The 54,201-nt window shown below is 66.2% G+C and carries 57 protein-coding genes and 1 tRNA gene (2 of these 58 only partly in view); 25 read left to right on the forward strand and 33 right to left on the reverse strand.

What is annotated here, in order from left to right; genetic code table 11:
- Positions 1-1,318: the 5' portion of a glutamate--tRNA ligase gene (gene gltX / locus J0I42_RS01100; protein WP_291651950.1), read on the reverse strand. The gene continues 38 nt to the left of window position 1, outside the view; the window shows 1,318 of its 1,356 coding nt (coding positions 1-1,318); it begins with the start codon at positions 1,316-1,318; the stop codon falls past the left edge of the window.
- 1,329 nt (positions 1,319-2,647) lie between these two features.
- On the opposite strand from gltX, the gene J0I42_RS01105 reads away from it, so the two are divergent.
- Positions 2,648-3,517, forward strand: a complete 870-nt coding sequence (locus J0I42_RS01105) for an outer membrane protein (protein WP_291651952.1) — start codon at positions 2,648-2,650, stop codon at positions 3,515-3,517.
- Between the two features lie 78 nt (positions 3,518-3,595).
- Here the strand turns inward: J0I42_RS01105 and J0I42_RS01110 are convergent, their stop codons facing one another.
- From J0I42_RS01110 to J0I42_RS01120, 3 genes are all read right to left on the reverse strand, one after another.
- The gene (locus J0I42_RS01110) at positions 3,596-4,981 is read right to left on the reverse strand and encodes a class II 3-deoxy-7-phosphoheptulonate synthase (protein WP_291651954.1); all 1,386 of its coding nucleotides are present in this window, start codon (positions 4,979-4,981) and stop codon (positions 3,596-3,598) included.
- A gap of 410 nt (positions 4,982-5,391) precedes the next feature.
- Positions 5,392-6,762, reverse strand: coding sequence for a glutathione-disulfide reductase (gene gor / locus J0I42_RS01115; protein WP_291651956.1), 1,371 nt, complete (start codon positions 6,760-6,762; stop codon positions 5,392-5,394).
- Complete coding sequence (locus J0I42_RS01120) at positions 6,755-8,026, reverse strand: O-antigen ligase family protein (RefSeq protein ID WP_291651958.1); 1,272 nt, start codon at positions 8,024-8,026, stop codon at positions 6,755-6,757. The genes gor and J0I42_RS01120 overlap by 8 nt, the downstream gene beginning before the upstream one ends.
- Positions 8,027-8,250: 224 nt before the next feature.
- Between J0I42_RS01120 and J0I42_RS01125 the strand changes: the two genes are divergently transcribed.
- From J0I42_RS01125 to J0I42_RS01135, 3 genes are all read left to right on the forward strand, one after another.
- The gene (locus J0I42_RS01125; RefSeq protein WP_291651959.1) at positions 8,251-9,216 is read left to right on the forward strand and encodes a Bug family tripartite tricarboxylate transporter substrate binding protein; all 966 of its coding nucleotides are present in this window, start codon (positions 8,251-8,253) and stop codon (positions 9,214-9,216) included.
- 99 nt (positions 9,217-9,315) lie between these two features.
- Positions 9,316-9,795, forward strand: coding sequence for a tripartite tricarboxylate transporter TctB family protein (locus J0I42_RS01130; RefSeq protein ID WP_291651960.1), 480 nt, complete (start codon positions 9,316-9,318; stop codon positions 9,793-9,795).
- A 13-nt stretch (positions 9,796-9,808) separates the two neighbouring features.
- Entirely contained in the window at positions 9,809-11,308 is a 1,500-nt protein-coding gene (locus J0I42_RS01135; RefSeq protein WP_291651962.1) for a tripartite tricarboxylate transporter permease, read from the forward strand.
- On the opposite strand, the gene J0I42_RS01140 is transcribed toward J0I42_RS01135, so the two are convergent.
- From J0I42_RS01140 to J0I42_RS01155, 4 genes are all read right to left on the reverse strand, one after another.
- A complete protein-coding gene (locus tag J0I42_RS01140; protein WP_291651965.1) occupies positions 11,289-12,332 on the reverse strand; it encodes an SDR family oxidoreductase in 1,044 nt (347 codons plus the stop codon). The two genes, J0I42_RS01135 and J0I42_RS01140, sit on opposite strands and share 20 nt — an antisense overlap.
- Positions 12,333-12,537: 205 nt before the next feature.
- Positions 12,538-13,035, reverse strand: coding sequence for a DUF2059 domain-containing protein (locus tag J0I42_RS01145; RefSeq protein ID WP_291651967.1), 498 nt, complete (start codon positions 13,033-13,035; stop codon positions 12,538-12,540).
- A 112-nt stretch (positions 13,036-13,147) separates the two neighbouring features.
- Positions 13,148-13,849 carry a ribose-5-phosphate isomerase RpiA gene (gene rpiA, locus J0I42_RS01150; protein ID WP_291651968.1) on the reverse strand — a complete coding sequence of 234 codons (702 nt, stop codon included), beginning with the start codon at positions 13,847-13,849 and terminating at the stop codon, positions 13,148-13,150.
- A 109-nt stretch (positions 13,850-13,958) separates the two neighbouring features.
- Entirely contained in the window at positions 13,959-14,282 is a 324-nt protein-coding gene (locus J0I42_RS01155; RefSeq protein ID WP_291652649.1) for a hypothetical protein, read from the reverse strand.
- A gap of 219 nt (positions 14,283-14,501) precedes the next feature.
- Between J0I42_RS01155 and J0I42_RS01160 the strand changes: the two genes are divergently transcribed.
- Both J0I42_RS01160 and J0I42_RS01165 read left to right on the forward strand, forming a co-directional pair.
- Entirely contained in the window at positions 14,502-15,200 is a 699-nt protein-coding gene (locus tag J0I42_RS01160) for an HAD family hydrolase (RefSeq protein ID WP_291651970.1), read from the forward strand.
- A gap of 28 nt (positions 15,201-15,228) precedes the next feature.
- Positions 15,229-15,303 (forward strand) — tRNA-Val (locus J0I42_RS01165).
- Between the two features lie 68 nt (positions 15,304-15,371).
- Here the strand turns inward: J0I42_RS01165 and J0I42_RS01170 are convergent.
- Complete coding sequence (locus tag J0I42_RS01170; RefSeq protein WP_291651972.1) at positions 15,372-15,578, reverse strand: hypothetical protein; 207 nt, start codon at positions 15,576-15,578, stop codon at positions 15,372-15,374.
- Positions 15,579-15,735: 157 nt separating this feature from the next.
- On the reverse strand, positions 15,736-16,794 hold the full coding sequence (locus J0I42_RS01175) for a hypothetical protein (protein WP_291651974.1): 1,059 nt from the start codon (positions 16,792-16,794) through the stop codon (positions 15,736-15,738).
- A 148-nt stretch (positions 16,795-16,942) separates the two neighbouring features.
- Between J0I42_RS01175 and J0I42_RS01180 the strand changes: the two genes are divergently transcribed.
- Together J0I42_RS01180 and J0I42_RS01185 are read left to right on the forward strand one after the other, a co-directional pair.
- Positions 16,943-17,878, forward strand: a complete 936-nt coding sequence (locus tag J0I42_RS01180) for a lytic transglycosylase domain-containing protein (RefSeq protein ID WP_291651976.1) — start codon at positions 16,943-16,945, stop codon at positions 17,876-17,878.
- Between the two features lie 178 nt (positions 17,879-18,056).
- A complete protein-coding gene (locus J0I42_RS01185; RefSeq protein ID WP_291651978.1) occupies positions 18,057-18,635 on the forward strand; it encodes a L,D-transpeptidase in 579 nt (192 codons plus the stop codon).
- Between the two features lie 56 nt (positions 18,636-18,691).
- Here J0I42_RS01185 and J0I42_RS01190 read toward each other — a convergent pair whose 3' ends face one another.
- A complete protein-coding gene (locus tag J0I42_RS01190; RefSeq protein WP_291651980.1) occupies positions 18,692-19,054 on the reverse strand; it encodes a gamma-butyrobetaine hydroxylase family protein in 363 nt (120 codons plus the stop codon).
- A 160-nt stretch (positions 19,055-19,214) separates the two neighbouring features.
- Between J0I42_RS01190 and moaA the strand changes: the two genes are divergently transcribed.
- The 4 genes from moaA to J0I42_RS01210 all read left to right on the forward strand — a co-directional run bounded on the left by moaA (position 19,215) and on the right by J0I42_RS01210 (position 23,137).
- Positions 19,215-20,228 (forward strand): GTP 3',8-cyclase MoaA, encoded by a 1,014-nt coding sequence (gene moaA / locus J0I42_RS01195; protein ID WP_291652651.1) that lies wholly within the window; start codon positions 19,215-19,217, stop codon positions 20,226-20,228.
- 75 nt (positions 20,229-20,303) lie between these two features.
- A complete protein-coding gene (locus J0I42_RS01200) occupies positions 20,304-20,903 on the forward strand; it encodes a hypothetical protein (RefSeq protein ID WP_291651982.1) in 600 nt (199 codons plus the stop codon).
- Positions 20,893-22,362 (forward strand): hypothetical protein, encoded by a 1,470-nt coding sequence (locus J0I42_RS01205; RefSeq protein ID WP_291651983.1) that lies wholly within the window; start codon positions 20,893-20,895, stop codon positions 22,360-22,362. Before J0I42_RS01200 ends, J0I42_RS01205 begins: the two co-directional genes overlap by 11 nt.
- Positions 22,363-22,372: 10 nt before the next feature.
- Positions 22,373-23,137, forward strand: a complete 765-nt coding sequence (locus J0I42_RS01210) for a hypothetical protein (RefSeq protein WP_291651985.1) — start codon at positions 22,373-22,375, stop codon at positions 23,135-23,137.
- 142 nt (positions 23,138-23,279) lie between these two features.
- On the opposite strand, the gene J0I42_RS01215 is transcribed toward J0I42_RS01210, so the two are convergent.
- Positions 23,280-25,064 carry a methyl-accepting chemotaxis protein gene (locus J0I42_RS01215; RefSeq protein WP_291651987.1) on the reverse strand — a complete coding sequence of 595 codons (1,785 nt, stop codon included), beginning with the start codon at positions 25,062-25,064 and terminating at the stop codon, positions 23,280-23,282.
- A 144-nt stretch (positions 25,065-25,208) separates the two neighbouring features.
- On the opposite strand from J0I42_RS01215, the gene solA reads away from it, so the two are divergent.
- The 3 genes from solA (at position 25,209) to J0I42_RS01230 (ending at position 27,803) form a co-directional block, all read left to right on the forward strand.
- The gene (gene solA / locus J0I42_RS01220) at positions 25,209-26,348 is read left to right on the forward strand and encodes an N-methyl-L-tryptophan oxidase (protein WP_291651989.1); all 1,140 of its coding nucleotides are present in this window, start codon (positions 25,209-25,211) and stop codon (positions 26,346-26,348) included.
- Positions 26,349-26,412: 64 nt separating this feature from the next.
- On the forward strand, positions 26,413-26,616 hold the full coding sequence (locus tag J0I42_RS01225) for a hypothetical protein (protein WP_291651991.1): 204 nt from the start codon (positions 26,413-26,415) through the stop codon (positions 26,614-26,616).
- Positions 26,613-27,803 (forward strand): multidrug effflux MFS transporter, encoded by a 1,191-nt coding sequence (locus J0I42_RS01230; RefSeq protein ID WP_291651993.1) that lies wholly within the window; start codon positions 26,613-26,615, stop codon positions 27,801-27,803. Before J0I42_RS01225 ends, J0I42_RS01230 begins: the two co-directional genes overlap by 4 nt.
- Before the next feature lie 17 nt (positions 27,804-27,820).
- On the opposite strand, the gene J0I42_RS01235 is transcribed toward J0I42_RS01230, so the two are convergent.
- Entirely contained in the window at positions 27,821-28,687 is an 867-nt protein-coding gene (locus J0I42_RS01235; protein ID WP_291651994.1) for an NAD(P)-dependent oxidoreductase, read from the reverse strand.
- 133 nt (positions 28,688-28,820) lie between these two features.
- On the opposite strand from J0I42_RS01235, the gene map reads away from it, so the two are divergent.
- Positions 28,821-29,573 carry a type I methionyl aminopeptidase gene (map, locus tag J0I42_RS01240; protein WP_291651996.1) on the forward strand — a complete coding sequence of 251 codons (753 nt, stop codon included), beginning with the start codon at positions 28,821-28,823 and terminating at the stop codon, positions 29,571-29,573.
- Between the two features lie 7 nt (positions 29,574-29,580).
- Here map and J0I42_RS01245 read toward each other — a convergent pair whose 3' ends face one another.
- From J0I42_RS01245 to J0I42_RS01260, 4 genes are all read right to left on the reverse strand, one after another.
- Positions 29,581-30,297, reverse strand: coding sequence for an ABC transporter permease (locus J0I42_RS01245; RefSeq protein WP_291651998.1), 717 nt, complete (start codon positions 30,295-30,297; stop codon positions 29,581-29,583).
- Positions 30,294-31,004 carry an ABC transporter permease gene (locus tag J0I42_RS01250; protein WP_291652000.1) on the reverse strand — a complete coding sequence of 237 codons (711 nt, stop codon included), beginning with the start codon at positions 31,002-31,004 and terminating at the stop codon, positions 30,294-30,296. The genes J0I42_RS01245 and J0I42_RS01250 overlap by 4 nt, the downstream gene beginning before the upstream one ends.
- Positions 31,005-31,079: 75 nt before the next feature.
- Positions 31,080-31,853, reverse strand: a complete 774-nt coding sequence (locus J0I42_RS01255; RefSeq protein WP_291652002.1) for a transporter substrate-binding domain-containing protein — start codon at positions 31,851-31,853, stop codon at positions 31,080-31,082.
- Between the two features lie 201 nt (positions 31,854-32,054).
- Complete coding sequence (locus tag J0I42_RS01260; RefSeq protein WP_291652003.1) at positions 32,055-33,257, reverse strand: MFS transporter; 1,203 nt, start codon at positions 33,255-33,257, stop codon at positions 32,055-32,057.
- Between the two features lie 178 nt (positions 33,258-33,435).
- Between J0I42_RS01260 and J0I42_RS01265 the strand changes: the two genes are divergently transcribed.
- Positions 33,436-34,110: a polyamine aminopropyltransferase gene (locus J0I42_RS01265; protein WP_291652005.1), complete on the forward strand. Its 675-nt coding sequence runs from the start codon at positions 33,436-33,438 to the stop codon at positions 34,108-34,110.
- Positions 34,111-34,198: 88 nt separating this feature from the next.
- On the opposite strand, the gene J0I42_RS01270 is transcribed toward J0I42_RS01265, so the two are convergent.
- The 3 genes from J0I42_RS01270 to J0I42_RS01280 are packed head-to-tail and all read right to left on the reverse strand — an operon-like array spanning position 34,199 to position 36,564.
- The gene (locus J0I42_RS01270) at positions 34,199-34,978 is read right to left on the reverse strand and encodes a hypothetical protein (RefSeq protein WP_291652007.1); all 780 of its coding nucleotides are present in this window, start codon (positions 34,976-34,978) and stop codon (positions 34,199-34,201) included.
- Positions 34,975-36,027, reverse strand: coding sequence for an agmatinase (speB, locus tag J0I42_RS01275; protein WP_291652009.1), 1,053 nt, complete (start codon positions 36,025-36,027; stop codon positions 34,975-34,977). The genes J0I42_RS01270 and speB overlap by 4 nt, the downstream gene beginning before the upstream one ends.
- Positions 36,028-36,051: 24 nt before the next feature.
- Positions 36,052-36,564 carry a GNAT family N-acetyltransferase gene (locus J0I42_RS01280; protein ID WP_291652011.1) on the reverse strand — a complete coding sequence of 171 codons (513 nt, stop codon included), beginning with the start codon at positions 36,562-36,564 and terminating at the stop codon, positions 36,052-36,054.
- A 187-nt stretch (positions 36,565-36,751) separates the two neighbouring features.
- Between J0I42_RS01280 and J0I42_RS01285 the strand changes: the two genes are divergently transcribed.
- From J0I42_RS01285 to J0I42_RS01295, 3 genes are all read left to right on the forward strand, one after another.
- Positions 36,752-37,837, forward strand: a complete 1,086-nt coding sequence (locus J0I42_RS01285; protein WP_291652013.1) for a TRAP transporter substrate-binding protein — start codon at positions 36,752-36,754, stop codon at positions 37,835-37,837.
- Positions 37,838-38,082: 245 nt separating this feature from the next.
- On the forward strand, positions 38,083-39,174 hold the full coding sequence (locus J0I42_RS01290; RefSeq protein WP_291652015.1) for a TRAP transporter substrate-binding protein: 1,092 nt from the start codon (positions 38,083-38,085) through the stop codon (positions 39,172-39,174).
- Between the two features lie 139 nt (positions 39,175-39,313).
- Entirely contained in the window at positions 39,314-39,700 is a 387-nt protein-coding gene (locus tag J0I42_RS01295) for a porin family protein (RefSeq protein WP_291652017.1), read from the forward strand.
- A gap of 9 nt (positions 39,701-39,709) precedes the next feature.
- Here J0I42_RS01295 and J0I42_RS01300 read toward each other — a convergent pair whose 3' ends face one another.
- The 5 genes from J0I42_RS01300 to J0I42_RS01320 form a co-directional block, all read right to left on the reverse strand.
- Positions 39,710-40,336 (reverse strand): uracil-DNA glycosylase family protein, encoded by a 627-nt coding sequence (locus J0I42_RS01300; RefSeq protein WP_291652019.1) that lies wholly within the window; start codon positions 40,334-40,336, stop codon positions 39,710-39,712.
- Positions 40,333-40,800 carry a hypothetical protein gene (locus tag J0I42_RS01305; RefSeq protein ID WP_291652020.1) on the reverse strand — a complete coding sequence of 156 codons (468 nt, stop codon included), beginning with the start codon at positions 40,798-40,800 and terminating at the stop codon, positions 40,333-40,335. The genes J0I42_RS01300 and J0I42_RS01305 overlap by 4 nt, the downstream gene beginning before the upstream one ends.
- The gene (locus J0I42_RS01310; RefSeq protein ID WP_291652022.1) at positions 40,800-41,267 is read right to left on the reverse strand and encodes a hypothetical protein; all 468 of its coding nucleotides are present in this window, start codon (positions 41,265-41,267) and stop codon (positions 40,800-40,802) included. The genes J0I42_RS01305 and J0I42_RS01310 overlap by 1 nt, the downstream gene beginning before the upstream one ends.
- Positions 41,267-41,878, reverse strand: a complete 612-nt coding sequence (locus J0I42_RS01315) for a glutathione S-transferase family protein (RefSeq protein ID WP_291652023.1) — start codon at positions 41,876-41,878, stop codon at positions 41,267-41,269. Before J0I42_RS01315 ends, J0I42_RS01310 begins: the two co-directional genes overlap by 1 nt.
- A gap of 94 nt (positions 41,879-41,972) precedes the next feature.
- Complete coding sequence (locus tag J0I42_RS01320; protein WP_291652025.1) at positions 41,973-42,524, reverse strand: thermonuclease family protein; 552 nt, start codon at positions 42,522-42,524, stop codon at positions 41,973-41,975.
- An 87-nt stretch (positions 42,525-42,611) separates the two neighbouring features.
- Between J0I42_RS01320 and J0I42_RS01325 the strand changes: the two genes are divergently transcribed.
- Together J0I42_RS01325 and J0I42_RS01330 are read left to right on the forward strand one after the other, a co-directional pair.
- Positions 42,612-44,129, forward strand: a complete 1,518-nt coding sequence (locus J0I42_RS01325; protein ID WP_291652653.1) for a sensor histidine kinase — start codon at positions 42,612-42,614, stop codon at positions 44,127-44,129.
- A 91-nt stretch (positions 44,130-44,220) separates the two neighbouring features.
- Positions 44,221-45,339: a D-alanine--D-alanine ligase family protein gene (locus J0I42_RS01330; RefSeq protein ID WP_291652026.1), complete on the forward strand. Its 1,119-nt coding sequence runs from the start codon at positions 44,221-44,223 to the stop codon at positions 45,337-45,339.
- On the opposite strand, the gene cobT is transcribed toward J0I42_RS01330, so the two are convergent.
- Positions 45,336-46,355 carry a nicotinate-nucleotide--dimethylbenzimidazole phosphoribosyltransferase gene (gene cobT, locus J0I42_RS01335; protein WP_291652027.1) on the reverse strand — a complete coding sequence of 340 codons (1,020 nt, stop codon included), beginning with the start codon at positions 46,353-46,355 and terminating at the stop codon, positions 45,336-45,338. The two genes, J0I42_RS01330 and cobT, sit on opposite strands and share 4 nt — an antisense overlap.
- 115 nt (positions 46,356-46,470) lie before the next feature.
- On the opposite strand from cobT, the gene J0I42_RS01340 reads away from it, so the two are divergent.
- Positions 46,471-47,316 (forward strand): adenosylcobinamide-GDP ribazoletransferase, encoded by an 846-nt coding sequence (locus J0I42_RS01340; protein WP_291652028.1) that lies wholly within the window; start codon positions 46,471-46,473, stop codon positions 47,314-47,316.
- The gene (locus J0I42_RS01345) at positions 47,313-47,489 is read left to right on the forward strand and encodes a DUF1289 domain-containing protein (protein WP_291652030.1); all 177 of its coding nucleotides are present in this window, start codon (positions 47,313-47,315) and stop codon (positions 47,487-47,489) included. The genes J0I42_RS01340 and J0I42_RS01345 overlap by 4 nt, the downstream gene beginning before the upstream one ends.
- Positions 47,490-47,492: 3 nt before the next feature.
- On the opposite strand, the gene J0I42_RS01350 is transcribed toward J0I42_RS01345, so the two are convergent.
- The 7 genes from J0I42_RS01350 to dusA form a co-directional block, all read right to left on the reverse strand.
- Complete coding sequence (locus J0I42_RS01350) at positions 47,493-47,975, reverse strand: GNAT family N-acetyltransferase (protein ID WP_291652032.1); 483 nt, start codon at positions 47,973-47,975, stop codon at positions 47,493-47,495.
- Between the two features lie 13 nt (positions 47,976-47,988).
- Positions 47,989-48,828, reverse strand: coding sequence for a sulfite exporter TauE/SafE family protein (locus J0I42_RS01355; RefSeq protein ID WP_291652034.1), 840 nt, complete (start codon positions 48,826-48,828; stop codon positions 47,989-47,991).
- 102 nt (positions 48,829-48,930) lie between these two features.
- Complete coding sequence (locus tag J0I42_RS01360; RefSeq protein ID WP_291652036.1) at positions 48,931-49,653, reverse strand: DUF1428 domain-containing protein; 723 nt, start codon at positions 49,651-49,653, stop codon at positions 48,931-48,933.
- 92 nt (positions 49,654-49,745) lie between these two features.
- Positions 49,746-50,498, reverse strand: a complete 753-nt coding sequence (locus tag J0I42_RS01365) for a DUF899 domain-containing protein (protein ID WP_291652038.1) — start codon at positions 50,496-50,498, stop codon at positions 49,746-49,748.
- 70 nt (positions 50,499-50,568) lie between these two features.
- Positions 50,569-51,003, reverse strand: a complete 435-nt coding sequence (locus J0I42_RS01370; RefSeq protein WP_291652040.1) for an SRPBCC family protein — start codon at positions 51,001-51,003, stop codon at positions 50,569-50,571.
- Between the two features lie 39 nt (positions 51,004-51,042).
- Positions 51,043-51,417: an ArsR/SmtB family transcription factor gene (locus J0I42_RS01375; RefSeq protein ID WP_291652042.1), complete on the reverse strand. Its 375-nt coding sequence runs from the start codon at positions 51,415-51,417 to the stop codon at positions 51,043-51,045.
- A 40-nt stretch (positions 51,418-51,457) separates the two neighbouring features.
- A complete protein-coding gene (gene dusA / locus J0I42_RS01380) occupies positions 51,458-52,483 on the reverse strand; it encodes a tRNA dihydrouridine(20/20a) synthase DusA (protein WP_291652044.1) in 1,026 nt (341 codons plus the stop codon).
- Positions 52,484-52,770: 287 nt separating this feature from the next.
- Here dusA and J0I42_RS01385 point away from each other — a divergent pair, with 287 nt between their 5' ends.
- Positions 52,771-54,201 carry the 5' portion of an ABC transporter ATP-binding protein/permease gene (locus tag J0I42_RS01385; RefSeq protein ID WP_291652046.1) on the forward strand. 390 nt of this gene lie beyond the right edge of the window, so only the first 1,431 of its 1,821 coding nucleotides appear in the window; the start codon lies at positions 52,771-52,773; its stop codon lies off the right edge, out of view.

Raw genomic sequence — 54,201 nt, forward strand, 5'->3', positions numbered from 1 at the left:
CCCGGCCGATCAGCGGCAGGAGCGCGGCGAGTTCAGGCCCGTGATCGAGCCCGGTCAAGGCCTGGCGCAACGGCATGAACAGCGCCTTGCCCTTGGCACCCGTCTCCGCCGATACGGCTTGTGTCCAGCTCTTCCAGGTCGCCGCGTCGAAGGGTTCCGTCGGCAGCAAGCCAGCCGCGATCGCGGCAAAACCGGCATCGGCGATCACCGGAGCGATCGGCCCGTGCACGACGCGCCACCACTGAGCCGCCTCATCCAGCTTAGCGAGATTACCGCGCACGGCCTGCCAGAACGCCTCGTCGGCCGTGACGCCGAGCGCCCTCAGACGCCCCTCCACCGCAGCGAGCGGCAATTGATGCAACGTACGGGCACTCAGCGTCTCCAGCTCGTGCTCGTCGAACTTGGCAGGCGCCCGCGAGACATGGGCGAGATCGACCAGCCCGGCGAGCTCGTCGAGGCTTGCGACCGGTCGCACCGCATCGGAAGTGCCGACCAGCGTCGCAAGCGCGGCCACGGCCAGCGCCTCGACGCCGGTCTCGCGCAGGCCGCGCAGTGAAAGATGGCCGAGACGCTTCGACAACCCCTCGCCGCTCGCGGTGGTCAACAGATTGACATGCGCCATGGTCGGCAAACCGGCGTCGAGGGCCTCGAACATCTGGATATGCATTGCCGTGTTGGTGACATGGTCCTCACCGCGGACGATATGCGTGACGCCGGTCTCGATATCGTCAACCACGGACGGCAGGTGATAGAGATAACTGCCATCCTCGCGCACGAGCACCGGGTCCGAAAGCGAGGCGCAATCAACGTGAGAAGCGCCGCGCACGAGATCGTCCCAGGCCACCTCACGCTGCTCCAGCAGGAAGCGCCAATGCGGCTTGCGCCCTTCTGCCTCGAAGGCAGCCTTCTGCTCGCCGGTGAGCTTCAGGGCGGCGCGGTCGTAGATCGGCGGCAGGCCGCGGGCGAGCAGGCGCTTGCGGCGGCGGTCGAGCTCGTCGGCCGTCTCGTAGCAGGCATAGAGCCGTCCTGCCCCACGCAGGCGCTCGGCCGCAGCATCATAGATGGCGAGCCGTTCGGACTGCCGGATCACCTGGTCGGGAACGATGCCCAGCCAACCCAGATCCTCGGCGATGGCATCCGCATACTCCGCCTTCGACCGGGCGACGTCGGTATCGTCGTAGCGCAGCAAGAAGCGGCCGTGATGCCGGCGCGCGAACAGCCAATTGAACAACGCCGGCCGGGCGTTGCCGATATGGAGATAACCGGTGGGCGACGGCGCGAAGCGAACGAGCGGCCGAATTGCAGCAGACGATGTCATGGCCGGCTTATGGCGCGTTTGCAGGCAGGCGACAATCCGGCGTTTCAGGCAAATTGCCCACTGTTAATCCGGCATCAGCGTGAAGTTCTCCGACCCGTTGCTGCACCTGCATGCAAGTTTGCGGCGTCAGCCCGAACTGTCGCGTACGGACAGCCAGTCGAAAATAACGCTGAAAGCCTGTTTCCGCCTCTCCCAAGTCCCTCGCCCTGGAGAAGCGGTCGATCACAGGCGATTTCACGCTCCTTGATATAAAGAAGCCGGGAAGGCTTGTGGGCCAAGCATTTCGAGAACAGCCCGGCCTCGTCAAGTGTCCGAAGACACTCCGCATTTTGGTTGTCATCCACGGCTGCATCGACTGCGACCACGGCAACGACGATGGCACGTCTCAGGAATTCGCTGTTACCGTTCAGAGGCTCGAAGTCGCCTCCGTCCACCTGCAAGGGAGGGCGAGACGATGAGGAGGGACGATTCGCTTCACCGATGCGGATTGTCGCGAGGTGTTCAAGGGCCTGCCCGATCAAAGCGGCCATAGCTGCGTGACGAGCCCGCCGCATTTCGGACTGCGCGACGACGGCTCCTTTGGCTGAACCCTGGCGCCAGCTACACCGGCTCCAGCCGTGGCAGTAACCGATAGCGCGCAGGGAGGTGTGAGGTGGCGCGCGATTATCGGCTCGGCGGATCCAGATTGAAGTGCGCTATCGCATCCCGGACAATTCGCTCATCACCAAACCGTCCGGACATCAGTTGAACGACGATGTAAGCCAATCGCGCCCTCTCGCTGTCATAGTTCACGCAGGACGACAACGTAGGCTCGATTCTCGCCCACGCTGACTTATGAAGTCGCTCCGCACGAGCTAGATCGGCAGGATCGCTCAAAGACGAATACGGCACAGCCTTCCCCCTATGTCGAGGAAGGCTGGATTCTAAGGCTTAATTATTGCGCCGACCTCTTGGGGTTTCATTTTTAAAGTTTCGGAAACACCCCTTAACGGCCTCCGGCCCCTGACGCATGAGGCCATGATGATCGAGCCGCCTCGCCGCTCCTTCACAGCCCGCTGGTAGCCGCCGATGTCGATCCAGATGGTCGAGCGCTAGACGGAGCACATCGATCAGGAGGCCTTGGTACGGAAAGCGCGCTCAGAATGGACCAGAAGCAGAATGTCACTGCAAACTTTCTCTGATCAGACTGCGATCCAATCTTCGAAACCCTGACAGAATACGGCCTGGCGACCGTGAAGACGTTAACCCGGCATTAGGGTTACCAAGGCATGAATTGACTCCAGAGCAGGGTAAAACGGTGGAATCGAACCGCTGCTCGGGGAGATCAGGATGCGCATCCGTTCCATCGCGCTCACGTTCGGGTCCACAGCCCTTGCGACCAGCCTTCTCGCCGCTCCGACGCTGGCGGCGGATTATCTGCGCGGCACGCAGGCCGTCGACGCCCCCCCGGCCGCCTCGACTTTCGAGCGCGGCATCGACTGGTCCGGCTTCTATTTCGGTGGCGGTGCCGGCGTATCCGATACGAAGTTCGAGCCCGGAGAGGGGCTTCAGAACCTGGCGCGCTACTCGTTCCGAAACACCGCGCTCGGCGCCCAGCGCGACATGGGCTCCTTCGTCAACAACCTGCCCTCGAATCAGGATAGCGGAGCGACCTATTTCGGCTTCCTGGGCTATAACTGGGCCTTCGGCGACGCCGTTCTCGGCTTTGAGGCAGATTACACCCGTTCGGGCCAGAGCTACAGCATCACCGACTATATCGCACGACGGTCGATTCTGTCGGACAACTCTGTGAACGACTGGTCCCTGACGACCAATCAGGGCGCCAAGCTGCTGGACTACGCAACCGCGCGCTTGCGCTTGGGCTGGGCTTTCGGCTCGTTCATGCCCTACGCCACCGTCGGCGGCGCTGTCGGGCGCTTCAACACGCGTTCGACGGTGACCTCGACCTGGCATGTCACCCGCACCAACCCGATCACCAATGCAGTCGAGGATTTCGACGCGGCGGGTTATCCCCTGACGGTCGGCGCATCGAAGAAGAACGTCTACGGCTTCGGCCTGGCGCTCGGCGGCGGCGTGGACTGGGCGCTGGCGGAGAACATGTTCCTGCGTGGCGAATACCAGCTCGTCCGCTTCGCCGATGTCGAGGGCACGACGACGACGGTCAATACCGCACGCGCCGCGCTGGGCGTCAAATTCTGACGCTGGCCGTCACGCCTCAAACGAAAAGGCCGGGGTTATCGCCCCGGCCTTTTCTGTTCATGAACCTCGCGAAACGCCTTACTCGGCCGCCTCGACCTCGGGCCGCGCCCGGCCGGCACGCTGCCGCTTGACCAGCTCCGCAACGATGAAGGCGAGCTCCAGCGCCTGCTCGGCATTGAGGCGGGGATCGCAGACCGTGTGGTAGCGGTCGTTGAGGTCCGCGTCCGTCATGCCGCGGGCGCCGCCGGTGCATTCCGTTACGTTCTTGCCGGTCATTTCCAGATGCAGACCGCCGGCATGAGTGCCCTCGGCCTCGTGGACGGCGAAGAAGTTCTTCACTTCACCCAGAATCAGGTCGAAGGGCCGCGTCTTGTAGCCGCTCGCGGCCTTGACCGTGTTGCCATGCATCGGATCGCAGGACCAGACGACGTTGCGGCCCTCGCGCTTCGTCGCCCGCACCAGCGCCGGCAAGTGGTCGAAGACCTTGTCGGCGCCAAAGCGCGCGATCAGCGTCAGGCGACCGGCCTGGTTCTGCGGATCGAGCACCTCGATCAGCTTGAGCAGGCCATCGACCGTGGTCGAGGGACCGCATTTCAGACCGATCGGGTTCTTGATGCCGCGGAAGAACTCGACATGGGCATGGTCGAGCTGGCGCGTGCGATCCCCGATCCAGACCATATGGCCGGAGGTGTCGTACCATTCGCCGGTCGTCGAATCCGTCCGGGTCATCGCCTGCTCGTAGCCGAGCAGCAGCGCCTCATGGCTGGTGTAGAAGTCGGTCGTGCGCATTTCCGGATGGGTCTCCGGATCGATACCGATGGCGCGCATGAAATCCAGCGCCTCGGTGATGCGCTCGGCCACCTCCTGGTAGCGATGGGACTGCGGTGAATCCTTGACGAAGCCAAGCATCCAGCGGTGCGCGTTGTCGAGATTGGCGTAGCCGCCGGTCGCGAAGGCACGGATCAGGTTCAGCGTCGCCGCCGACTGCCGGTAGGCCTCGAGCTGGCGGCGGGGATCCGGGATACGGGCATCGGCGGTCACGCCGATATCGTTGACGATATCGCCCTTGTAGCTCGGCAACTCGAGATCGCCGACCTTCTCGGTCGGGGCCGAACGCGGCTTGGCGAACTGGCCGGCGATGCGGCCGACCTTCACCACCGGCGAGCCGCCGGCGAAGGTCAGTACCACCGCCATCTGGAGGAACAGCCGGAAGAAGTCGCGGATATTGTCGGCCGAATGCTCGGCGAAGCTCTCGGCACAGTCGCCTCCCTGCAGCAGGAAAGCCTCACCGGCGGCGACCTTGCTCAACGCCCGTTTGAGCTTGCGCGCCTCGCCTGCAAAAACGAGCGGCGGAAAGCCGGCGAGCTGCTGCTCGACCGCCTTCAAGGCTGCCTGGTCCGGATATTCCGGAATCTGCTGGACAGGCTTGGCCCTCCAGCTCTCTGGCGTCCACCGCTCGGACATGGGACTTCGTGCTCCTGACTTCGGGATCGCGCGTCGTTAACCTCTTGGTTGCGCGAAGGGGCGGCTATACACCGATGATGTGGGAATGGCCACCTTCGGAGAGAAGCCCTGGCGGCGGGCAGCCCGGTCGTTCAACGCATGCGTCGGGAAAGACGAATCCGCGCAACAGGATAGCGTCCGCTGCTGATACGTTGCGGCAACCGCCTGCCATCATGATTCAAGTCCTTGGCAGGCTGATTCAACCGGGCGCCGGGAACGACCTTTGTCCATCGGGGGCTTCGCGCGGCCGTAAGAACCCGGCCCCCACGATCGGATGACCCGACTGCAATCGGGCCCTGATATTCTACCCGGTCGCGGGTTCCCGGTTCGCGCCTCCGGCGCGCCCCGGAATGACAAGCACGGCTCGCCGCCTAGCCCGCGCGCGGCGTCCGCATCGTGACCAGTTCCTCCGCCGCGCTCGGATGCAGCGCGACGGTGCGATCGAAGTCGGCCTTGGTCGCGCCCATCGTCACGGCGATGGCGACCGCCTGGACGATCTCCCCGGCATCATGGCCGAGGATATGGACGCCGAGCACCTTGTCCGATTGCGCGTCCACGACGAGCTTCATGTAGATGCGCTCCTGCCGGCCGGAGATCGTCGCCTTCATCGGACGGAAGCCGGATTCGAAGACGGTGACCCTGTGCCCTGCCGCTATCGCCTGCGCCTCCGACAGGCCGACGGTGCCGATCTCCGGCGTCGTGAAGACGGCTGAAGCGATGGTGGCGTGGTCGACCGTCCATCTCCGGCTGCCGAAGGTCGAGTCGGAGAAGGCATGCCCCTCGCGGATCGCGACCGGCGTCAGGTTGACCCGGTTGGTCACGTCGCCGACGGCATGGATCGAAGGTACGCTGCTGGCTGATGCGGCATCCACCCTGATCTCGCCGAAGGAGCCGAGGGCGACGCCGGCCTGCTCCAGACCGAGCCCTTTCGTGTTCGGCCGGCGGCCCGTGGCGACGAGGACGACATCGGCGTCGATCGGGTCACCCTTTGCGCAATGGGCGCGACGGGAACCATCCGGCAGTTCCTCGATGCGTTCGATCGTGCAGCCCAGCCTCAGGGTGATGCCGGCATGGAGAAGCGCATCGCGCAGGCGGTTTCGGATATCCTCGTCGAAGCCGCGCAGGACATTGTCGCCCCGGTGCAGCACGGTCACCGCAACGCCGAGCCGGGCGAAGAGACTGGCGAACTCCAGCGCGATATAACCGCCGCCGACCACGAGCAGGCGCTTCGGCAGCACTGGCAGGTGGAAGATTTCGTTCGAGGAGATGCCGAGCTCACCACCCGGGATCGGCGGGTCGAAGGACGGCCAGCCGCCGGTTGCGACGAGGATGTGGCGGGCGTGGATCAGCTCGCCGCTCTTCGTCAGCCGGACCTGATGCGGCCCTTCGACGACGGCGCGCTCCTCGCGGATTGCGACCCTCGCGCCCTCCAGGCCCTTGCGATAGAGGCCGGAGAGACGGGTGACCTCGTTCGCCACCGCATCGCGCAGGGTCGGCCAGTCGAAGACCGGCGCCTGAGGCAACGTCCAGCCGAAACCGGCGGCGTCCTCGAAGTCCTCGGCGAAGCGGCTGGCATAGACGAAGAGCTTCTTGGGCACGCAGCCGCGGATCACGCAAGTGCCACCGATCCTGTCCTCCTCGGCGATCATGACGCGAGCGCCGTGGCTGGCCGCGATGCGCGCCGCGCGCGTGCCGCCCGAACCCGCACCGATGACGAACAGGTCGACGTCGAAATCAGCCATGGTCTTCTCCAAGGGGCGCTGCCGGGCCCGGACCGAACCAGAGAACCGCCGCCCCCAGGACCGCAATCCACCAGCCCTGCCAGGCTCCGTGCCCGACGGCGGAAATCGCGAAAGCGCCGGCGAACAGCGCGAGGCGGGGCGCCATCTCGCGCGACGGCAGGCGGCGCAACCGAGCCAGCAGGAAGAGGCCGGCAAGCACGAGGATGCCTGCTCCGACCGCTCCGGTCTCGGCCCAGGCCTGCAGGGGCATGTCGTGCGGATGGCTCGCGGCCAGAAGCGGACGATGCGCGGGCGAGACCTCCGCCGCCACCGGATGCTCGTGCATGGTGGCCGAAGTCCCGAAGCCGGCGCCGACAATCGGTCGTGCCCGCGCGACCTCGCCGAAGCTCTGCCAGATATCGATACGGGCCTGCCCGGTCATCACGGCGAACCGGTTCAGGATAAGCGAAGGCAGCCAGTTCTGCGCGGCGACGCCGAGCACAGGCGCCACCGCCATGGCGAGGAGGAAGGCGCAGCCCGCAGCCGTCAGCGTCAGACGCGGCCAGAGCGCCGACAGCCCCCAGCAGATGGCGCAAACGGCAACGCCGAGCCGCGCCGAGGCACTTTCCGAGCGCAATGCCAGTGCGGCCACGGCAAGGGCGAGAACGACCGCCAGAATGCGATCGGACCGGCGCGCGCCGGGCTGATTCCACAGTCCATGGATCGTCGGCACGGCCAGCACGAGCGCGGTGATCGCCGGGCGGTTGAAGACGAAGCTCATCAGCTTGCCGACGCCGAGCGCAGCACGCTGCGACAGCCCGGAGGCAAGCTCGAACATCATCAGCAGGCAGGCGAGAATGATCGCGAGCGCAAGCGCCCGCAGCCACGCAGGTTGCGGCCTGAACCGGCTGGTAGCGGCGATGGCGAGAGCGAAGGCGATGGGCAGCGCGAACTCGCCCCAGGCCCGCAGGGAGGCCTGTGGCCGATGGCTCCACAGGATCGAGAAGAGCGCCCAGGCCAGAAAGGCGGTCAACGCCAGCCCGAGCGGCGTTGCGAGAAGGCGCAGCATGCGCCCGATCAGATCGCCTGTCCGGCCGGTGGCAACGACTGCGGCGACGAAGGGGATGACTGCCAGACCGAGCAGAAGTGTCGACGATCGGTTGGCGAGCCACATTGCCAGCGGCATCAGCACCATCAGCACGACACCAGCCCCGATCAGCCGCAGCGGCAGCGGCCCGGGGACCGGCGTGGTTTCCTGACGATCGGCGAGACGCGTCTGACTCATGGTTTGCGCTTACGCGATCGCAGGAAACGCCGCCAGCGCGTTATCGCGCGAGTGCCCGCAGTCGTAGGATGAAAGGTGTAGATTCTGCGGCCAACCTGCGCTTAGGCCGAAAATTCTTGACTTCCGATTATGCAATCAGGCGCAATTGACGACCAGCGCGGCGAGGTGCCACAGGCGGAGTGCTTCAAGAAACCCGCGGGCAAAGCCCGCAAGCGGAGGAATTCATGCTGACATCCATCCTGAAGCGGACGGCCCTGACGGCAGTCGCGCTGGCTGCCCTCTCCACCGCCGCGTTCGCACAGCTCAACGAACTGAAGATCATGGCACCCGCCGCCCCCGGCGGCGGCTGGGACGGCACGGCGCGTTCGATGCAGCAGGCGCTGACGGCAGCCGGCATCGTCAAGAGCGTGCAGGTCAACAACGTGACCGGCGCAGGCGGCACCATCGGCCTCGCGCAATTGATCGGCGCGAAGGGCGCTGGTGACCAGTTGATGGTCAACGGCTTCGTCATGGTCGGCGCCATCCTCCTCAACAAGTCGCCGGTCAACCTGACCCAGGTGACGCCGATCGCGCGCCTCACCGCCGAGGCCGAGGTCATCGTCGTGCCGACGGAATCGCCGCTCAAGACCGCCAAGGATCTCGCCGAGCGCCTGAAAGCCGACCCGGCCAAAGTGACATGGGCCGGCGGCTCCGCCGGCGGCACGGACCACATCCTCGCCGCGCTGTTCGCCAAGGCGGTCGGCGCCGACGCCAAGAAGATCAACTACATTCCATTCTCCGGCGGCGGCGAGGCCCTGGCGGCGATGCTGGGCGGGCGCGTCACGGCCGGCGTCTCCGGCTATGGCGAGTTCGAGGGCCAGATCAAGGCCGGCAAGCTGCGCGTGCTCGCGGTTTCCTCGCCCAAGCGCCTCGAGAACGCCCCGGATGCGCCGACGCTGAAGGAGCAGGGCATCGATCTCGAGCTGTTGAACTGGCGCTCGGTCGTGGCGCCTCCCGGCCTCTCCGCCGAACAGACCAAGGCCCTGACCGACACGGTCGAGAAGATGGCCAAGTCGAAGGAGTGGCAGGAAATCCTCAAGGCCCGCGGATGGGACGATTCCTTCCTCGCCGGCGCCGCGTTCGACACCTTCCTGAAGGCCGAGATCGAGCGCGTCTCCAAGGTCATGGTCGATGTCGGCCTGGTGAAGTAAGCCGATAGCGACGCCAGAATCAGAAGGGGCCGGGAAACCGGCCCCTTTTCCAACCGCCAGAAGCGCCTCAAAAGCGCCGGACATGACTGCGGGAACGCCATGACCAACGATACGCGCTCGCAAAGCGCCAACAAACCGGCCCTGGTGGTGGGCGTCCTGCTGCTGATTTTCGCCGCCCTCGTCGGCTATGACGCTTCCCAGCAGACGATCACCTCGACCTACGGCGTCGGACCGACCGCCATGCCCTATGTCGTGGCGGCCGGGCTCGCCATCCTCGGCCTCGCGCATTTCGTGGTCGCCTTCCGTGAAGGCCTGCCGCAGCCCGAGGACGCCGACAGCAACGCCCTGCTCTGGATCGCCGGCGGACTGGTCTTCCTGATCGCCTGCATCGGGCTGGGCGGCGGCTTCATCATCGCCATCACCGTGGTCTTCGCCTGCACCGCCCGCGGCATGGGCCGCCAGGCCCTGGCTGTCGACGCCGCGATCGGCTTCGTGCTCGGCCTCGTCATCTACCTCGTCTTCGCCAAGGTCCTGACGCTGATCCTGCCGTCGGGCCCGCTCGAGCGCCTGTTCCTCTGAGGAGAGCCAGACCATGGATACCCTGCTCTCCCTGATCAACGGCTTCGGCGTCGCCTTCGAGCCCGCCAAGCTCATGTTCTGCCTGATCGGCGTCTTCCTCGGCACCGCCGTCGGCGTGCTGCCCGGCATCGGACCGGCGTTGACCGTCGCGCTCCTGCTGCCGGTGACATTCAAGCTCGATCCGGCCGGATCGCTCATCATGTTCGCCGGCATCTACTATGGCGGCATGTATGGCGGCTCGACCACCGCGATCCTGCTCAACGCACCCGGCGAAAGCGCTTCGCTCGCCACCGCGCTCGAAGGCTCGAAGATGGCCAAGGCCGGCCGTGGCGGCCCGGCACTCGCGACCTCGGCGATCGGCTCCTTCGTGGCCGGCCTGATCGCGACGATCGGGCTTGCCTTCCTCGCGCCCCTGCTGGTCGAGCTCGCGGTGAAGTTCGGCCCCTGGGATTATTTCGCGCTGATGATCGTCGCCTTCGTCACGGTCTCCGCAACCTTCGGCGACTCGCCTCTGCGCGGCCTGACCAGTCTGTTCATCGGCATCGCGCTCGGCCTGATCGGCATCGACAAGCTGACCGGCCAGGCACGTCTGACCTTCGGCGTACCGGAACTGCTGAACGGCGTCGAGGTCACAACGCTGGCCGTCGGCCTGTTCGCGGTGGGCGAGGCCTTCTACGTCGCCTCCAAGCGCTTCCGCGACCCCGAGGAGATCATTCCGATAAAGGGCTCGCTTTGGATGACCAAGGAGGACTGGAAGCGTTCCTGGGCCCCCTGGCTGCGCGGCACCGCCTTCGGCTTCCCGATCGGCGCCCTGCCCGCCGGCGGCGCCGAGGTGCCGACCTTCCTGAGCTATTCGACCGAACGGAAGCTCTGCAAATATCCGGACGAATTCGGCAAGGGCGCGATCGAGGGCGTTGCCGGGCCCGAAGCGGCCAACAACGCCTCCGCGGCCGGCACGCTGGTACCGCTGCTCACGCTCGGCCTGCCGACCTCGGCGACGGCGGCAATCATGCTCGCCGGTTTCCAGCAATACGGGCTCAATCCCGGCCCTCTGCTCTTTGCCGAAAAGCCCGACCTGGTCTGGGGCCTGATCGCCTCTCTCTTCATCGCCAATGTCATGCTGGTGATCCTGAACCTGCCGCTGATCGGGCTCTGGGTCCGGCTGCTGGCGATCCCGCAACCCTGGCTCTATGCTGGCATCCTCGTCTTCGCGACGATGGGCACGCTGGCGGTCAACGGCTCACCGGTCGAGCTCGGCATGCTCTTCCTGTTCGGCTTCATGGGCTATCTGATGCGCCGCTACGACTACCCGGTGGCGCCGATGGTGGTCGGGCTCATCCTCGGCCCGATGGCGGAGGCGCAATTGCGGCGCGCGCTGCAGATCAGCCTGGGCGATCCGATGATCCTGCTGGAGAACCCGATCTCGGCGACGCTGCTCGGCATCGCCTTCCTCGCGCTGGTCGCTCCGTTCGTGATGAAGGGCCTGAACCGCTTCAAGGCCGCCGAAGATTGACAAGACCGAGCCGGATGAGGCTTTCTCCCGTCGCGGCGAGAGCCTCATCCGCCGGGCGCGGTTGCCAGCCGAGCATGGCCTGCGCCTTGGCGCTCGTCGCATTCTTGCTGCGGCCGAGTTCGGCCGTCGCAGCCTGACGCGCGGTGGTGCTGAAGCGCGCGGCCAGGCGCACCAGCCAGTCCGGCAGCACGCGCGTCGACACCCGCGCTGCATTCTCTCCGAGCCCGTCCTTCAGCGCCTGGGCAATCGCCTGCATCGTCATGAAATCGCCGGCCGTGGCCAGAAAACGTTCGCCCGCGGCAGCAGCATCGGTCATGGCGCGCAGGTGCAGGTCGGCGACATCGCGCACGTCGACGACGCCGAACATCAGCCGTGGCACCGCCCACAATCTTCCGTCCAGCATGGCCCTGACCAGCAGGATCGAGGGCGAGAGGTCAGGCCCGAGCAGCGGACCGAAGATGCCGACGGGATTGACGACCGCAAGCTCCAGTCCCCGCCCTTCGCCATCAACGAAATCCCAGGCGGCCCGTTCAGCCAATGTCTTGGATTTCGGATAGGCGGCGAGTTCGGGCGCCGCGACGTTCGTCCAGTCGCGCTCGTCATAGGGCCGCTTTACCGCCCGGCCATAGCCGATCGCCGCGAAGGACGAGGTCAGGACGGCACGCCTCGCCCCGGCCCGCTGCGCGGCGCGCAGGACGCGCAGCGTGCCTTCGCGCGCAGGACGGATCAGCTCGTCCTCATCCTTCGGCTCGGCAGCGGCCACCGGCGAAGCGACATGCAGGACATAGGTGCAGCCGGAGGCGGCTTCAGCCCAGCCCTCGTCGCGCAGCAGATCGGCAACGGCGACCTGCAAACGGCTGCCGGCATCGATGCCGGCCAGGCGCAAGGCTTCCCTGAGTGGCGCCTCCCGCCCGGGATCGCGCAGCGTCGTGCGGACATCGTAGCCGGCAGCTAGCAGCGACAGGATGCAATGCCCCGCGAGGAAGCCGGAGCCTCCGGTCACGAGGACGAGATCGCGGGTCATGTCTCTGGCTCCACCGTTCCGCTTCGACCGCCCGGCCATAACGTCCGTTGCAGCCTGATGCCAGAGCGCGGCGGGCCGGGCAGCACGGTGGGTGAACCATTTCGGCCGGCGCAGGCCGATGAGCCGACCGCCCCGACCTCATCAAAAAGGCCGGCGATTGCTCGCCGGCCCCCGGATATTCCAAAGCGCCGCTACGCCTGCGGTGTCACAGCGAATGGCCGCGCTTGCGCATCTCCTGCGAGAAGCGGTCGAACAGATACTGGCTCGTCTGGAGGGTCCAGGGCTGCAGGACGCTGAAAAGATCGTCCATCGCCTCGCGCCGCAAGGCATTGTAACGCTGCCCCACCGGAGATTTGAAAAAGCCGGCGACCTCCTTGAGATCCGCCTCGTTCATCTTCCGGGCGAAAACCTCGGCCGCCGTCTTCGTCATCTCGTCGATGCGCTTGTCGGCTTCCGGCTTCAGCGCGGAGATGACGGCATCGGCATCCTTCTTCATCTCAGGCCGGGTTGCGATCAACTCCTGCACGTTCTTCTCGAACTCGCTGTAGATGCCGGTGAACGTCAGCGTGATACCGGTCAGGTCCGCGACCTCGCGCGCCACCTGGAGATGGCTCGGCGTCAACGCCGGCGCCTGGGCGAAGGCGGGCGCTGCGCAGACAAGCGCCAGACCGATGGCAGCCCGGGCGAGAGAACGACGGATCATGCGTTGAAACCCCTTCATCAGCGAACCATCGCCGGAGCGCGCGATTGCGCTATCGACACGACGGACCGGTCATTGTGGCGCGTTCCTTAGCGTGGATCGCGCCGGAATGGAATTATTCGATCCTACCGATGAGCCTGAGGCCGCCAGCGCCCGCCAGGATGGCTCCGGTCGCCAGCCCGATGAACAGGCCGTGCTCGACGACGCCCGGCACGATGTTCAGCGCCTGTGCCAGCAGCTCCGGGTGCTCGATCGTACCGAGATGCGCGTCGAGGATGTAATGTCCGCCATCGGTGACCAGCGTGGTTCCGTCCGGCTTCCGGCGCAGCGTGAGTTCGCCCGATCCGCCGGAGGCGGCGACGGCTGCGGCTACCGCCCGGCGCGTCGCTTCCAATCCGAAGGGTACGACCTCGATCGGCAGCGGGAAGCGACCGAGCGTCTGCACCAGCTTGCCGTCATCGGCGATCACGATCATGCGCGCGGAAGCGGCCGCGACGATCTTCTCGCGCAGCAGCGCCGCACCGCCGCCCTTGATCAGGCGCAATTGCGGATCGACCTCGTCGGCGCCGTCCACGGTGAGATCGAGTTCCGGTGTCTCGTCGAGCGTCGACATCGGAATCCCCAATGAAACGGCCTGGGCCTGCGTCGCCTCGGAGGTCGAGACGCAGAGCACATCGAAACCGGCAGCCACCTTCACGCCGAGCAGGTCAACGAAATGCTTCGCGGTTGAGCCGGTGCCGAGGCCGAGCCGCATGCCCGGCTGCACCAGCTCGAGGGCGCGGGCGGCAGCCTGCTTCTTCAGGTCGTCGGCATTCATGGGTTTCGTCCGGCTCAGGTTCTGGAAAACGCCTGCCGCCCGGGCCGGACGACGGCGCTCTCCTGCCCCGGCAAAGCCGACGAGTCCAGCGCGCGCAGGCCTCCCGGCGTCATTTCGTCTGCGGCGTGCACACTGTCTTGTCGTCGAAGACGTAGCAGATGCTCATCTCGCCGGTGCGGATATTGACGCGGAAGATGCCGCCCTCCTTTTCATGGCGGGACGGCATCAGCCCGTAATCGCTGGGCGCCTGTGGGCCGGCTCCCTCGCCCGAAGGGAAGCAGACGGTCAGACCGACGCCGCCCTCCTTGAGCTGGAACTGGCAGGCCCCGACCTCGCCGGTCGCCTTGTCGATCCTGTAGACCCTGTTGAGATCGGTCTGCGGCGCGGGCGCAAACTCGAAGGGGCCGGCAGAAGCCGGCCCAGCGCCCGCCATCCCAAGCCCCGCCCCGAGCAGCAACCCTGCGATTCCAGCCCGTCTTCCCGTGAAATTCGACATGATGATCTTCCCTGCCGCCGGCCGCGCGACGAATCGCGCGCACGATACCATCTCGCGCGGCGATTTTGGGGTGGCCCGCACGCAGGGCTTGCCAGCCCGGCCGCAACGACCTTTAACCGAGTCTCGCCCGACCGAATCACACCGAAGGTTCCGACCATGAGTCTGCCCCCCATCGTCGTCTTCGATCTCGACGGAACGCTCGCCGAGACGGCTCCGGACATCATGCGGGTCCTCAACCTGATCCTGGTCCGCGAAGGGCTGGCGGCCCTGCCGCTGGAGCGGGCCCGCGAACTCGTCGGAGCGGGCGTGCGCGTCCTGATCGAGCGCGGCTTCAAGGTCTCCGGCAGGCCGCTCGACCCGGAAACGCTGGAGCGGCTCTTCCAGGAATTCATGGAGATCTATGCGCAGGATACGGCGGGCAGCAGCCATCTCTTCGACGGCGTGCTGGGGGCGCTCGATGCGCTGGCCGGCGAAGGCTATGCGCTCGCGGTCTGCACCAACAAGCCGATCCTGCACACGAAGCTGATGCTCGCTCATTTCGGCATCGCCGGCCGCTTCGCGGCGGTCGCCGGCCGCGACAGCTTCCCCTATTTCAAGCCGGACCCGCGCCATCTGACTCTCACGATCGCGGCGGCCAAGGCCGATCCGGCAAGGGCCGTAATGATCGGCGATTCCCGCACGGACATCGCAACCGCGCGCGCCGCCGGCATCCCGACGATCTGCGTGCCCTTCGGCTATACGGACGTACCGATCGAGACACTGGAGCCTGATCTGGTCATCCAGCATTTCGACGAGCTGCACGGGGCCGTCGGCCGCGTGCTCAAATCTCCTCCCCGGACGTCCTTGACGGCATGAGGCGCGCCGACTAGGAGAGGCCGGGTCCGGGCGATTAGCTCAGCGGTAGAGCACTCCCTTCACACGGGAGGGGTCACAGGTTCGATCCCTGTATCGCCCACCATTTTTCCGGATTTTCCGACATCGTCGGTCGCGGCAGCGCGCCAAGCCGTGCGGCTTTGAATCGTGGCCCTACCCGGCCTTATCCGACGATGCCCGTTCCAGCGTCGCAACGACCTCATCGACACTCTCTTTCACGCCGAGAAGGAAATCCTTCCCGAAGGCGATGATCGTGTCCGCCGGCGTTCCCTTGAACTGATAGACCACCGCCACCTGCTCGGGATTGACGTAGACGGGTTTTCCATCGGCCGGCGAGGTGAACTTGCAGAGCTTCGGCATGATCGTTTGCGGTCCTGTGCTGTGGGCATCCTGTCGAGGAGCGCGAACGCTATCAGCGCGCTTCCGTACAGCTCCAGTACCCGCCGTTCATCGAGAGCGCAAAAGGGCCATCGGCCTATCGCCCGCCGCGAGAAGAAGCCCTGGAAGCTGATATCCCTCAGCGCTGCACGATCGCCGCCCCGTCGGCCAATGGCGCGTCACCCTTGCCGATACGGGCCAGCTCTTCGCCGAAGCGGGCCGCAACAGCCAGCCGGAAATGCAGCGGGTCCCAGTAATTGGCATCCTGCGACGTAATCGGCGAGGCATGGGCGTAGTCGACGACCACCGCGCCGTGCCGGCGGGCCAATGCGGCGATATCGGCCTTGCACCGGGCATAGCGCTGCCAGCCGGCCGAACCCTCGCGCGGATAGGCCATCAGATGGGCAGGCGGCAGGACAAGCATCACCTGCGTGGATTTCGGGAGAGTCGCAATGCTCTCCTCCAGCCAGGACAGCGCCGGAAAACGCCAGGTCGCGCTCTCGGCCGACGCAATGGCGGCTGGCGGCGACAAGGGCGCAAGGTCGGCGATCGTACCGCCATGACCCGCGTAGATGTGCCCGCGCGCGCGGGCAATGTCGTAGCTCGCCTCGGGCGGCGTGAAGACCTCGTAACCGTCGCCGCGGATGCGCTCGGGCGACCAGCCCAACCGATAGGCCATGAGCCGGCCGGCTATCTCGAGATTGGTCAGGTTGAGCAGCTTCGGCCAGTCGCTCCAGCCCACCTCGCGGGAGAGCCAGGCCGGCACCGGCCGCGGCGTCAGTCGCTTGGCCTCGTCGACCGCATCGGCCTCGCACCAGGTCGTGTCGATGCCCCAGATCAGGCGCTTCGGGGCCCGGACATGCTGACGGAAGAGCTGCGCCATCTGCACCTGCTCCCAGGGCGTGGCAGCGTTCATCGCGAGATTGACGAAGCGAGCGCCGAGTCCGCGCGACAGAACCTCGGGATCGAGCAGGCGCATCGTCGAGGTGCCGATTACCGCCGCATCGAAGCGCCCGGAGCGGACGAGTTGCGGATACATGAAGCGCTGGTTGATATCCATGATCGGGCGCGGCGCCTGCCCGGCATGGACGCGCATGCCGAAAGGATCGAGCACCGCGACAAAGGCGAAGAGCAGGCCGGCCACGACCATCGCCGCCGCCAGGAACCATCGCGACCACTGAACCCAGGCCTTCGCCATTCCGGCCTTTCGCTCCATCGAACCGAGGCGCGACTGCCTCAATGAACGGGCGCCTGCGCGGCGCCCTCTTCGCACAGGCCGGTACCTCGTCACAACGCGAAAGGCGCGCCGCATGGCGGCAAGCCCCCGAACATGGCAGAGAAGGCCGATGACGCCAGGCCGTTTCCGTCATTCGCTCCGCTGGTCACGTGGACTTGCCGCATCGCTGCTCGCCTTCGCGCTCCTGTCATGCCCGGCGCAGGCGGCTGAGGAGCCGATGCCGGCATCGTCCGGCATCCAGGATGCGCTCTGCCGCCTGATCGATGACGCCGCGAAGGCGCAATCCGTACCCGCCGCCTTCCTGACCCGGCTGATCTTCCAGGAATCGAGCTTCCGGCCCGGCGTGACCAGCCCGGCCGGCGCGCAGGGCGTCGCCCAGTTCATGCCCGGTACAGCCCGCGAACGCGGCCTGATCGATCCGTTCGACCCCGAGCAGGCGGTGCCCAAGGCGGCGCATTTCCTGGCTGAATTGCGCGACCGCTTCGGCAACTGGGGCCTCGCGGCAGCGGCCTATAATGGCGGGCCGAACCGCGTCGCGGGCTGGCTCGCCGCTCGCAAGGCCGGGCAGACACGCTTCCTGCCGAGCGAAACCGAGAACTATGTCTTCGTCATCACCGGCCGGACCGCCGAGGACTGGGCGGAGGAAGCGGTGGACCGCGCCAATGGCGATGGACGCTCGCCGCCAGTGCCGCCGGCCACCCGCGACAAGGATGCACAGGCGAGCTGCGCGCCGACGCTGGTCGCGATCCGGCAATCCCGCCCTGCCCTCCCCGCGATCGCGGAAGCGCCCTTCGCGCCCTGGGGCGTGCAGCTCGCCGGCAATTTCTCGAAGGCGCGGGCGCTCGCCACGTTCCAGCGGGCCGGCGCCCGCCATCGCGCGATCATCGGAGCGCTGCCGCCGATGGTGATCGGAACGCGCCTGCGCAGCCGGGGAACGCGCGCCTTCTACCGGGTGCGATTGCCGGCGGCGACACGCGCCGAGGCGACCGCTCTCTGCCGGCGCATCCAGGCCGACCGCGGCGCCTGCGTCGTCCTGAGGAGCTGACAACCATCGCGCAATGTTGCATGCGCGCAACGCAGCACGGCAAAGCTTGACTGCTGTCGGCGATGTGATTGCGGCCCGATTGCACGACCCCGGGGAAGCTGACAGGACGTTGAGGAGACGTTGACTTTTCTGCGTCATTTTCGCGACCAGCCGTCCCGATCCGCCCGAGGTTCCTCCGATGATCCGCTCCACCCGCCTGGCCTTGCTCGCCGGCCTTGGCCTGCTCGCTCTGGGCTCCGCCGCCCGAGCCGAAATCGACCCTCTGACCCGCCAGCCGCTCGTCCAGTATGTGGACCCGGCCAAGGCGCAGGCGACTGCCATTCCGCGTGAGATCGTCGACTATCCGACGAAGCAGAGGCCCGGCACGATCGTCATCGACTCGACCGAGCGCCGCCTCTATTTCGTGATGCCCGACGGCAAGGCGATGCGCTACGGCGTCGGCGTCGGCCGCCCCGGCTTCGACTGGGCGGGCACCCAGACCATCTCGCGCAAGCAGGAATGGCCGACCTGGACGCCGCCGGCCCAGATGCTGAAGCGCCGCCCCGACCTGCCGCGCTTCATGCCGGGCGGTCCGGACAACCCGATGGGCGCTCGCGCGCTCTATCTCGGGTCGACCCTGTACCGCATCCACGGCTCGAACGAGCCGGAGACGATCGGCCAGGCGGTGTCCTCGGGCTGCATCCGCATGCTCAACGAGGACGTGATCGACCTCTACGAGCGCGCCAAGGTCGGCACCCGCGTCGTCGTCGCGCGCTGAGCGAAACGCGGGATCGGAACGAGGCCGGCGGAAACGCCGGCCTTTTCATTTGGACCTCAGCGCTTCCGCTCGCGCGACAGCCCCTTCTCCGCCAGGGCCGCGATATAAGCCCGCATCTTCTCCTCGCCCTGCTCGCCGAGTTCGCGCAGATAGTCCCAGGCGTAGATGCCGGTCTCATGCATGTCGTCGAAGCCGATCCTGACAGCGTAATGGCCGACCGGCTCGACCCGGAGAATCTCGACACCGGCCTTACCGGGCACGATCGTCTTCTGGCTGGGATGATGGCCCTGGACCTCGGCCGAGGGGCTTTCGACGCGCAAGAGCTCGGCCGGCAGCGCGAAACTCGCACCGTCGTCGAAGGCGACGTGCAGGGTTCGGCGGTCCTTGGAGAGGCGCAGTTCGGTCGGCCAGGATGACATGGGCGGTATTCGTCCTTCGCAGGCAGCAGCCGGCTAGTGCTTGACCTTCGCCAAAGCAGTGCCAATGTCATATCATAGCAATGTGAAGGCGCGCCCGCATCCTGCGCGGACCGGCCGCTCCACAATGCGAGAACGTGAGGCAGACGTGCTGCTCGACGACATGAAGCCGCTGACGCGGCCGCCCTTGGTCGACCCCTTCGGCCGCAAGATTTCCTATCTGCGCATCTCGGTGACGGATCGCTGCGATTTCCGCTGCGTCTACTGCATGTCCGAGGACATGAAGTTCCTGCCGCGCAAGGAATTGCTGACGCTGGAAGAGCTCGACCGGATCGCCAGTGCCTTCGTCGCGCGCGGCACCCGCAAACTGCGCCTGACCGGCGGCGAGCCGCTGGTGCGCCGCGACATCATGAGCCTGTTCCGCTCGCTCTCGCGCCACCTCACCTCCGGTGCGCTTGACGAATTGACGCTGACGACCAACGGGTCGCTGCTGCATCGCTATGCCGACGAGCTCGCCGGCTATGGTGTGCGCCGCATCAATGTCTCGATCGACACGCTCGACCCCGACAAGTTCCGCGAGATCACCCGCCGGGGCGATCTCAAGATCGTGCTCGACGGCGTGGAGGCGGCCCGTAAGGCCGGCATGCGGGTCAAGATCAACGCGGTGGCGCTGAAGGGCGTCAACGACGACGAGATCGAGCATCTGATGCTCTGGTCGCACGGGCTCGGCATGGACCTGACCCTGATCGAGGTCATGCCGATGGGCGAGATCGAGGTCGGGCGCGTCGACCAGTACCTGCCGCTCTCGGTGGTGCGCGGGAGGCTGATGGACAAGTACACGCTCGTCGACGATCCCTACCGGACCGGCGGACCGGCGCGTTATGTCCGCGTCAAGGAGACCGGCGGGCTCGTCGGCTTCATCACACCTCTGACCCATAACTTCTGCGAGAGCTGCAACCGCGTGCGCCTGACCTGCACCGGCACGCTCTATATGTGCCTCGGCCAGGAGGACGCCGCCGATCTGCGCGCTCCGCTCCGGGCCTCGCAGGACGACGCCCTGCTCTTCCGCGCCATGGACGAGGCGATCGCGCGCAAGCCGAAGGGCCACGATTTCATCATCGATCGCCGCCATAACGGCCCCGCCGTGGGCCGGCACATGAGCGTCACCGGCGGCTGAGCGCCGCTCGACGCCACCCCTCGCTTGACCCTTCGGCCGAATGCGGTCACCGTCCGGGCCGACGGGTGGAGTTGCATGCGGTCACAGTTCAGGGCGATGGCCCGCCGGATCAGGGCGGCCGCGAGCGCGATCGATGATGCCATCAGGCAGACCCATGCGGCGCGACTCGCCATCATGGCCGCGAACCTGCGGCGTGCCCTGCCCCTGATCGCCATGCTGCTTCTCGCGACGCTATTGTTCTGCCTGTTCCTGGCCTGGTCCTCAGCGCGCGGCGTCTTCCTCGTGCTCTCGCCGGCCTCTCCGACGGGGATCTTGGCCGGCATCGCGGCAACCGTCGCAGGGATTGCGGTGCTCGAACTCTGCGCGGCCTTCGCCATCGTCATCATGACCGCGGCCCTGCAACTTGCTTACGATACCGGCCGCCATTGCGTTCTGGCCTTGTTGGCGATCGCGAGTGCGCTCGGGCTGGCGTTGATGGCGTCACACCTGGCTGCAGAGGGAATTCCAGCCCTTGCGGGCGCGGTCCTGCCGACCCTTGGCCTCTGCGGTCTCGTCGTGCTGACGCTCTGGTTCAAGCGCGCCTATCTGCGCCCGGCCTATCCCGGCTTCCGCGATTTCTGGGCCGATATCGTCGAGGCCCGCCATTTTCTGATACGAGCCGCCCATGGCGAGTGACGGGGGCCCGACCTTGCGGGCCGTGCGCATGAGCCCTGCGCCGACGGCCCATCATCTGGCCGAGTCGGTCAAGGCTGGGCATCACGGCGCCAGCGATGCCGTCGAGAACCAGCCTCCGGCCCATGCGACCATGCTCTCGCAGACCGAGCAGACGCTGATCGCCCGGGCGCGCGAGCATTTCGCCACGCTGCGGCAGGAGGCGGCGGCGAGCCTGAACGCCATCCAGGCGGAGATCGCCAGCCGGCGCGAGTTGTTCACGCAGCAGCGCTTCGAGGGCCGCGTGCGCGGCGTCGAGGCGACGATGCGCGCGATGCTGAACAAGCATGGCGGCGAGCTGGAGCAGCGCGTCTACGACGCGCTCCGGGCCAAGCGCGAATACGCCTTCTTCAACTACGAGAACAAGCGCCGGGCCGATCCCAAGCTCGACAAGTGGCAGTTCATCCTCTTCTTCCTCGTCGTGCCGCTGGTGATCGAGAGCCTGCTCAACGGCAATTTCTTCGCCGAGGCCAGCGATTTCGGCCTGGTCGGCGGCGCGGCGACCGCCGTGATCATCTCTGCGCTCAACGTCGCGCTCGGCTTCTTCATGGGGGTGGGCCCGGCGCGCTATTGCCAGCACGTGAAGAGCTCGCATCTGTTCTGGGCGCTGCCGGCCTATGCCGGGATGATCGGGCTCATCGTCCTGTTCAATCTCGCGGTCGGGCATTACCGCGAAATGCTGATCGCCAACCCGGATGCGCGCTCCTTCCAGGTGATGCCGCGCATGATGGAGAACCCCTTCGCCATCTATGACATCAAGTCGGTCGCGCTCGTCATCATCGGCTGCCTCGTGGCCTTCGTCTCGGCGACCAAGGGATATACCGCCTTCGGCACCTATCCCGGCCACGCCACCGCCTATAAGCGCTGGCGCCTGCGCTGGAGCGCGGTCGAGGAGGAGCGGCGCCGTCTCGATGCCGAACTGCTCCCGGAGCTGGAGGCGATCCGCACCCAGGTCGACGGCTTCCGGGAGAATTGCCGCGACGAGCTCGGCAAGCTGCAGGGCGTGAAGGCCGCGGCCGAAAAGGCGCGCGATCTCTATCTCTCGCGCCTCGGGCAGCTTCGCGCCGCCAAGGACGCGGCGATGATGCAATATCGCGAGGCCAATCTCAGGGTCCGCACCGATCTGCCACCCGCTTATTTCACGCAATCGCTCAACCTGGCCGAGATCGACCAACCGGCAGAGCTGCCGGAATATGTCGCGGCGCGGCGCCAGATCGACGATTTCGAGCAGCAGCTCACCAGCATGCCGGCGCTGATCGAGGCCAAGCTCAGGGATCGGCTGGTGCTGCTGCGCGGGATCGACCTTGCCGGCGAGATCGAGCAGGTGAAGCTGCGCGCGGCACAAGCCGGGCGCGACGCCTTCGAGCAGGACGAAGCGGCCCAGAAGCAGACGGCGGAGGATTTCGCCGCCATGAAGAGCTAGAGGTCGCCGGATGAAGACCGAGAACTGGGCAATCGTCGCCTCCGTGCTCGCCGGGCTTGGCCTTGTCGGCTTCTTCGCGGCGCCCTCCCTGCTGCGCGGCCCGCCGCGCGATCAGGAAACCCTGTGTCCGAAGACCGGCCCCGTCGGGCACACGCTGATCCTCGTAGACAAGAGCGACCCGTGGAGCGAGGTGCAGGCGAAGCGCCTGAAGGCGCTGGTGAAGCAGGCCGGCGACGAGCTGCCGACCGACCGGATGTTGTCGATCTACGTGTTCAACGACGTGTTCGAACCCGGCTTCCCGTCGCTCGTCTCGCTCTGCAATCCTGGTAAGACCGCCAGCGAGCTGATCGGCAACCCGCGGCGCGAATATGTCAAATGGCTCGAGAAATTCGGCCGCCCGCTCGACGAGGCGCTGACCGTGCTGACGCAGCCGGCCAAGGGCAACCAGTCGCCCATCGTCGAGGCGATCGGCGATGTCGTCTCACGCCGCGAGAACCGCGTCCCGAGCGGCGACCGCAAGATCATGCTCGTCTCCGACATGCTGCAGAACTCGAGCCAGTTCACGATGTTCGGCAATGGTGCCGGCGCACGCGATCCGGAGCGTCTGCGGCGCCTGCTCGGCAAGGTCTGGCAGGATTCGGGAGCGTCGAGCTGGGAGCTGAGCATCCACCAGGTCCAAGGCGTCTATGACGCTGCGAGGCTCGAACAGGCGGCGACCTTGTGGAAAGGCGCTTTCCAGAAGCTCGCCATCACCGTTAGCTGGGATCGGCTGTAGAACGACGACACGCGCGGCCATCCCGTGTGACGAGAAGTGGCCTTTTCCTGCCGAGGACCCAGCATCCGCGCAGCGGCACCGTGTGCCGCTGCGCATGCCGGATAACAGTCGTGGATCGCATCAATAAACGCGATGCCTGCCTTCAGAGCCGGTACCCCATCCGCACGCCACCCCAATGGCGGCCGCGAACGCGCAGCGGCGCGTTGAGCTCGCTCACTAATTCGCTACGGCCATCGTCGTTCTCATGCCGGCTGAGCTGGATCAGGAACGGGCGGATAGAGCGCCCCGCGCTCAAGCCGGCGCGGCTGTCGACGATCCGCCGGTTGCGAGCGTAAGCCGCATTCCAGACGGGTTCGCCGGGGCGCTGCGGCTGTGACCAGGCGGCGTGATGGACCGGCACATAGCCGTTGCGATCGCTCGGCAGGGCGAAGACCAGGCGCGGATCGGAGGCAAGCGTGCCGGCGAGCAAGGGCGGCAGGATTGCTTCGAGCGCCGGCAGGCTCGGGCTCAGATATTGCCTGGGCTCGCTTTCGACGACCGGATCATAACGAAGATCGAACAGATCATCCACGGAGAGCAGGCCGCGATCGATGGCGCTTTCCATCGCAGCCGCCACCTCGCTAGCAAAATCCTGGGCGCGCTCGATCAGGGGGCGATAAGAGCGTTCGATCTCTTCGATCATACCCGCCAGCGCACCGCAGCCATTGGCGGCATCGTCGGCGAAGGCGAGATGCAGGCCGAGTTCGCTGGAGTCCGTCATGCGGCACGGCAGCGGCGGCAGTCCCTCGATCGTGACGACGCCCGCACTCCCGCTGGGCAATCGCGTCTGGGACGAGCCAGCCAGCAAGGCCCCGCCGCGGCCAAGATCGACGAGCCGGCCAAGGACATCGACGCTGCCGATGACGAGATGCGCCTTGCGCGCCGTCGGGAAGCGGTCGAAGCGACGCCGGTCGGCAAAGGCCGAATGGCGCAGCACGGGCTTGAAGCGCCGGAGCATATTGCCGAGCAGGCGGCTGCCCTTCTGCGTGGCTCGCCGGGCGCGCTCGCTTTCCGCGGCCGTCTCGTGCGCAATGCGGTCGATTTCGTCAGCGCGATGCGCGACGCTCTCGACGAAAAGAGCCGTTTCCCGCGCACTCCGTGAGAGTTCCGCGGTCGAATTCGCCTGTTCCTGCGAAGCCCGCCCTATCGTCGCCATGATCGGGTTGACGTCGCGCACGATCTGCAAGGTGTCGTTGACGATGCCGGTCGAGCCTTGAGCGGCGCGGGTCAGGCGATCGACCCGCTCCCGGATATGGCAGACGGCCTCGCTGACCTCGACGGAAAGCGACTTCACCTCATGGGCGACGACGCCGAAGCCGCGCCCGGCCTCCCCGGCACGGGCTGCCTCGATCGCCGCGTTGAGTGCGAGAAGATTGGTCTGGCGAGCGACCTCGGCAATCGAATCGACGATACCGCGGATTTCCCCGGTCGCCTCGGCCAAGCCATCCAGCATCAGCGCCGCCTCGCCGGCCCGCGATACCGCGGCGTCGAGCTTGTCGCGGACGCTCCCGACGGCACCATCGACCTGTTCGGCCGCCTGCGAAACCTGATGGGTCGCGGCAGCAAGCGCGGACGCGTTCTCGCTGGCGGCACCCACGGCAACGCGCATGCTGCCGGCATTCTCGAGGATGACGCGCGAGCCGCTCTCCGACTCGGCCGAGCGCTGCTCGACCTCGCCGAGTTCCCGGGTCAACCGGTGCATCGCAAACAGGATGTCGCGCTCGATGTCGTCGACTGCGTCATGGACGGAGGGATCATAGGACCGGGTCACCGCCTGCCGGAACACGGCATCCTCGACCGGTACCGGCGCCGGGGGAATGTCCTCCGCCGCCCGCCCCGCGCCCAGCCACCGTCGAATCCTGCCCTGCATCCCCGCCAGTCTCACCATAGGTCAAGCTCGGAGCCGGTTATGATCCCGGCTGATTAACAAAGGCTTCCCCATCGCCGCACGGCGCCCCTGCCGGAGATGCAATGGACCCTCGTCGCCGGCCCCTGTATGGCTGGGAAACACGCGCCATCGGGATGGGCAGCCATGAGCCAGCACAGCTATGACGTCATCGTCGCCGGTGTTGGCGCCATGGGGTCCGCTGCCTGCTGGCATCTGGCCCAGCGCGGGCTCAAGGTGCTCGGCCTCGAACGCTTCGATCTCGGCCATGCGATGGGTTCGTCCCACGGCCTGACCCGCATCATCCGTCTCGCCTATTTCGAAGGCTCGCATTACGTGCCGATCGTGAAGCGGGCGCACGAGCTCTGGACGCAGACCGGCGAGCAGGCCGGCATGAAGCTGCTCCATGTCACGGGCTCGCTCGACCTCGCTCCGAAAGGTGGCGGACCGGTCGAATCCTCGCTGCAATCCTGCCTCGATCACGGATTGAGCCATGAAGTCCTGGAAGGCGCGGAGGTGACGCGGCGCTTCCCGGCTTTCCAGCTCCCGGAAGGACATATCGGCCTGTGGCAGCCGGATGGCGGCTTCGTCGCTTCCGAGAAGGCGATCTATGCCCATGTCGGGCTGGCTCAGTCGCGCGGCGCCGAAATCCGCACCAACGAACCCATGCTCGACTGGACGCCGACGGCGCAGGGCGGCGTGATCGTGCGCACCGAACGCGGCACCTATTCGGCCGGGCGCCTCGTCATCACCTCGGGCGGCTGGATCGCCGACGCGGTGCCGGCGCTCGCCAAGCAGGTCGATACGGTGAAGCAGGCGATCGGCTGGTTCACGACGCGCCGGCCGGAGCTCTTCCGCGAAGGTGCCTTCCCGGTCTTCATCCTCAGCGTCGAGGAAGGCAATTTCTACGGCTTCCCGCTCTACGAGCACCCCGGCTTCAAGCTCGGCGGGCCGCATTTCGGACGCGAGCCGATGGACCCGCGCGATCCCGACCGCACGCCGAGCGCAAACCAGGTCGCGCGCATCCGCGAATGCCTGTCGCGCTACATCCCCGATGCCGCCGGCGAACCGCTGACGGTGAAGGGCTGCATCTACACGGTCTCGCCGGACGAGGGCTTCATCATCGATGCGGTGCCGGGTGTGCCACAGGCCGTCTTCGCCTCGGCCTGCTCGGGCCATGGCTTCAAGTTCGCGAGCGCGATCGGCGAGATTCTCGCCGATCTGTCGACCACAGGGCGATCCCCGTTCGACCTGAAGCCGTTCTCCCTGTCACGCCTGCCGGCCTGAAGCCTCCCAAACCGGATCCGAACTCTTGCTCAACGCAGCCGAAAACCGCCGCAGCATCGTCTTGATGCTCGCGGCGATGTCGCTCTTCGTCATCAACGACGTCTTCATGAAGCTCACATGCGAGATTCACGCGGCCGGGCAGGCGTTCGCGCTGATAGCGTGCTGCGCGGTGGTGACCGGTTTCTCCGGGGGCCCGCTCTGCACCATGCATCGGCTCCGCATGCGGCTCGCTTCCGGTCCGAAGCTCATGAGAAAGTCGGCGGCATGACGGCGGCTGCGGTCAAACCCACGCTCGCGATCCTCGTCGCGATCTCGGCGCTGCAGCCGATCGCGCTCAACCTGCTCGCGCCGGCCACGCCCGCGCTCGCGCGGCATTTTGCCTCGAATTACGCCACTATCCAGCTCACGCTGACGCTGTTCCTGGTGGCGGTCGCCCTGACGCAGCTCGTAATCGGGCCGCTCTCGGATCGCTTCGGACGCCGCCCCTGCGTCAATGCGGGTGTCGTTCTGTTCGTATTGGGCTCCGTGCTTGGAGCGCTGGCCCCCACGACGCATATCCTGCTGATCGCGCGGGTGCTGGAAGGGGCTGGCGGTGGCGCCGTCTTCGCCTTGTCGCGCGCGATTATCCGCGACACCGCCGATCGCGACAACGCCGCAAGCCAGATTGCCACCGTCACCATGGTCATGGTGGTGGCACCGATGATCGCGCCCTGGCTCGGCGGCCAGATCGAGACCGCCCTCGGCTGGCGTGCGATCTTCTGGTTCATGATGCTGTTCGGCATCGTCGTGCTCGTGTTCACGGTCGCCCGCCTGCCCGAGACGGCACCCAATCGTGGCCGGCAGAGCTCGCTCTTCGGCATCTTCCGCGTCTTTCCGGAACTCGTGCGCAACCGCGACTTCATGCTGAACGTCGCCGCGGGCTCCGCCGCCTCGTCCGCCTTCTTCGTCTTCATCGCCGCGACGCCCTATATCGTGGTCGAGACGATGGGGTACGGCTCGGACGTCTATGGCACCTATTTCATCCTGAATGCGCTCGGCTACATGATCGGCAACTTCACCATGTCGCGGCTGGCGGTGCGCGTGGGCACGCAGAGGATGGTGCGGCGCGGCCTCACCATCTCCTTCATCGGCACCGGCATTGCGCTGGCCCTGTCGTTCTCACCCTGGTGGTCGCCGCTGACGCTGTTTCTGCCGCTGGCCGTGAATGCGATGGGCAACGGACTGACGATCCCCGGCGCGACGGCAGAGGCGCTCTCGGCCCGGCCTGAACTGGCGGGCTCGGCGGCCGGTCTCCTCGGAGCAACCCAGCTCGGCTTCAGCGCGGCGCTCACCGTGCTGATCAGCTGGCTGGTGACGCTCTGGCCGCAATCGATGAATTTGCTGGTCTGGCTCTTGACGGCGGCGGGCCTCGCCGCCGTCAGCTGCGTACGTGCGCGGTCCAACCCGGCCAGCTAGCCGGGCAAGGCGCGATCTCAGCCTTCGAGACGGGCGATCAGGCTGGACGTATCCCAGCGGTTGCCGCCCATCTTCTGGACCTCGGCATAGAACTGGTCGACCAGCGCGGTGACCGGAAGCTGCGCGCCGTTGCGACGGGCCTCGTCGAGGACGATGCCCAGATCCTTGCGCATCCAGTCGACGGCAAAGCCGAAATCGAACTTGTTCTGGTTCATCGTCTTGCCGCGATTCTCCATCTGCCAGGAGCCGGCGGCACCCTTCGAGATGACCTCCAGCATGGTCTCGACATCGAGCCCGGCGCGCTTGGCGAAATGGACGCCCTCCGACAGGCCCTGGACGAGGCCGGCGATGCAGATCTGGTTGACCATCTTGGTGAGCTGGCCGGAGCCGGCCGGGCCCATCAGCTTGCACATGCGCGCGAAGCTCGCGATCACAGGTTCGACACGCGCATAGGTCTCGGGCTCGCCGCCGCACATCACGGTCAGCACGCCATTCTCGGCGCCGGCCTGCCCGCCCGAGACGGGCGCATCGACGAAGCCGAAGCCGCCCTGCTTGGCAGCTTCATAGAGTTCGCGGGCGACATTCGCGGAGGCCGTGGTGTGGTCGACGAAGATCGCGCCCTTCTCCATTCCGACAAAGGCGCCGTTCTCACCCGTCGTCACGGAGCGAAGATCGTCGTCATTGCCGACGCAGCAGAAGACGATCTCCTGGCCCTTCGCGGCATCGGCCGGGGTCGGCGCCGAGACGCCGCCATGGCGGGAGACCCATTCCTGCGCTTTCGTCGGGTTACGGTTGTAGACGGTGACCTCATGCCCCTTGGCCTTGAGATGGCCGGCCATGGGAAACCCCATCACGCCGAGACCGATGAATGCGACTTTGGCCATGCCGAACTCCCGCTTTTCTCCGAAGACCGTCACGCTTTAGCCTGCGCCCGCCGGGTGGGGAAGGCGATTGCGCGCCACCCGCCCATGCGGCTTTTCCCTTGCAGCGTCACGCTTGGCGGCTTAGCTCCGGTGCATGACCATATCGAACGACGACGAATTGCAGGCGCTGAAGGAGATCGGCGGCATCGTCGCCCGCGCGCTCGCAGCCATGGGCAAGGCGATCGAGCCCGGCATGACCACGGCCGAGCTCGATGCGATCGGCCGCGACTATCTCGAACGCCACGGCGCGCGCCCTGCCCCGGAGCTCGCCTATGAATTCCCCGGCGCGACCTGCATCAGCGTCAACGAGGAGATCGCCCACGGCATTCCCGGCGAAAGACGGATTCTCGCCGGCGACCTCGTCAATATCGACGTCTCCGCCGAGAAGAACGGGTTCTTCGGCGATACCGGCGCCTCCTTCGCCGTGCCACCGGTCAAGCCGAAGCTGGACCGGCTGTGCCGTGACGGCCGACGCGCACTCTGGGCCGGCATCGGGCAGGTCGGCGCCGGCAAGCCTCTGGCCGGGATCGGGCAGGCGGTCGGGCGGTTCGCCCAGAAGAACGGCTATACGCTGGTGCGCAATCTCGCGAGCCATGGCGTCGGCCGCTCGCTCCACGAAGAGCCGACGGAGATCGCGACCTGGCCCGACCGTAAAGAGCGCCGGACCATGACGAACGGGCTCGTCTTCACCGTCGAGCCGTTCCTGTCGCTGGGCGCGGACTGGGCCGAGAATGCCGACGGCGATCGCTGGACGCTCTACAGCGACCCTTGCGCGCCGACGGTCCAGTACGAGCACACCGTCGTCGCGACACCGCGCGGCGCGGTGGTGCTGACCCTGCCCGGCTGAGGCCGGATCAGCGCAGCACCATGTGCCGGCTCAGCCTGATCTCGAGCCTATCCCAGACGCGCCGGATGATCTCGACCAGGACGAGATAGATCAGCGCGGCATAGAGATAGATCGAGAGATCGAAGGAGCGCGCGAAGGCGAGCCGCGTCGAGCCCATCAGGTCGAACAGCGTCACCAGCGAGACGATCGCGCTCGACTTGATCATCACGATCAACTCGTTGCCGAGCGGGCGCAACGCCAGGATCATCGCCTGCGGCAGCACGACGAGGCGCAGGGTCGCCCAGCGATGCAGGCCGAGCGACAATGCGCCCTCGAACTGTCCGCGCGGGACCGACTGGATGGCGCCGCGCAGGATTTCTGCCTGATAAGCGGCGGTGTTCACCGTGAAGGTGAAGACCGCGCAGTAGAACGGCTCGCGGAAGAACCACCACAGGCCGGTATCCTGCCAGAACTCGCGGAACTGCCCGAAACCGTAATAGACGAGAAAGAGCTGGCAGAGCAGCGGCGTGCCACGCAGGAACGTGGTGTAGCCGCTGACCGCAACGCGCGCCCAGCGCGACCCGTAGAGCCGGGCGATGGCAAGGCCGAGCGCCAGAAAGAAGCCGATGGCGACCGAGATCGCGACGAGTTCGAAGGTGACCCAGAGGCCGCTCGCCATGCGGCAGCCGTAGTTCTGGAAGACCTCACTGCCGAGCCAGGCGCCGGGATATTCGCACCAGTTCATCGCGTCGCTCCGCCGAAGGCGGCCTGGCCGCGATTGGTGCGCTGCTCCAGCTTCTCGATGCCCCAGGCGGACACCAGCGAAAAGAAGAAATAGAGCAGCATCGCCGTGCCGAAGAATAGGAACGGTTCCTTGGTCACGACATTGGCCCGCGTCGCGATGAACATGATGTCCTGCAGCGTGATCACGGAGATCAACGACGTCTCCTTCAGCAACACCATCCAGTTGTTCCCGAGGCCGGGCAGCGCCACGCGGATCAGTTGCGGGAAGACGACGAGGCGGAAGGCCTGCCCCTTCGACAGGCCGAGTGCCGCGGCAGCCTCGCGCTGACCCTTCTGGATCGAGTTCAGCGCGCCGACCCAGACCTCGCTGGAGAAGGCGGCGAGCACCAGCCCGAGCGCGACCATGCCGGCGACGAAGGGCGGGATCGAGAAGCCGGTCCAGATTTTCTGAACCAGCACCTGGATGCCGAAATAGATGATGTAAAGGGTCAGAAGCTCCGGTACGCCGCGGAAGACGGTAGTATAGATCGTCGCCAGCGCCCGCAGGATCACATAGTCGGAGCGCTTCCACAGCGCGATGACGAGCCCGAGCGCCAGGCCGAACGGCAATGTCGCTAGAGCGACGGAGATGGTGTTGGCTGCGCCTTGCAGCAGGGCCAGGCCCCAGCCGCCGGCCCCGAAGCCAAGCAGTGCGAATTTGTCGAACATGGGAGGGCCGGCGCGCGAGGAGCTGAGGCCCGCCGGCGCGATGCGGCCGGCGGGTGATCATCGTCGGTGGTCAGATCAATCGAACTTGAACCACTTGTCCTCGAGCTTCTTGTGCGAGCCGTCGGCCATGGTCTCGGCGATGGCCTTGCTGATCATGTCCTTGAGCGCCGTGTCCGACTTGCGGACAGCACCGGCGACTCCGGGACCGTGGATGGCGTCGTCGCGCTTCACCTCGGCGATCTTCTTGCAGCAGTCCTTGCCTTTCCCGTTGAGGAAATCGGCAAGCGCGAGCGCGTCGGCGACGATGTAGTCGAGACGGCCGTTGAGCAGATCGAGATTGGCCTCCTCCTGGGTCGGATAGAGGCGCGCGGTCGAATCCTTGTAGAATTTCTCGACGTAGTTGGCGTGGATCGTCGAGCCCTGCGCGCCGATCGACTTGCCCTTGAGCGCGGCTGGCGAGATGTCATCCGACTTGGTGTTCTTCGGGCCGATCATCCAGATCGGGGTCTTGCTGTAGACCGAGGTGAAATCGACCTGCTTCTTGCGTTCGTCGGTCGCGTTCATCCCGGCGAAGATGACGTCGTACTTGTTGGCCTGCAGCGCGGGGATGATGCCGTCCCAGTCCTGCACGATCCAGGTGCATTTCACCTTCATCTTCTCGCAGAGCAGGTTGCCGTAGTCGATCTCGAAGCCTTCGAGCTCCTTCTTGGCATTCAGGTTGTTGTAGGGCGGATAGGCGCCTTCGGTGCCGATCCGGATCTCCTTCCACTCCTTGGCCTGGGCGAGCGCCCCCGTCGCGCCGGCAACCGTCAACGCCGCCGCCGCGATGAAACGAACGAAACTCTTCATGGGACCTCCGCAGATTCAGCCGGCCGGTGTTGCTGTTGTCCCGGTCCGGTTCTGTGGCGACAGATTGGGCGCGTTTTCGTTCCGCTCGCAAGAGGGATCGGTGCAGCTTTTCGCAGCTTAAGCGTCCAAATCCGCGCCGGGAGCCGGCATGCGACCAAAGAAGCAGGCACAGTGGGCGGGCGAAAGGCTCCGCCGCGCGGCTCAACGGCGGGCGTCGAGCACCGCGACGATCCAGATCGCCAGGCCGCCCAGCGCCAGCCCTGCCCCAACCCAGCCGGTCGAGGTCCAGCCATAGCCCGCGGCGATCGCCAGGCCGCCAAGCCACGGGCCGAGCGCATTCGCGGTGTTGAAGGCGCTGTGGTTGAGCGCTGCTGCGAGCGTCTGCGCGTCGTCAGCAACATCCATCAAGCGGGTCTGCAACATGGCGCCAAGCCCTCCGCCACTGCCGATCATGAAGATGACCAGCGAGATCGCCCAGATATTGCCGGCTGCGAAGGGGAACGCCGCCAGCCAGAGAGCGCTCCAGAGCAGCATGGCCGCCGTCGCCGGAACGAGCGCCCGATCGGCAGCCCAGCCGGCGACGAGCGTGCCGACCGTCAGCCCCAGGCCGAAGATCGCCAGCACGACCGGGACGAGCGTGGGCGAAACCCCGGTCACCGCCATCAACGTCGAGGCGACATAGGTATAGACCGCGAAGAGACCGCCGAAGCCGATCGCGCCCGTTGCCAGCGTCAGCCAGACCTGCCTGCGCTTCAATGCTCCGAGTTCCCGCAGCGGACTCGCGCCTGGCAGCACGACGTCGCGCGGCGCGAACAGCGCGATCAGGCCAACCGTCAGCAGGGCAAGCCCTGCCACGACGGCGAAGCCCGTGCGCCACCCGAGCACCTGCCCCATCCAACTCGCGACGGGAACGCCGAGAATTGTCGCGACCGTGAGACCGAGCATGACGCGCGACACGGCCTGCGCCCGCCGATTCGGGGCGGCGAGCGAGGCTGCGACCAGCGCCGCGACACCGAAATAGGCGCCATGCGGCAGACCGCTCAGAAAGCGGAAGGCCAGCATCCAGTGATAGTTCGGAGCCAAGGCGCTCAGTGCATTGCCGAACGCGAACAGGCCCATCAACCCGATCAGCAAACTGCGCCGCGGAATGCGCGCCGCCAGCACGGCGATCAGCGGCGCGCCGACCACCACGCCGAGCGCGTAGATGCTGATGACATGGCCCGCGGTCGGCTCGTCGATTTCGAGCCCGGCCGAGAAATAGGGAAGCAGGCTCATCGTCGCGAATTCGGTGGTGCCGATCGCGAAACCACCCATGGCGAGCGCGAACAGCACGAGCCCTGCCGAGGCGGGCGCATGGACGGACGCGGATACGTCCAGGCTGCGATCATTCGCGGCGAGCGTCATGACGGGCTTTCACGGAAGGGCAGCGACGTGCTGCATCGCAGCATGAAATAGCCATGCACAACCAACCGAACAACGGCACATATGGCGATATTTCATGCGATCAACGCATAACGCTCCGGCTTCCGAGCGTTTGCGCCGAATGCGCTATAAGACGGCTTCCCAGACAGGTGAAAGCGACGTGATACCCTGGACCACTCTTGACACGACAGTCTTGCCCGACGGCAGCGGCGACCTCCGGCTGAAGCAGCGCGGCACCGAGTTCTCGATCATGCTCGGCAGCAACGAATTGATGAACAGTCGTCTCAGCGGTTCGGAGGAAGCGCTCGCGAGGCTGGTCTGCGACCGGCTGGCAGGGCGAAAAAGGCCCAATATCCTGATCGGCGGGCTGGGAATGGGTTTCACTCTGCGGGCCGCGCTCGCGCATCTGCCGGCGGAAGCGCAGGTGGAGGTGGCGGAACTGCTTCCCGCCGTGGTCGCCTGGGCACGGGGACCAATGGCCGCGCTCTTCGCCGGCTGCCTCGACGATGCCCGCGTGCGGGTCAACGTTACCGACGTCGCCGCGGCGATCGCCAACGGCAAGGGGCGCCACGACGCCATCCTGCTCGATGTCGACAACGGCCCAGAAGGGCTGACCGTCGCCGGCAACGACCAGCTCTACGGGGCGGCGGGGCTACACGCCGCAAAGGCTGCACTCCGGCCCGGCGGCATCCTGGCAGTCTGGTCCTCGGGGCCTGACCATGGCTTCACGCGGCGCCTGCGCCAGGCCGGCTTCACCACCGAAGAGGTAACCGCCCGCGCCCGCCGCACCGGCGGCGGAGCGCGGCATGTGATCTGGCTGGCGACGCGGCCCTGAAAGCGACGGCGCCGCCGCCCGGTGCCTCTCTTTTTTGAGTCGGCGCATTCTCGTCACGCCGCCGGTATTCACTGAGCTTGAGAAGGCTCTAGTTGACGAGGCAGAAACCCTCGCAGGGAGCGGCCGTCACGGCAGTGGCGAAATCCGCGATCGCTTTCTGCGCCTCCGATTTCAGGGACGGGCGGACGGCCTGGAGCGCGGACACGAGCGCGTTGCGGTCCGGCGGAGCAAGAGCGCTGGCGATACCGGCTCCATTCTCTGCGAAGGCTTGCGCGATCAACAGACGATTCGCATCGCGCATGTCGGGGCTGCGCAATGCCAGCGCCGAGCCGACGACGATTTCCTGAAGACCGAGCCGCATCTCCCGCAGGCCCCTTGCCCGCTCTTCGGTTTTGTCCTGATCCTTCAGCTTGAAGGCGAAATCGTTGATCGCCGACAGGACGCCGCCTGCCGCCTGGAGCAGGAAGACGCGTGTCCGGGTCAGTTCATCCTGGAATTCGACGGCATTCGCCGCCTGATCCGGAGCCTTCCGGCCCGGCTGCGGCGAGAACAACGCATAGGCCTGCAGGATGCTGGTCTGCTTCTTCACGAAATCGAGCAGCGTCTGCAGGTCATCGGCGCCATAAGGCGGCTTGCCGAGGATAGCCGGGACATTCCAGATATCGGCGAGGACCTTGCCGTCGACCGGGTCCGACAGCCGCGGCAGGCTGGGCTTGCCGTCATACAGCTTGAACAGCGATTCGACGGAGGCATAGGCGGCATCCATATAGGCCTTGCCGTTGGCCGGCACCTGGGCGCGGGCGGCGGGGGCCAGCAAGCAGAGCCCGCCCAGCGCGGCGACGCCCGCGATCGATCGAATCCGAATCATGGTCTTCCTTTTCCGGCGGCGCGCGCTTCAGCCAACAGGCAGAGCTCGGTGAAAAGCACCTGCGCCGCGCACTGCGCCGTATTGCTGGTCGCATCATATTGCGGGGCGACTTCTACGACATCTGCAGCAACGATGTCGCGTCCCTTCAGCGCCCGCAGAATCGCCAGAGCCTCGCGCGGGCTCAGGCCCCCGACCTCCGGTGTGCCCGTGCCGGGCGCGAAGCCCGGATCGAGCGAATCGACGTCGAAGGAGACATAGGTCGGCCCATCACCGATCACGGCCAGCGCCCGGGCGATCACCGCGTCGAGGCCGAGATCGTCGACCTCGTTCGCGTGAATCACGGTCATGCCGGACTCGTAGGAGAACTCCCAGAGATATTCGGCGCCGCCGCGGATGCCGATCTGAATCACGCGTTCGGGGTCGAGCACGCCGTCGAGCACCGCCTGCCGGAACGGCCCGCCATGATGGAACTTCGAGCCTTCGAAGGGGCCGGAGGTGTCACAATGGGCATCAATATGGACCATGCCCACCGGGCGCTTCGCGCCGACGGCCTTCAGGATCGAATAGGTGATGGAGTGGTCGCCGCCGACGGCGAGCGGGGAGACGCCGGCCTCGACGATCGTCCGGAAGGCCGCCTCGATATCCTCGTGGCAGCTCTCCAGCGAATAGCGCGAGCGGAAGGATACGTCGCCGATATCGGCTGCCTCGAGCATGGTGAAGGGCGCCGTGCCCAGCACATGATCCATCGGCCCCATGCGCTCGACGGCGCGGACGGCACGGGGCCCGAGGCGCGCACCGGCGCGGTTGGTGACGCCGAGATCCATGGGAACCCCGACAATCGCGACATCGAGGCCGCCGAGGCCGGGCATCGACAAGGCATCGGGACGATAGGGCGCGCCGAGAAAGGTCGCGACATCGGCGAAGGGCCATTTGCGCTTGTCGCCGGTGAACTGGGCGGCCGCCACCTTGGCGAAGCGCGGATCGTGAATGTCACCGCCTCCAGTGCCGGCATAACGTTCCCGCAGCTTCGCGAGCCTGTCCTGATCCATGCCGGCCTCCCCGCCTCGCGCCCTTCAGCCGGGGATGCGTTCGAGCATCACCACCGGCTCGTTCTGATACTCGACCTGTCCGAAACTCTTGTAGCCGAGCTTGTACGCCACGCGGAAGGAGGCAAGATTTTCCGGCGCGATGATGCAGACGCTGCGGCGCTCCCCGTGGGTCGCTGCGAACCAGCGATGGGCGGCGGCGCCAGCCTCCCCCGCATAGCCCTTCCCGTGCGCCGCGCCCGCCAGAATCCATCCCGCCTCCGGGGCGGCGTCGAATTGCGCGTGCAGGCCCCTGCAACCGTCGAACAGCCCGACTTCACCGACCAGGGTACCGCTGCGTTTCTCGACGACCGCGAACATGCCGTAACCGCGCAGGGTCCAGTGGCCGACGATACGGGTGAGTCGATGCCAGGCCTCCTCGCGGCTGAGAGGGCGGCCACCGAGGAAACGAATGATCTCGGGATCGCTGCGCATCGCGTGGATCGCGTCGAGATCGCCGATCTCCGGGCGTCGCAGGATGAGATTGTCGGTCTCGATCATGGCCGTTTTAACCACCCCGGCGAAAGGGCGCCAAGATGACAACGGAAACTAGCCGAAAGTCGCAAGAATCGGCGATAAAATCCCTCGCGCTTCGAAAATCCATTCGCTACAACCCGATTCTGAACGCCGGGCGGCAGAAGCTGTTTCGAAACGCCCGCACCCGTCAGACACCCGAGGAGAGCCCTAGATGAAGCGTCGTCAGTTTATCCAGACCGCGGCAGCCGGCGCCGCTGCGACCGCCATCGCCATGCCGGCCGTTGCCCAGTCGAACCCGGAAATCAAATGGCGCCTGGCGTCGAGCTTTCCGAAGTCCCTCGACACGATCTATGCCGGCGCCGAAATCATGGCGAAGATGGTCTCCGAGCTGACTGACGGCAAGTTCCAGATCCAGGTCTTCGCGGCCGGCGAAATCGTCCCGGCGCTGCAGGCGGCCGACGCGGTGACCAACAACACCGTCGAGATGGCCCATACCGTCTCGTATTACTATGTCGGCAAGGACCCGACCTTCGCGATCGCCGCCTCGGTGCCGTTCGGCCTCAATGCCCGCATGCAGAACGCCTGGCTGTTCCAGAATGGCGGCAACGAGCTGTTCAACGAATTCTACAAGAAGTTCAACATCCACGGCATCCCCTGCGGCAACACCGGCGCGCAGATGGGCGGCTGGTTCCGCAAGGAGATCAAGTCGGTCGCCGATATCCAGGGCCTGAAGATGCGCATCGGCGGCATCGCCGGCTCGGTGCTGCAGAAGCTCGGCCTCGTGCCCCAGCAACTCGGCGGCGGCGACATCTACCCGGCATTGGAGAAGGGCACGATCGACGGCGCCGAGTGGGTCGGCCCCTATGACGACGAGAAGCTCGGCTTCTCGAAGGTCGCGCCGTACTACTACTATCCGGGCTTCTGGGAGGGCGGGCCGACCGTTCACGCCTTCGTCAACCTGGAGAAGTGGAACGCGCTGCCGAAGGCCTACCAGGCTGCGCTGACCGCCGCCTGCGCCTATGCGAACACGCAGATGGCCGCCCGCTACGACGTGGTGAACCCTCCGGCGCTGAAGCGTCTGGTCGCGGCCGGCACGCAGTTGCGCCCGTTCCCCCAGGACGTGATGGAAGCCTGTCTCAAGGCCTCGAACGAGCTCTATGCCGAGATTTCGGCCAAGAACCCGGACTTCAAGAAGGCGATCGAGGCCATGGCCGCCTTCCGCTCCGACCAGTATCTCTGGTGGCAGGTCGCCGAGCTCAGCTTCGACGTCTTCCAGGTCCGGACACGCGCCCGCTGAAGACGCAGCGCAACGACCGTTCCATCACACGAGGCCCGGCGAAAGCCGGGCCTTTTTTCGTGAGAGAGCGACGACATCGCGCGGCTGCATCGATCGCGCTTCGACAAGACTCGAAGCCGACTCATGACGAAATTGCATGATTGCCATGCAAATTACTCCTGCACCCGCCCGCAGACCTGTTTTCCTCAAGGGCGTTCGCGACGACCGGAAAACCGGCGCGCATGGCCTTGGGGAGGGCAGAATCGATGAAGCGTCGTCATTTTCTGGGAGTTGCCGGGGCCGGAACCGCAGGAGCGATTGCGAGCCCCGCGATCGCACAAGCGATGCCCGAGGTGAAATGGCGCATCACCTCCTCCTTCCCAAAATCGCTCGACACGATCTTCGGCGCCTCCGAGGTGCTGGCGAAGGCAGTCTCCGAGGCGACCGACGGCAAGTTCCAGATCCAGGTTTTCGCGGCTGGCGAGATCGTGCCGGCCCTGCAAGCGGCGGACGCGGTCACCAACGGCACGGTCGAGATGTGCCACACCGCTTCCTATTACTATGTCGGCAAGGACCCGACATTCGCCTTCGGCACCGCCGTGCCCTTCGGGCTGAATTCACGCCAGCAGAATGCCTGGTTCTACCATGGCGGCGGCAATGAACTGCTGAACGAGTTCTACAAGAAGGCGAACATCTATGCCCTGCCCGGCGGCAATACCGGCTGCCAGATGGGCGGCTGGTTCCGCAAGGAACTCAAGACGGTCGCCGACCTTCAGGGCGTCAAGATGCGCATCGGCGGCTTCGCCGGGCAGGTGATGAGCAAGCTCGGCGTCGTACCGCAGCAGATCGGCGGCGGCGACATCTATCCCGCGCTCGAAAAGGGCACGATCGACGCGGCCGAATGGGTCGGCCCGGCCGATGACGAGAAGCTCGGCTTCAACAAGGTGGCGCCCTATTACTACTATCCGGGCTGGTGGGAAGGTGGCGCGGCCCTGCATTTCTTCATCAACACGAAGAAATGGGACGAGCTGCCGAAAACATACAAGTCGCTGCTCACCACGGCGGCGGCTCATGCCAATATCGACATGCAGGCGAAATACGACGCACGCAACCCGGCCGCGCTGAAGCGCCTGGTCGCCGCCGGCGCGCAACTGCGCCCGTTTTCACAGGAAATCCTGGAAGCCTGCCTGAAGGCCTCGAAGGAGGTTTATGCCGAGACATCCGCCAAGAATCCCGACTTCAAGAAACTCTACGATTCGATGGCGGCCTTCCGTAGCGACGAATATCTCTGGTTCCAGATCGCCGAATACACCTTCGACAATTTCCTGATCCGCTCGCGCGTTTCCAACCAGCTCTGATCCAACGGAGCCCGCGGCGCGAGGGATACTCACCCCGGCGCAAGCCGGGGTTTTTCCATGGCCGGGCCTCAACGGGCGGCCTTGCCACAACTGCGCCTTGCTGGCTCAGTAGCAGAAGCCGTAGCCACGGATGTCCGCCATGCTCCGCACAACCGCCCTCGCCCTGTTTCTGACCGGCTTCGCGACAGCGGTGTCGGCACAGTCGATCGGCGAGCCGCTCCCACGGAAATCCGCGCCTTACGAAGCCTCCGCGAAACCGGCCGCGAAGCCCGGCACCGCCGCCCGCCCCTGCCCCGAATACGGCGCGGGCTTCATCCGCATGGAAGGTTCGGCATTCTGCGTGCGAGCCGGCGGCGCCGTCCGGGCCGAGTTCGGCAAGAGTTCCCGCAACGGCTATGGCAGCCGCGCCGACGGGGTGGTCTATCTCGAAAGCCGGGGCCAGACCGCGCTCGGTCCCGTCCGTACGGTGGTCGGCGTGCGCGGACAGGTCAATCGCGGGCTCGATTCCGGCCCCTTCCGCTATTGAGGCCCGGTCTTAACGGAGCAGCCGCGCCACCTCTTCCCGCAGGGCAGGCACAAGCTCCTGCTCGAACCACGGGTTGCGCTTGAGCCAGGCGTTGTTGCGCCACGACGGGTGCGGCAGGGGGAGGACGCGCGGAAAAACCGGCCGGGCAAGGATATCGCGCCAGTTCGCAACGGTGGCGGAGAGATTGGCAGCTTCCTTCGAACCGAGATGCCAGTCCTGGGCATAGCGCCCGATCGCCAGTACCAATTCGATCCGCGGCAACGCCGCGAAGACTCTGGCTCGCCAGGCCGGCGCGCATTCCCGCCGCGGCGGCTTGTCGCCGCCCTTGGCATCGAGGCCGGGAAAGCAGAACCCCATCGGCACCACCGCGACCTTCGCCGCATCGTAGAAGACCGTCTCGTCCATGCCGAGCCAGTTCCGGAGGCGCACGCCCGACGGATCCGTGAAAGGTCGGCCGCTGGCATGGACCCGCGTGCCCGGCGCCTGGCCTGCGATGCAGATCCGCGCCGTCGCCGAAGCCTGGATCACCGGGCGAGGCTGATGCGGCAGGGGGGGCGGGTAGAGCGGCGCGTCGCGGCAGATGCGACAGGCGCGCAGCGCCGCCAGAACCTCGTCGAGCGTCTCGTCGGGGTTCATCGGCGCGCCAGCCGCGACCGGCCGGGCGCCTGCGAGATCAGGCCGTCGCAGAACCAGTCGGATTTCTTCGTCGCGTAGTCGTAAGGGTCGCCCTTCTCGACACGGGCAAGGCCGTTGATACGGCCGCTCGGCCGGCTGCGGATCACGACGAGGTCGCCGCTGGTTTCGATGGTGAAGCAATAGGTGCGGCGCTTTTCCTGCGGGCCATAATAATAGCAGACGGCATCCGGCGTGGTGGTCCAGCAGGCATCGGTGTTGGTCGAATGGCGATTATGGCCGCTCGCCCGGCCATCGGCATGATGATATTCGCTGAACGGCAGGTTGCTGCCGGAATAGCGGCCCGAGACAGTGTTCCCCTCGAAGAGCTGCTTGATCTGATCGCCGGTCAATCGTTCGACGGCCGCCGTCTGCACGGCGGCGAGCAGGCCCAACACAAGCGCCACCATGCCAGCCAGCCGTGACATCAGCGCCGCGCCAGCTTCCGGCTCATCGAAGGTTCGGGTGCCCGCGAGATCAGCCCGTCGCAATACCAGGGCGTACCGTTGTCGGTGTGGTTGCGAGGATTGCCGATCTCGACCTTGGCCAGCGCGTTGACCATGCCGTTGCCGCTGTTGCGCAGGACGTAGAGATCACCGCTCGTCTCGACCGAGAAACAATGGACCGTCCGGTCGGTCGGCGGCCCGTAATAGTAGCAGATGCGGTCCGGCTTGGTGATCCAGCAGGCATCGGTATTGGCCTGCCAGCCGTTATGGCCAAGCGCCCTGCCGTCAGGGTCATGGTACTCGGTGAAGAAGCCGCCATTGGTGTAGCGGCCGGAGACAGTGTTGCCGCGGAAGGCGCGCTCGATCGCCTCGCCGCTCAGCCTTTCGGCAGCCGGTGCATGAGCGGGCAAGGCCAGCACGGCGAGCAAGGCAAGGACCGAACGAAGCATCAGACCTTCCAGCTCGGGCGGATCGATAGCGCCCCATGCCAGCGACGGATATTGACGAAATCCTCCGGCAGCGGGATGCGCGAGGCCTTCATGAAATCGATGGCGATGCCGGCAGTGATGTCCGCGACCGTCAGGGCCTCCCCGCAGATGAAGGGATTGGCCGCGAGCTGCAATTCGAGCAGCCAGAGATGGTCGTCCACCTGGTCGCGGTTGGCCGCGGCCCATTCCGGCACCTGGTCCTCCAGCTCGGCCATCGAGGGATGGCTGTGACGGAAGACGGCGGCGACGCTGGCGAAAAGGCCGAGCTCGACACGCCGGTTCCACATCTCAATCGTCGCCTGCTCCTTGGCATCGCGTCCGAAGAGCGGCGGTTCGGGATGCAGCGCCTCGATATACCGGCAGATCGCGATGGTCTCGGCCAGCGTCGTGCCGTCGTCGAGCTCGAGAACGGGGAGGCGCCGGGCGGGGTTGAGTTTGGCGAAGGCCTCGGTCCTGTGCTCCTTGCGGCCGATGTCGACCGGCACGAGTTCCGGCAGCGGGACATTCTTCTCGGCGAAGAAGATGCGAACCCGTCTTGGATTCGGCGCCCGCCCGCCATCGTAGAGCTTCATCAGATGCCTCCGTCTGCCGCCGTACCCGATCACGGTCCGCGCCGGAAGGTCAACCGGATTGCCGGCACTTCATGACGCGAGCATGGCGGACGCTTCAGCGTGGATGGCTGCGGCGCCAGGCTTCCGGGCGCTCGAACTGCGTCGCCCAGATGCCGCGGCCAGCAGTCCGTGCTTCGTCCTCCTCGGCGCGATAGGCACCGTAGGAGACCGCATGGCCGTCCCGCACCAGCGTCGCGTTGATGTCGGTATCGCCCTGTCGGCAGCGCGCAAGACCGCGGCCGTAGCGGTCGGCCTTGCCGATCTCGCAACGCGTCGCACCGCGCGCCAGCATCGCCTGCAAGGCACGCCGCGCCTCGCGCCCGCAGGCCACCGACCTGCCATCGCGCGCAGTGCAGCTCTGGCGATACTCGGGCGCGTCGATGCCTTCCAGCCGTAACTCCTCGCCGAGCAGCCGCACCGAATCGCCGTCGATCGCCTGAGCCGCGCCGACGAGCTCCCGCGCTGGGCCGAGGCGATATTGCAGGATCGCGCCGGCAAGGCCGAGAAAGCCGAGCAGGCCGAGCGCCACGACGAAGTCGACCGGCCGGCCGACGCGACGCCAGCCGAAGGGTCCATAGCGGGAGCGGCCGAATCCGAAGGGAGCCATCAGGAAGAGCTTAACGATTTGGTGTCCATGATGGCGAGCCGGACCCTGCATGCCGCAGGGCCCGAACGAGGATACACGCTCTCGATCATGGCGGAAGTGACGGCCGAACAGGTGCAGCGCGGGCGCGGACCCGACCCCTCGGCCGTGGCGCGCCGGAAGCTGGTCACGCGCGAGGTCAAGTCGGCGCGCGAGCGGCTGACCTCGTCGACGGGTCTGGAGCGCGCATTCGACAACGAATTGCTGCGCGTCTTCGCGCAATACCGGATCGCAGGCTCTGCCGGCACTCTCGTTCTGGTGCTCAGCATCGCCGCGGCCGCCTGCCTCTGGCTGCCCACCGCGCTCGTCGCGGTCTGGAGTGGCGCGGTGCTGCTGACGACGATGATCATCGTGCTGATGGCCCGGCGCTTTCTGGCGAAGGCCGCCAGCGAGGTCCGGCTGAAACTCTGGCGCCGGCTCTTCGCTCTCGCAGAGGGCATGCATGGTCTCGCCTGGTCGTTGCTGCTGCTCCTGTTCGTCCCGGTGGATGCGCCCGGCGCCAAGGTCTTCGTCACCACCGCTCTGCTGATCGTCAGCGCACTCACCGTCATGCTCTCGGCGACGATCCCAATCGCGGTCTATGCGGGGCTGAGCCCCATCATCCTCGGGATCATGGTGTTCTTCTGGGACCGGCGCGACATCGACAGCGTGACCATGGCGCTCATGGCCGCCTCGGCCCAACTCTTCTTCATCTTCCTCGCCAACCGCCTCTATGCGAGTTCGGTCGCGTCGATCGTATTCAGGGCCGAGAAAGACGCGCTGATCGCAGAGCTGGAAACTGCCAACGCCAATTCGGACGAAGCCCGCCGCAAGGCGGAGGAAGCCAATCTCGCGAAGTCGCGTTTCCTCGCGACGATGAGCCATGAACTGCGCACGCCACTCAACGCCATCCTCGGCTTTTCCGAGGTGATGAAGAACGAGATCTTCGGCGGACATGCCAACGCCGCGTACAAGGAGTATTCGGCCGATATCCACGGCTCGGGCCAGCACCTGCTCAACCTGATCAACGAGATCCTCGACCTCTCGCGCATCGAGGCCGGCAAATACGAGCTGAACGAGGAGGCCCTGTCCCTGCCCAGCATCGTCGACGATTGCCAGCACATGCTGGCGCTGCGCGCCAAGGCCAAGGGCCAGAGCATCCGGGCGCTGGCCGAACCCGACCTGCCGCGCGTCTGGGCCGATGAGCGCGCGATCCGGCAGGCCGTGCTCAACGTGCTCTCGAACGCGATCAAGTTCACGCCGCAGGGCGGCGAGATCACGATCAAGGTCGGCTGGACCGCGACAGGCGGGCAGTATGTCTCCGTCACCGATACCGGCCCCGGCATCCCCGCGAACGAGATTCCGATCGTGATGCAGAGCTTCGGACGCGGATCCCTTGCGATCAAGACGGCCGAGCAGGGCTCGGGGCTGGGCCTGCCGATCGTCAAGGGGTTGATCGACCTGCATGGCGGCGGCTTCCACCTCAAGTCCAGGCCGCGCGCCGGCACCGAAGTCACGATCACGCTGCCGGCGGAGCGCGTGATGGACACGCTCGCCGCCCTGCCCGAGCCGAATACGCGGGCCGCGTGAACGCCAGCGCCCGAATCTCGCCTCATCACCCGGCGACACCCTGTCGGCGTCTCCTTCAGACTTTTTCTCCAGCCTCTCGGACCATCGGACCATGAACCGGAAAACGCGCGTCGCCGTGCTCTATGGGGGAAAGTCGGGCGAGCATGAGGTTTCGCTGAAGTCGGCGGCCTCCGTCCTGCGCCATATCGACCGCGACCGGTTCGAGCCCGTGCCGGTCAGCATCGACAAGCAGGGCCGCTGGCAATGCCACGACCTGCGCCGGATCGAGGGAGCCAATACCGAGAGCCTGCAAATCCCGGCCGATTCACCTGCAATCCGGCTGGAGCCGCAAGGCGGGCGCACCGCAATCCTGCCCGCGGACAGCGCGGCGCCGGCCATCGCGCCGGTCGATGTCGTGTTTCCTGTGATCCATGGCCCGCTCTGCGAGGACGGCGCTATGCAGGGCCTGCTCGAACTCGTCGGTGCGGCCTATGTCGGCTCCGGCGTGCTGGCCTCGGCGGTCGGCATGCACAAGGACATCGCCAAGCGGCTGGCGGCGCTCGCCGGCCTGCCGGTCGCGCCTTATCTCGCCCTGTCGCGGCGCGACTGGCGCCGCGATCCGGAGGGGTCTGCGAAAGCTGCCGAGGGGCGGCTCACGCTCCCCGTCTTCGTCAAGCCCTGCAACATGGGCTCGAGCGTCGGCGTCCATAAGGTCAAGCGCTGGGAGGATCTCTACGCAGCCCTCACGGACGCCTTCCAGTACGACACCAAGGTGCTGATCGAGCAGGGCATCGACGCCCGCGAGATCGAGGTCGCGGTGCTCGACGGCGATCCGCCGGTGGCAAGCGTCGCCAGCGAGCTGAATGCCGGCCCGCAACACGAGTTCTATTCCTACGAGGCCAAATATCTCGACCAGGACGGCGCCAGCGTCGACCTGCCGGCCAAGCTCGATGCCGAGCAGATGGCGCGCGTGCGCCAGCTCGCGATCGACGCCTTCCTCGCGCTGGAATGCAGCGGCTTGGCGCGGGTCGACTTCTTTCTCGACCGCCAGAGCGGCGCCTTCTACTTCAACGAGATCAACACGCTGCCGGGGTTCACCACCATCAGCATGTATCCGAAGATGATGGAGGCTTCCGGCCTGCCCTACTCCGCCCTCATCACCCGCCTGATCGAGCTGGCGCAGGAACGCCATGCAGAGCGGGCGGCCTTGAAGACGGACTACGAGGGTTAGTCCTTCCGCGCGACCTGCGCCTGCTCGAAGGTCGCCATACCGGAATGCACCGCTGCCGCCGCCTTGACGAGGCCGGCGGCCAGTGCCGCGCCAGAGCCTTCGCCCAGCCGCATGTCCAATGCCAGCAGCGGCACCTTGCCGAGGCGGGCGAGCACGTCGGCATGGGCGCCCTCGAACGAAAGATGGCCGGCGATGCAGTGGTCGATCGTCGAAGGCTCGATCGCGTGCAGGATCGCGGCAGCGGCCGTCACGACATAGCCGTCGAGGATCACCGGAATGCGCTGCGAACGTGCGGCGATGATGGCGCCGCAGATTGCCGCGACCTCGCGTCCGCCGAGACGGCGCAACACTTCAAGCGGGTCCTTGAGATGGGCGCGGTGCAGGGCAAGGCCCGCCTCAACCGCCGCAACCTTGCGCTTCAGGCCCTCGTCGTCGATGCCGGTGCCGCGCCCGCACCAATGCGCGGCATCGCCGCCATAGAGCGCGGCATAGATCGCGGCTGCAGAGGTGGTATTGCCTATGCCCATCTCGCCGAGGCAGAGCAGGTCGGTGCCGCCGACGAGTGCTTCCATGCCGAAGGCCATGGTGGCGACGCAGGCGCGCTCGTCGAGCGCATCGCCCTGCGTGAAATCGCCGGTCGGCAGGTCGAGCGCCAGGTCGAAGACCTTGAAGCCGAGATCATAGGCCGCACAGATCTGGTTGATTGCAGCGCCGCCGGCGGCAAAATTCTCCAGCATCTGGCGCGTCACCGCCTGCGGATAGGCTGACACGCCCTGCGCGACCACGCCATGATTGCCGGCAAAGACACAGACCAGCGGCCGATCGACCGCGGGCTTCGCCTTGCCCTGCCAGGCGGCAAGCCATTCGGCGATCTCCTCCAAGCGGCCGAGGCTGCCGGCCGGCTTGGTGAGGTTGGCATCGCGGGCGCGCACCGCGTTTGCGGCTTCCATGTCGGGGCCTGGCATCGCGGCGATGAGGTCGCGGATATCGTCGAAGGGCAATCCGGAGGCGGCCATGGTCAAATCCATCACGCGAGGGCGCCGCATCAGCGCATCAGCGTGGCGGCAGGATTGACGCTGCTGCTATAGGGTCGGGAGCGTGAAGACAATCGAGCGAGACGACGCGGCAGGCATGGCAGAGGCTGAAACCACGAGCGGGTCGCCCCCGCCGGACTGGCCGGGCTGGGGAATCGCGACCGCGATCTGCCTGCGCTTCTGGTCGCGCCTGCCCGTGCCGCTGCTGCCCGGGGAGACGGACGGCCATGCGCTTCCCGATTTTCGGGAGGTGCCGCGCGCCCTGCCCTTCGCCGCGCTCATCATCGCCACTCCAGCCGCGCTGACCGCGCTGGGCGCCGGCCTTGCCGGCCTGAGCGGCTTCGTCGTCGCGGCACTGGCGCTGACCGCCCTCGCATTGACCACCGGCGCCTTCCATGAGGACGGGCTGGCCGACACCGCTGACGGACTGTTCGGCGGGCATACGCTCGAGCGGCGGCTGGATATCATGAAGGACAGCCGTATCGGCTCCTATGGCGCGCTGGCGCTGGGGCTGTCGTTGCTGCTGCGGGCGAGCCTGATCGCCATGATCCTCGACCGCTCCGGCGCCTGGGCGGCGGCGGCGGCGTTGCTCGTCGCGGCGCCATGGTCGCGCGCCGAAGGGCTTTTCATGCTGGCCACGCAGCCGGCGGCGCGCAGCAGCGGCGCGGCTGCGGCCGTCGGCCAACCAACCGTGCCGACCGCACGGATCGCACTGGGCTTGAGTCTCTTCCTCGCGACCGGGATCGGGCTCGCGGCGGAACTGCCAATCACCGGGTTGCTGATCGGTTTCGCGTTGGCGCATGGCGCGGCTGCCGTACTGTCACGCACGGCGCGACGGCTCATCGGCGGGCAGACGGGCGACATCCTCGGGGCGGCACAGCAGCTCGCCGAGATCGCGATCTATCTGGGCCTTGCACTGGCGCTCGGATGGGGTGGGCGATGAGCGGCGCCTCGACGCCCTGCGTCAAAATCTGCGTGATCGATCCCGTGACCAAACTCTGCGAGGGCTGCGGCCGGACACTCACCGAGATCGCGCGATGGGGTCGGTTGAGCGAGGCCGAGCGATTGGCGATCATGGCGGCGCTGCCGAAGCGATTGGCCGACCGCCAAAGCTAAAAGTCAGTCCTCAGCCGCACCGGCCAGATCGGCCAGCGCATCCCCGGTCAGGCGATAGAACACCTTCGTCGGATGGGTGGCAGCACCGAGGCCGTCATAGAAGCGCAGCAGTGCCGCGTCGTCCGCATCGGCCGTCCAGTCGATCCGATGGTGGCCCCGTTCCAGCGCGAGTTCCGCCAGCGCCACCATGAGCTTCCGGCCGAGCCCGGCACCGCGCGCGGCGTCGGCGACGTAAATCTCCTTCAGGAAGAAACCGGTCTTCAGGCCCGGCCCCGGATAAAGATTGCAGGCCGCAGCGAAGCCGAGCACGGCCTCGCCCTTCATCACAATGAGAATGTCGACTCCCGCCGGCAAGGTCGCAAGCCCGGCGAGAATCTCGGCCGGTGTCGGGCACGGCACGCTGTAATGACCCTGCATCTCGACCATCAGCGCGGTGAGCGCCTTGTGGTCCTCGGGCCGCAGCAGCCGGATCGTGATCGCATTCATGGCTGCGCGCACTTCAATGGATGAGCGACCAGACGAAACGGCTCGCGACCACGAGCAGGAACAGTCCGAAAGCGATCTCGAGACGACGCTTCGAGAGCCGATGCGCCAGCCGTGCACCGATCGGGGCGGTCCAGATCGAGGTCGGGATGAACAGGATCATGCCGATCAGCGAGACATAGCCGAGCGAGAGCGGCGGCAGCGTCCCCAGGGCCATCTGCGGCCAGCCCGCATAGATGAAGCCGACCGCGCCGGGGATCGAGATCAGCACGCCAAGCCCCGAGGAGGTCGCGACGGCCTGATGGATCGGCCGGCCGTAGAAGGTCATGAACAGGCTGGAGAGCTGGCCGCCGCCGATCCCCATCAACGCCGAGAGTACGCCGATGATACCGCCATAGACGACCATCAGCGGCTTGCCGGGCATGTCCTCGCCGAATTTCCAGCGATCGGCGGCGAAGAGCAGGCGGAGCGCCGAGATGGTGGCGACGGCGACGAAGACGATCTTGAAGAGGTCGGCCGGAGCGAAGCGGGCAATCCAGCTGCCGGCGAGCACGCCGACGACCACCGGAACCGCCCAGACCTTGAGGATCGACAAATCGACCAGTCCCTTGGCGCGGTGAGCGTTGAAGGAGCGAATCGAGGTGGGGATGATGATCGCGAGCGAGGTGCCGACGCTGAGCGGCATGCGAACCTCTTCCGCCACGCCGATGACGCGGAAGATCTCGTAGAGAACCGGCACGATGACCGCGCCGCCGCCGACGCCGAAGACGCCGGCCAGAAGGCCGGTGACTGCGCCGGCCAGCACAAGCGAGACGGCGAGGAAGGCGAGATCGCCTATGGGAATGCCTGCAAACATGAAGAGAGATCCGATGAAGCCGCCCGATCTCTCGGTCATTTGGCCAGCGGGGGCAAGACGCCCTCCGCATAGCCGTTGCGTGAATTGCGGTCTGCGGCCGCTTTAGCCGCGCCCGGTATCGAAGATCGGCGCGAAGCCGCCGTAGACGACGCGCTTACCGTCGAAGGGCATCTCGAGCTGCGCCATGCGCGAGTCCGCCATCATCTTGCTCCAGGCGGCGGCGCGCACTTCCCTGGAGGGCCACTCGACCCAGCTGAACACCACCGTCTCGCCGGCTTCGGCCTTCACCGCCCCCTTGAAATCGGTGAGCTTGCCGTCGGGCACGTCGTCACCCCAGGCGTCGACGACGCGACGGGCGCCGTATTCCTTGAACAATGCGGCATGTCCGGCAGAGAAATCGCGATAATCCGCCTTGCGGTCATCGGGCACGGCGACGAGGACGCCATCGATATAGCCCATCGCACCGCCCTCGCCTTCGTCGAGAATCGGGGCGAAGCCGCCATAGATCATGCGCTTGCCGTCGAAGGGCATCTCCTCGCCCATCGCCTTCATGCGGGGATCGCTCATGATCTTCTGGTTGGCGGCGTCGCGCGTCGCCCGGTCGGGATATTCGAACCAGGAGAAGACCACGACCTCGTCCGGCGTCGCCTTCACCGCCCCCTTGAAATCCGTCACCTTGCCGTCCGGGACATCGTCGCCCCAGGTCTCGACATGGCGCCGGACGCCGAACTCCTGGAACAGCGGCGCCGCATCGGCAGCCTGCTTGCGATATGCCTCCTTGTTCGCGGCGGGAACCGCCAGGACGAAACCCTCGACGTAAGCCATTGCATGTCTCCTTGCCGGCGACCGCCGGTGGCGGCCGCATCAAAATGTTGATATCAACTCGATAGACCCGGAACGGGCCCGCAAAGCCACCGTCAGTCGCTGCAGGAACTCACGGCGAGCTGCGGCTGGAAGCTTGCTGCACCCAGCGGCCTGTCCGGGTAGCGGTCGTGATGGCGGACCCAATCCATGATCCCGATCTCGTTGCGCCCCTTCGGGGTCATGTCGAGGAAGTTATGGGCACCGATCATGAGGTCTCCGCCGCGGGCATAGGTCGAGTAGGTGTGGAAGATCGCGCCGGCCTCGTTGCGATAGAAGACGCTGAAGCCCGGCATCTCGCCACCCTGCCCATCGTGCATCGCGTAATTGTATTCGTAGCGGCCGGCCGCCTTCTCCTCCGGGCTCGGCGAGACATGGAAATCGTAGTTGAAGTCACTGTTCGCCGAGGAGACCCAGGGGAAATCCCAGCCCATGCGATGCCGGAAATTCTGGAATTCCGCGTAAGGCGCCCGCGAGACGACGACGAGGCTGACGTCGTGATGCTTCAGGTGCCGGTTGGCGCCGTCGAAATGATCGGCCAGGAAGGAGCAGCTCGGGCAGCCTTCCCGTGCGCCGGGCCCGAACATGAAGTGATAGATGATCAATTGGCTGTTACCGGCGAAGAGGTCGCCCAGCGACAACCCGCCATCCCAGCCTTCGAAGGTGTAGTTCTTCTCGATCCTGACCCACGGCAGCGCGCGCCGCTCGGCCGAAAGCGCATCGCGCCGGCGGGTCAGCTCCTTCTCGTTGGCGAGATGCAGCTTGCGCGCGGCGAGCCACTCCTCACGGGATACGATCCTGTGTTCCATCGTCTCCTCTCCTCCATCTTCCGCCGGCATCGTGCCGGCGACCTTTTCGGCGTGCTCCGCACGCACTGGCTCAGGCGAAATAGGCCTCGAGCTTGACCATGGTTCCCGCCCAGCCATGGGTGTGGCCGCGCACCGCGGCATCGTCGGCGAGCTTCTCGTGCAAAAGCGTCAGGATCGTGCCGTCGCCATCAGGCTTCAGCGTGACGGTGACGCGCGAGAGGCGCTCGGGCGTCGTGATCCAGGACCAACTGAAGACGAGGCGCTCGTTCTCGACAACCTCCAGATAGCGGCCGAGCACCTCGTGGCGTTCGCCGGTATCCTCGATCATCACGACACGATAGGCGCCGTCGACGCGCGGATCGATCTCCGCTTCCTGCGCCACGACATTCTCCGGGCCGAACCAGCGGACGAGCAGATCCGGGTCGGTCCAGGCTTTGTAGACCTCGGTCGGCGGCGCATTGAGGCGGCGCTTCATCGTGAGGCTGGGTGTCACCGGCTGATGCATGCGCTCTCTTCCCTCTGCGTTTCCTGGCCTCTTTTTCCTTCAGTCCTCGCCAATGCGACGCGCTTCGAGCAGTGCCTCCAGCGCATCGAGCCGCTCGGTCCAGAACCGCTGATAGCGCGCCAGCCAGCCCATCGCGTCCTCCATCGGCTCCGCATTCAGGTGGCACGACACGATACGCCCCGCCTTGGTCCGCGACAGCAATCCGGCATCCGAAAGGACATCGAGATGCTTCATGATGGCGGGGAGCGAGACGGGAAACGGCTTCGCCAGTTCACTGACGGAAAGTCCGTCCTCCCGCTCCAGACGTGCCAGCAGGGCCCTGCGCGTCGGGTCCGCCAAAGCGGAAAAGGTTCGGTCGAGCTGCGCATCCTGAAACTTAACCATTGAGTTAAGTGTAAGCGCAAACCGCTTCACGCGTCAAGCTGGTGTTCCAGGCGAGAGATTTCGGTCCGGCTCAGGCTGCGGCAGCGGCCTCGTGACGCGAGACATGGGCGATGGCTGCGCGAAGGTCATCCAGCGTCGCATCCGCACCGACGCAGCGCTCGGCGAGATGGCGGCGGAACAGGCGTGCGCCCGGGCGGCCGGGAAACAGGCCGACGAGATGGCGCGTGAAGGCGTGAAGGCGCCCGCCTCGTTCCAGATGCATCGCGAGATGCGGCTCCAACGCCTCCAGCATGGCGAAGGCGTCGGCCACCGGGGCCTCCTGCCCGAAGAGCAGCGGATCGACCTGAAGCAGAATCTCGGGATTCTGATAGGCTTCGCGGCCGATCATCACGCCATCGAGCTTCTCCAGATGCACCCGCCATTCTGAGGGCGCCTTGATGCCGCCATTGATCGCAATCGTCAGGTCCGGATTGGCGGCCTTCAGGCGATAAGCGCGCTCGTAATCGAGCGGCGGGATCTCGCGGTTCTCCTTGGGAGAGAGCCCCTGCAGCCACGCCTTGCGGGCGTGGACAATCAGCGCATCGACGCCGACCGCGCGCACTGAAGCGGTCAATGTGTCGAGCGCCGTTTCCGGGTCCTGATCATCGACGCCGAGGCGGCATTTCACCGTGACGGGCACCCCGACCGCCGCCTTCATCGCGGCGACGCAATCGCCGACCAGTGCCGGCTCGCGCATCAGACAGGCGCCGAAAGCCCCGCCCTGAACCCTATCGGATGGACAGCCACAATTCAGGTTGATCTCATCATAGCCAAAATCGGCGCCGATCTTCGCGGCCTCCGCCAGAAGCTTCGGATCATTCCCGCCGAGCTGGAGCGCGACGGGATGCTCCGTCGCATCGAAACCGATCAGGCGGTCGCGATCGCCCCGGATCACCGCCTGCGCCGTCACCATCTCGGTATAGAGCAGGGCATGACGCGACATCAGGCGGTGAATGACGCGGCAATACCGATCAGTCCAATCCATCATCGGCGCCACGGAGAAGCGCCAGAAGCGCGCGGCTCCATCGATCGGGTCTGTCGTAATCTCTGTCTTCAACGTTCGGCCTGCAGATGCCTTGTTGCAATTGTGCCTGGTCGCCATGAGCTACCACCCGCGTCACCGGACGGCGGAGCCGGGGCGTATATGGCGCAGATTGCCTCCATACGCGAGGGCCTCGGCGAGAATTCCGCCCCGGGGGGACCCGCGAAACCTTGCTCCCAACGCCGGCATACCGCGCCGAAACGCACGATGGAACCGTCCCGCCAGCCTGCGGTTGGAAGGAACAGAAAGCCGCGTCGCGGGTCTCACGAACGGCAGTGGCGCAGGCAAAAGCGGAGTGGCATATGGCAGAGGCTCCGCAGGTTTCGCGTCGCTCCCGCATGCGGCAGTTCTTCCGTATAGCGTCGCACTACTGGCGCGGCAGGACACGGTGGCGCGCCTGGGCTCTGACGGCCGCCGTCCTGATCTTCGTCGCAGCTCAGACGAGCGCCGCCGTCGGCATCAACCGCTGGAACCGCTGGTTCTTCGATGCGCTCGAAAAGCGCGATGTCGCAGCCGTCTGGGCGACGACCTCCTGGCTGCCCTTTCTCCTGGCCGCCTCGGCGCTTTCGGTCTCCGGCCTCGTGGTAAGCCGCATGCTGCTGCAGGTGCGCTGGCGCGAGAACCTGACCCGCCGCCTCTCGGGCTGGTGGATCGCCGATCAGCGCTACTATCGGCTGGGCTTCCTGACCAAGACTATGACCGCACCGGAATACCGTATCGCCGAGGATGTCCGCCTCGCGATCGAGCCTCTGGTTGAGCTCGCGATCGGGCTGATCAGCGCCTTCGTCACAGCCGCTACCTTCGCCGCGATCCTCTGGCAGGTCGCGGGCTCCGCCGAGTTCACGCTGGGCCGAACCACGATCGTGATTCCCAGCTACATGGCGGTCGCGGCCGTGGTCTATGCGGCGATCGCCTCGCTTGGGGCCTATCTCGCCGGCCGGCCGCTCGTCGCGCGCGTCGCGCACAAGAACGAGATGGAGGCGCAGTTCCGGGCCGAGATGACCCGATTGCGCGAGAATGCCGAGAGCATCGCACTGATCAAGGGCGATGCCGACGAGCGCAGCTCCGTCGGCGAGAATTACGGGCGGGTCGTCGCAGCCTGGCTCCGGATCGTTCGCCAGCAGGGTGTCATCGCACTGGTACTGAACACCAACGGCGCGCTGTTCCCGATCGTGCCGCTCCTGCTGATCGCTCCGAAATTCCTGGCCGGCGCCGTCACGCTCGGCGCGGTCGTTCAGGTGGTCGCGGCGTTCAGCGCCGTCCAGGCCGCCCTGATCTGGTTCGTCGACAATTTCGTGCGGCTTGCCGAATGGTTCGCTTCCGTGACCCGTGTCGACGAACTGGTTGAGGAACTCGAGGCGCTGGATATCGGCACAATCATGGAGAAGGACGAGCAGATCGCACTCGACGAAAGTGATGACGGCGCGATCCATCTGGAGAATCTGTCGATCGCCCACAGCAATGGTCGCGTCGTGCTCGCCGACGCCACGGTCTCCATCGCGAAGGGGGCGAAGGCGCTGATCGCGGGCGAGAGCGGTTCCGGCAAGAGCACGCTGATCCGGGCGCTCGCCGGCATCTGGCCATGGGGCTCGGGCACGATCCGTGTGCCCTCCGGCCAGACCATCGCCTTCGTGCCGCAGAAGCCCTATCTGCCGCGCAGCACCTTGCGCAGCATCCTCCTCTATCCGGATTCGGACAGGACTGTGCCGGACGAAGCGATGACGGCGGCTTTG

It is taken from the genome of Allobosea sp., from assembly GCF_017308015.1.
Lineage (GTDB): Bacteria > Pseudomonadota > Alphaproteobacteria > Rhizobiales > Beijerinckiaceae > Allobosea.

Excerpts from the sequence above, each read along its gene's own strand:
- J0I42_RS01140 (WP_291651965.1), bottom strand. The coding sequence starts at position 12,332 with ATGACCCGCGATCTCGTCCTCGTGACCGGAGGCTCCGGCTTCCTCGCG.
- map (WP_291651996.1), top strand. The coding sequence starts at position 28,821 with ATGACCATATCGAACGACGACGAATTGCAGGCGCTGAAGGAGATCGGC.
- J0I42_RS01280 (WP_291652011.1), bottom strand. The coding sequence starts at position 36,564 with ATGATCGAGACCGACAATCTCATCCTGCGACGCCCGGAGATCGGCGAT.
- J0I42_RS01295 (WP_291652017.1), top strand. The coding sequence starts at position 39,314 with ATGCTCCGCACAACCGCCCTCGCCCTGTTTCTGACCGGCTTCGCGACA.
- rpiA (WP_291651968.1), bottom strand. The coding sequence starts at position 13,849 with ATGAATGCCGACGACCTGAAGAAGCAGGCTGCCGCCCGCGCCCTCGAG.
- J0I42_RS01360 (WP_291652036.1), bottom strand. The coding sequence starts at position 49,653 with ATGGCTTACGTCGAGGGTTTCGTCCTGGCGGTTCCCGCCGCGAACAAG.
- J0I42_RS01160 (WP_291651970.1), top strand. The coding sequence starts at position 14,502 with ATGAGTCTGCCCCCCATCGTCGTCTTCGATCTCGACGGAACGCTCGCC.
- J0I42_RS01320 (WP_291652025.1), bottom strand. The coding sequence starts at position 42,524 with ATGGCTCCCTTCGGATTCGGCCGCTCCCGCTATGGACCCTTCGGCTGG.
- J0I42_RS01370 (WP_291652040.1), bottom strand. The coding sequence starts at position 51,003 with ATGCATCAGCCGGTGACACCCAGCCTCACGATGAAGCGCCGCCTCAAT.
- J0I42_RS01215 (WP_291651987.1), bottom strand. The coding sequence starts at position 25,064 with ATGGTGAGACTGGCGGGGATGCAGGGCAGGATTCGACGGTGGCTGGGC.
- J0I42_RS01250 (WP_291652000.1), bottom strand. The coding sequence starts at position 31,004 with ATGTTCGACAAATTCGCACTGCTTGGCTTCGGGGCCGGCGGCTGGGGC.
- J0I42_RS01200 (WP_291651982.1), top strand. The coding sequence starts at position 20,304 with ATGCGGTCACAGTTCAGGGCGATGGCCCGCCGGATCAGGGCGGCCGCG.
- J0I42_RS01245 (WP_291651998.1), bottom strand. The coding sequence starts at position 30,297 with ATGAACTGGTGCGAATATCCCGGCGCCTGGCTCGGCAGTGAGGTCTTC.
- J0I42_RS01185 (WP_291651978.1), top strand. The coding sequence starts at position 18,057 with ATGATCCGCTCCACCCGCCTGGCCTTGCTCGCCGGCCTTGGCCTGCTC.
- speB (WP_291652009.1), bottom strand. The coding sequence starts at position 36,027 with ATGGATCAGGACAGGCTCGCGAAGCTGCGGGAACGTTATGCCGGCACT.
- J0I42_RS01130 (WP_291651960.1), top strand. The coding sequence starts at position 9,316 with ATGACCAACGATACGCGCTCGCAAAGCGCCAACAAACCGGCCCTGGTG.
- moaA (WP_291652651.1), top strand. The coding sequence starts at position 19,215 with ATGAAGCCGCTGACGCGGCCGCCCTTGGTCGACCCCTTCGGCCGCAAG.
- J0I42_RS01135 (WP_291651962.1), top strand. The coding sequence starts at position 9,809 with ATGGATACCCTGCTCTCCCTGATCAACGGCTTCGGCGTCGCCTTCGAG.
- J0I42_RS01365 (WP_291652038.1), bottom strand. The coding sequence starts at position 50,498 with ATGGAACACAGGATCGTATCCCGTGAGGAGTGGCTCGCCGCGCGCAAG.
- solA (WP_291651989.1), top strand. The coding sequence starts at position 25,209 with ATGAGCCAGCACAGCTATGACGTCATCGTCGCCGGTGTTGGCGCCATG.
- J0I42_RS01190 (WP_291651980.1), bottom strand. The coding sequence starts at position 19,054 with ATGTCATCCTGGCCGACCGAACTGCGCCTCTCCAAGGACCGCCGAACC.
- J0I42_RS01125 (WP_291651959.1), top strand. The coding sequence starts at position 8,251 with ATGCTGACATCCATCCTGAAGCGGACGGCCCTGACGGCAGTCGCGCTG.
- J0I42_RS01210 (WP_291651985.1), top strand. The coding sequence starts at position 22,373 with ATGAAGACCGAGAACTGGGCAATCGTCGCCTCCGTGCTCGCCGGGCTT.
- J0I42_RS01300 (WP_291652019.1), bottom strand. The coding sequence starts at position 40,336 with ATGAACCCCGACGAGACGCTCGACGAGGTTCTGGCGGCGCTGCGCGCC.
- cobT (WP_291652027.1), bottom strand. The coding sequence starts at position 46,355 with ATGGCCGCCTCCGGATTGCCCTTCGACGATATCCGCGACCTCATCGCC.
- J0I42_RS01225 (WP_291651991.1), top strand. The coding sequence starts at position 26,413 with ATGCTCGCGGCGATGTCGCTCTTCGTCATCAACGACGTCTTCATGAAG.
- J0I42_RS01120 (WP_291651958.1), bottom strand. The coding sequence starts at position 8,026 with ATGAGTCAGACGCGTCTCGCCGATCGTCAGGAAACCACGCCGGTCCCC.
- J0I42_RS01155 (WP_291652649.1), bottom strand. The coding sequence starts at position 14,282 with ATGGCGGGCGCTGGGCCGGCTTCTGCCGGCCCCTTCGAGTTTGCGCCC.
- J0I42_RS01325 (WP_291652653.1), top strand. The coding sequence starts at position 42,612 with ATGGCGGAAGTGACGGCCGAACAGGTGCAGCGCGGGCGCGGACCCGAC.
- J0I42_RS01235 (WP_291651994.1), bottom strand. The coding sequence starts at position 28,687 with ATGGCCAAAGTCGCATTCATCGGTCTCGGCGTGATGGGGTTTCCCATG.
- J0I42_RS01345 (WP_291652030.1), top strand. The coding sequence starts at position 47,313 with ATGAGCGGCGCCTCGACGCCCTGCGTCAAAATCTGCGTGATCGATCCC.
- J0I42_RS01305 (WP_291652020.1), bottom strand. The coding sequence starts at position 40,800 with ATGTCACGGCTGGCTGGCATGGTGGCGCTTGTGTTGGGCCTGCTCGCC.
- J0I42_RS01270 (WP_291652007.1), bottom strand. The coding sequence starts at position 34,978 with ATGATTCGGATTCGATCGATCGCGGGCGTCGCCGCGCTGGGCGGGCTC.
- J0I42_RS01145 (WP_291651967.1), bottom strand. The coding sequence starts at position 13,035 with ATGATCCGTCGTTCTCTCGCCCGGGCTGCCATCGGTCTGGCGCTTGTC.
- J0I42_RS01290 (WP_291652015.1), top strand. The coding sequence starts at position 38,083 with ATGAAGCGTCGTCATTTTCTGGGAGTTGCCGGGGCCGGAACCGCAGGA.
- J0I42_RS01355 (WP_291652034.1), bottom strand. The coding sequence starts at position 48,828 with ATGTTTGCAGGCATTCCCATAGGCGATCTCGCCTTCCTCGCCGTCTCG.
- J0I42_RS01285 (WP_291652013.1), top strand. The coding sequence starts at position 36,752 with ATGAAGCGTCGTCAGTTTATCCAGACCGCGGCAGCCGGCGCCGCTGCG.
- J0I42_RS01105 (WP_291651952.1), top strand. The coding sequence starts at position 2,648 with ATGCGCATCCGTTCCATCGCGCTCACGTTCGGGTCCACAGCCCTTGCG.
- J0I42_RS01255 (WP_291652002.1), bottom strand. The coding sequence starts at position 31,853 with ATGAAGAGTTTCGTTCGTTTCATCGCGGCGGCGGCGTTGACGGTTGCC.
- J0I42_RS01310 (WP_291652022.1), bottom strand. The coding sequence starts at position 41,267 with ATGCTTCGTTCGGTCCTTGCCTTGCTCGCCGTGCTGGCCTTGCCCGCT.
- J0I42_RS01350 (WP_291652032.1), bottom strand. The coding sequence starts at position 47,975 with ATGAATGCGATCACGATCCGGCTGCTGCGGCCCGAGGACCACAAGGCG.
- J0I42_RS01110 (WP_291651954.1), bottom strand. The coding sequence starts at position 4,981 with ATGTCCGAGCGGTGGACGCCAGAGAGCTGGAGGGCCAAGCCTGTCCAG.
- J0I42_RS01175 (WP_291651974.1), bottom strand. The coding sequence starts at position 16,794 with ATGGCGAAGGCCTGGGTTCAGTGGTCGCGATGGTTCCTGGCGGCGGCG.
- J0I42_RS01315 (WP_291652023.1), bottom strand. The coding sequence starts at position 41,878 with ATGAAGCTCTACGATGGCGGGCGGGCGCCGAATCCAAGACGGGTTCGC.
- J0I42_RS01205 (WP_291651983.1), top strand. The coding sequence starts at position 20,893 with ATGGCGAGTGACGGGGGCCCGACCTTGCGGGCCGTGCGCATGAGCCCT.
- gor (WP_291651956.1), bottom strand. The coding sequence starts at position 6,762 with ATGGCTGATTTCGACGTCGACCTGTTCGTCATCGGTGCGGGTTCGGGC.
- J0I42_RS01180 (WP_291651976.1), top strand. The coding sequence starts at position 16,943 with ATGACGCCAGGCCGTTTCCGTCATTCGCTCCGCTGGTCACGTGGACTT.
- J0I42_RS01340 (WP_291652028.1), top strand. The coding sequence starts at position 46,471 with ATGGCAGAGGCTGAAACCACGAGCGGGTCGCCCCCGCCGGACTGGCCG.
- J0I42_RS01330 (WP_291652026.1), top strand. The coding sequence starts at position 44,221 with ATGAACCGGAAAACGCGCGTCGCCGTGCTCTATGGGGGAAAGTCGGGC.
- J0I42_RS01170 (WP_291651972.1), bottom strand. The coding sequence starts at position 15,578 with ATGCCGAAGCTCTGCAAGTTCACCTCGCCGGCCGATGGAAAACCCGTC.
- J0I42_RS01260 (WP_291652003.1), bottom strand. The coding sequence starts at position 33,257 with ATGACGCTCGCCGCGAATGATCGCAGCCTGGACGTATCCGCGTCCGTC.
- J0I42_RS01230 (WP_291651993.1), top strand. The coding sequence starts at position 26,613 with ATGACGGCGGCTGCGGTCAAACCCACGCTCGCGATCCTCGTCGCGATC.